Here is a 57,671-nt window from a genome sequence, read left to right as displayed (position 1 = left end):
AGCCAGAAAACGAATATTTTTAAGATTTAATTTAATTGCAGGATTTTATAATTTATCATTAAAACTTAAAAACGTTATGCAGTAAGTCTAATATTGAATATGTTTATAAGCATCTTGTTCATGTTTTGTGAATTTTATATTTCCTTTATAATCTTCTATTTTATTTTTGTTTTTTGGTTCATTTTCATGATAATCTCAGTTCATAATATCTTGTACTAATACCATTAAAGCACCAATAACTTTTGGTGTTGCTAATGGTATTAGTTAATAACTGTTTTGAACTTAAAAAGAAATTTTCAACAATGACTAATATTTTTTTATTATCAAATTGCTTTTTAATTAATGAAAAATATTTTTTAAATTGATTTTTACTTTCTAAGAACCTGTTTAGAATCTTTTAGAGAATAAGGTAAAATTACTATATATTTTAAAATAAGAGGTATATATGCATAAAAATTATCCAAGTCATGTCACTAAAGAACAATTTGAGAACATAAGATTAATTTTAGAAAATGTCAAAAAGAAAACAAAACCAAGAAATTTAGATTTATATGAAGTATTTTGTGCAGTTTTATATGTATTAAAAAGTGGTTGTCAATGAAGAATGTTACCAAAAAATTTTCCAAAATGACAAACTGTATATTATTATTTTCAAATTTGAAGTAAAAATAATGGTAAAGAACCTAGCATATGACAATTAATTTTAAAAAAAATTAGTTAGAAAAGTTCGTATCAATAATCATCGAAAAGAAAAAACCAGTTTTTGTATAATTGATTCACAAAGTGTTAAAAATACAGATACTACTAAAAACAAAGGTTATGATGCTGGTAAAAAGATTTCAGGAATAAAACGTCATATTGCTGTTGATTCTCAAGGTTTACCACATGCAATTTACGTAACTACAGCAGAAAAAACAGATCGTAATAGTGCTATAATAATGATTCAAAATGAAAAAGAAAATCTTTCTACAGTTCAAAAAATAATAGTAGATGCTGGTTATACTGGTGAAAAATTTGCTTCTGCAATCAAAACAATTATAAATGCGAATGTTGAAGTTGTAAAACGTAATGAATTACATTCTTTTGTAGTATTACCAAAAAGATGAGTTGTAGAGCGAAGTTTTGCTTGATTAGAAAAATGTAGAAGATTATGAAAAAATTGTGAAAGAAAATTAAATACTAGTTTACAAATGGTTGTTCTTTCCTTTATTTCAATTTTATTAAAAAGATTCTAAACAGGTTCTAAAACAGTTTTAGTTTTAAATGTTTCATTAAAAATGATATTATTAGTTTCATTTGAATATATAACAATTCCACTTGTATCTATTCCTGCTGGATCAATACCAATAATTAAGTCATATTGCATTTATTAATCATCCCTACATCAATCACAAACATATCCATATGATTTTGAATAATCTAAATGCTCATCAATATCATAATTATCTTCATATTTTTTAATATTATGTTGTTCTGCCTCTTCTTCCGTTTTAAAATGATAAAGCATATTTATATCATCATCATTATATAATTCATCACATTCTACACATCTTTTTCTTCTCTTTTTAGTTTTATTCATAATCAAAATATCCTTTTCAATTATTTTTGCTGTTTGTTTAAGGTATTTAGGTAGTTTGTGATAACAACTATCACATATTAAATAAGGTATTGGTCAATTTTTATATTTAATAGTTTTAGTAGAATTATTAATACAATCTCATCAAACTTTATTTTTACAAATTCTTAATTCACATTTTTTATTTTCTTTTATATTCATAATTTTATTTATTTCTTTAATGTTTATTTACAGCAATTAATAAAATTATTAATCCAATTAAAGTTGAAATTGAAAAAATAATTATTTTTTATTTTTAATCACTTTTTTTTGATGTTCTTTTACTATTTTTGTTTTTTGTTCTACTTCTAATTCTTTTTTGTCTTTTTCTTCCATTTTTACTTTCTTTTCTAATATATTCTGTTGCTTTTAGCATAAAGAATATATATTTTTATTTTTAGATTATTAATACTATTAATTTTATTTTTCTTAAAAAATAAAAAATAAAACCAACACTTACTCACTTGAGGGTGATAAGGTTGGTTAAATAAAGAATAGAATTAATATAGTAGGTTCCCTAGCAGGTCTATATATACTAATTACCAATTCGCTCCCACCCCAAGAATTACCATTAAATGGTTAGTATAATTTATTAGGTATCACTCCACTTTTTATTTATCCATGCAAGTCCACATGTTTTAGCTACTATTTTTAACAATTGTGTTGTAGTTCACTTTTTTAATTCCCTAACACCTGTTGATAATAGCGTTAAAGAAGGTTATTAATTATTAACTTTCTCCTACTTGTTCACTGAGTGTAGTAGATATTTAAAGGGTGTTAATAATAAAAATTTTAAAATTTTACAATTACAAAAAAAGACAAGATTATTTCTTGTCTTTTTCCTTGTTGATAATTTTAATTTAACTTATAAAATGTATATTTTATTTTTTTAAATACCTCGAATATAAAATATAAATTTAATGTTTTAAGAAAAGAGAGTAATTTTGTCTATGTTCTATTGATTAAATAATGTTAGAAATAAGTTAATTATATAGTAATTCATCTTGCTACTTTTTTGGGAACCTCCCTTAATGTAATATAATCACTTTCAATTATAGATTAACTTTAGTTTTAATATTCAAAGTTGCTGAATTTTGTAACTGTGCCTTTATTGCATTGGCTACATGTTCAACATCGGTACCAATAACAATTTGTAAAGCTTCTTTACTCAAAATTTTAGTACCAAATGCTCCTGCGGCCTTAACTTTTGCCAAATTAACACGTGATGTATCTTTAACAATCAAACGTAACCTAGTAGCACAATTGTCAATTTCAACAAAATTATCTGCACCAATTGCTTCAATTAATTTTGTTGCCATTAGTGTATATTTATCACTTTTAAGATTTTTATTGCTTAACTCTGATTTTGTTGTTACTTTACTTTCTTCAACACCAAAATCTTCTTCTCTTCCTGGTGTTTTAATATTCATTTTAGTAATTAATGTATAAAATACAATAAAATAAACTCCACCAGCAGCCATAATTAATGACAATACTCATAGTGGATTTGAAGTAATATGATAAGCACCCTTAGCATAATTAGCTAATCCTCATGATTGAGCAAAAGAAATGCAATAGTCAATAATTCCAGCACTAAAACCAAAACCAACTTGAATATGCAATGCTGTCGTTATTGCAATAAATACCCCTGTTAATAAGGCATGAATTACTAATAATAATGGAGCAATAAATACAAATGAAAATTCAATTGGTTCAGTGATTCCACTAATAAAAGAAACTAAAGCAACTCCTCCTAAAAACCCTGATACCATTTTTCTATTTTCTTTTTTAGCTGCCATAATCATAGCTAAGGCAGCAGCGGGAATACCACCCATCATAATAGGAAAGAAACCTGATTGAAAAAATCCAGATCCTTCAATACCTCTAGTAAAAGCATTAATGTCTCCATTTACTCATTCCGTTGTTCCAGATGCAGCACCTGTAATTGGAGATATTATCTGACCATTAATTGGTAATTGAAATCAAAAAAAAGTATTTAAGATTTGATGTAGTCCAAAAGGTAATAATAAACGATTTAATATTCCATAAACTGCTGTTCCTGGAATAGCAACTGCTGGATTATTTGGATTAGCAACTAATTGACCAAATTTCATTAATACTAATTGAATTCATGGTCAAACAATAGCAAATGCCAAAGCAGTAGGAATAGTTATTGCTAAAGCCACCATTGGTGCAAATCTTCTACCACCAAAGAATGATAATGCTTGAGGAAGTTTGATTTCTTTATATTTATTATATAAAACCGCAGATAAACACCCTGCCACAATTCCACCAAAAACACCAATGTTTAATACATAAATTCCACCGACAATAGTTTTACCATCTGTTCCAAATTTTTCTACATAAAATAATGACGAAAATTTTTCACCTTTACTTGATGTAAAAGTTAAAACATTTTTATATAACATTTCTGGTAATGAATGTTCAATTGACGTCATTGCAGATATTGCCAAATAAAATACTGCTCCAACTAATGCAGCTTCACCACGATGATCTTTAGCTAAACCAAATGCTAAACCCAAAGCAAATAATAATGGTAAATTATCAAATACTATTTTTCCTGGTTGTTGAATAATATATGAAATTCAATAACCCACTTCATTAGTAACATGCATAACACCAGCATCGGTTGTAGTAGTAAATGTAAGTCCTAACGCTCCAAATCTGTTTAAAATAGCAGCGAATGGTAATACTGCAATTGGAAACTGTAATGCTTTACCTAAGTCTTGTAAAAATTTTAAAATATTATTTCAAGGACTTTTTTCTTTTGAGGTTTTTAATTCAATATTACTATTTTTTGTTTGATTTTTCTCTTTATGTTTTTTTCAGAAAACTAAACCCATATTTTAACCCCTTCCTAAAGCTTTTTCTTAATTTTTCAAAATTAAAACATTGAACTTATTGAAACTGATAATAGCACAATTGCACCAACTGTTGCACAAAACATTAAAAATATATAAAGAGCTTTACTTCAAAAATGAAAAACTTGATATTTAACTTTTTTTGGTTTAAATAAAAATTGCTCGTTAATTAGGCTCCTTTCTTTACGTAATTTTCTTTTAAATAAAAAAAACACAAGAAAAATAATACCAATACAAATCAAACCAATGATAAACATTATTCACATTGCCGATGTTGATAAACTTTTATTGTGCGACTCTAATGTTAAAAAATTTAGCATAATCATTTACACTTTCTAATCATTAGTTTTTTATCTTAATAAATATTATTATACAATAAATTTTTATTAAATAAATATAATCACAAAATTTTACACTTTTTTATTGTTTATTATACAATGACTTACGCATTCTAAATCTTAATTTAATTGGTACTCCTTGAAAACCAAATCGATCACGAATTTGATTAATTAAAAACCGTTCATAAGAAAAATGACATCGTTGTGAATCATTTACCATTAAAATAAAAATAGGAGGATTTTTTTCAACCTGTGTTGTGTAATATATTTTTAATCTACCACCTTTAAAGTAAGGCGGCTCATTAATTAATTGAGCTTTATTAATTACTTCATTAAGAATACTTGTTTTAATTCTTAAATTCATATTAACTAATACTTCATTAATAGTGGCAAATAAAGTATGAATTCTAGTATTTTCTAAAGCAGATAAATATACAACAAAAGAATACTCAAGATATTTAAATTTTTCTTTTATTTTGTTAGTAAACTCTTGCATTGTTTTTTCATTTTTTTTAACTAAATCTCATTTATTAACAATAATAATAACTGGCTTATCTAAATTTTTTGCCATTCCTGCTATTGTTAAATCTTGTTCTTGAATTTCAACACTACCATCTAATAAAAACAAAACAATATCACTACGTTCAATAGCATTAGTAGTTCTAATTAAACTATATTTTTCTAAATCTTCAGTAATTTTTCCTTTTCTACGAATTCCCGCAGTATCAATAACAAAATATTGTTTTTTATTATAAACAAAATTACTATCAATAGCATCAGTTGTTGTTCCTGCTATTGGTGAAACAATAACTCTATTCTCTTGAAGAATAGTATTAACTAAACTTGATTTACCAACATTGGGACGACCAATAATTGCTAAATTAATATGTTCTTTTTTTTCTGTATGAACCTCTTTTGGTAACTTAGTAATTATCATATCTAATAAATCACCAAAACCAACACCATGACTAGCAGAGACTAAAATTGGTTCGCCAAAACCAACTTTTAAATAATCATAAATTTTATCATTATCTTTTTGAACATTATCATATTTATTTGCAATAATAATAACCGGTTTCTTAGTTCTGTATAATAATTTGGCAATATTTTCATCTTCGTGAGTTAGACCTTCTTGATAAGAACAAACAAATAAAACAATATCAGCCTCAGCTAAAGCAATATTAACTTGTTGATTGATTTGTTGAGTAAAATTAGTAATTGTTTTAGTAATACCACCCGTATCAATAATCACAAAATTTTGTGTTAATCATTCACCAATACCATAAATTCGATCTCTAGTTGCTCCAGGCATATCTTCAATTATTGCTACTTTTTTTTGTAATATACGATTAAAAATTGAAGATTTACCAACATTAGGGCGTCCTACAATTACTACTTTTGGTAACTTATTCATTTTATTCAAATCCTTATATTTAAAATATTATTTTTTATGACTAAAGTAATTATCATATAAAACTTTTAATTTATCAACGGTCGTTTGTAAATTATAATCACTATTATCTAAAATAACTGCATCTTCAACAATTACTAGTTGACCAGTACTACGAGTTTTATCAACATTATCACGAATTACCATATCATTATATACTTGCTCTTGTGTAATATTAATACCCTCTTTAATATATTGTTTATATCTTCTTTCACTACGAGCATGTAAACTAGAAGTTAAAAAAATCTTTAATTGAGCATCAGGTAAAACAACACTACTAATATCTCTGCCAACGACAATAAAGCCTTGACTTCTAACCATTTCTTGAATTCTAGCAACCATAACTTTTCTAACTTCAGATAATGAAGCAATTAATGGTACTTTACTAGTAACATTTTTATCATAAATTTCTTCTGTTGGTGGTTGATCATTAAATAAAAAATGACCATTAACTCATCGTATATCAAAAAGTTGTAATGCTGCAAGTATTAAATCTTCACTTTCAAAAGCAATTTTATTTTTTAAACAATAATTAGTAAAACTACGATACATAATTCCTGTATCCATAAATTGATAATCAATTTTTTTAGAAAGCAAATATGCTGCTGCTGATTTACCACTAGCTGCTGGACCATCTATTGCAATATTAATCTTTGGGTACATTGTTTTTCTCCATTCTCTACTTAATAAATAATATTAATGATAATACTAACACGACTATTAAAATTAAACAAATAATGATAATACTAAATACTGTTAAACTTCATTTATAATTATGCTTAATTTTAATTTTTTGTAATTCATCTTGAAAATTATTATGTTCTTGATTAATTTCTTTTAGTCCTTTATTAAGATCACTATTATTTATTTTATACTTTTTATATTTAAATTCTAAATTTTTAACAAAATTTTTGACATCATGAATTTTACTTTCTAAGTCTTTTTGAAATTCATTTATTTTATTATCCATACTATTAATTAGTGTTTGATATTCCAAATTAATATTTATTAATGGCACATCAACTATTTCAAAATCAATATTTTCACTATATTTTTTTAAAATATTATTAATATTTTCTAACATATTTTCCAATATTAATTTATCATTATCATCTAAATGTTGTTCATTATTTTTAATAAAATAATTTTCAAAATTAACTAAATTTAAATCAGAATTTAATTTTTGAAAAATTGGTTCAAAATATGCTTTATCAATTTTTATTAGTTGCTGATAATAATTTTCTATTTTTTGTTCTTGTTCTCAAAGTTTACTATTTTCTTTAATTTCTTTAGTAATTTGTTCACGTAAACTTTTATATTTTTCCATTCTTGTCATTAAAGCACCCACAAATTAATATTTAAAAAATTCCAATATTAGTTTATTTTTAATAGTAATGATAATTTTCTTGATTATAACATAAATATATAAAATCATTATAATATACAAATTTAACTATTGATAATATTGACAATATTTTAAAAAATAATTGTTTTTGCTTAGTTTTCTTTTAAACATTATTAAAATAAAACGGAATTTTACGCTTATTGGTTAACACTTAATTCTTAATAAATAATTTAATTATGATATTTTTAAATGTGATTTTTTCTTTACGGTTATTATATTTAAAACAAAATTCATTTAAATAAGATTGGAGTCATTTTTTTGAAACTCAATGAAATTGGCCGATAAAACCTCTTTTTAATATTGCTCAAAAACTTTCTATTGTATTTGTATGAATACCATTATAAGAAAAATATTTTTTGTGATTAACTTGTTCATGTGGTAAAATTTTATTCATTTTATAATATCCACGATATTCATCAGTAAAAAGAATAGAATTGTTAATATCAACATTTTCTTTAACTATTTTCATTAAATCTTCAGATTTAATACTTTTATTTTTTGCATGAAATAATTTAACATTACCATTTCGTTCAATAATGCCAACAACACACTCTTTACTAGTTCCTCTATCACGTAATGAGTTATTTTTATTATCAACATCATTATATTTACGCGGTTTTCCACCCACATATGTTTCATCCATCTCTAATATTTTTGCTAATAATTTAATCTCATCATTAGCCATTGCCTTTCTAATTTTATGCATCATTTTTCATACAGTTGCTAAACGTAAATTTAAGTCTCTTGAAGCTTGAGATGATGATAAACTTTTTTTAGCATTAGCCATTAATACTATTAAAATAAATCACTTTTGAAGTGATACACGTGTATGATGAAAAATAGTTTGAGCAGTTACACTAAAAGACTTATGACATTTTTTGCATTTATAACGCGACTCTTTTAAAACAGAGTTAACTTTTTCACTAAAACAAAAAAGACATTTTGGTTTGTTATTTCATCTTATTTCTTCTAAAAATTTTATACAAGATTCTTGGTTTGGAAATTTATTTATTATGTCTAAAATATTCATTTTCAATCACCTTTAATTAGATTTTATTTTACTAATATCTAATTAAAGTTTTCAGAAATAATAATGTATATAAGTTATTGCCAATAAACGTAAAATTCCGAAATAAAATATTAGAAAATTTATATTTCTATGCAGACATTATTTTTTTATTGTATTGGATCGGCTACAATTTATTGGACACTAATTATGTAGACAAATAACAATATTTGTTAAAAGAAAGGAAATATAATTATGGCCAATATTACTTCATATACAGATGAATTTAAAAAACAAATAGTAGCTTTATATCAAAGTGGCAAATCAGTATCTTGTCTTGTTAAAGAGTACAATGTTACAAGAGCAGTTGCATATAAATGAATTAAGCAATTTACTAATTCGGGAAGTTTTAAAACTAAAGATAATCTTTCTGATTTAGAAAAACAATTAATTCAAATGAATAAAGAATTAAAACAATTACGAATGGAAAATGATATTTTAAAGCAAGCAGCACTAATAATAGGCAGAAAGTAGAGATTATTGCAAATAATAAATGAAAATATAAGATTCGCCCAATGTGTCGTTTTTTAAAAATTTCTAAATCAACATATTATTTTAATTTAAAGAAAAAAGAAGATAAAATCAAAAATAATATTTATGATCAAGCTGTTATTAGTGCTTTTAAAGAAAACAAATGTGTTTATGGAACAAGAAGATTAAAAGTCATACTAGAAAAACAAGAAATTTATTTATCAAGAAGAAAAATTAAAAAAATTATGGATAAACATAATTTAATGTCAAAATACACTAAATTATCATTTAAAAATCATCGTAATAAAGTAAATAATGAACAAATCACTAATATTGTTAATAGAAACTTTAATAATAGAATTAAAAATGAGGTGATTGTCAGTGATCTTAGTTATGTTGAAGTTAATGGTAAATGAAACTATATTTGCTTATTAATAGACCTATTTAACCGCGAAATTGTTGGACATAGTGTAGTACTAAAAAAGATGCATCATTGGTATATCAAGCATTTATGCAATCAAATCGCTGTTTAAAAGATATGCAAATATTTCATAGCGATCGAGGTAACGAATTTAATAATAAAATTATTAACAAACTTTTATTAGCATTCAATATTACCCGCTCTTTAAGTAAAAAAGGTTGTCCTTATGACAATGCTGTTGCTGAAGCAACTTTTAAAACTTTCAAGACTGAATTTATTAATGACAAAAAATTTACATCATTAATACAGTTAAAATTAGAATTATTTGATTATATCAATTGATATAACAATATAAGAATCCACAGCACTTTAAACTACTTAACTCCCATTAAATATCAAGAAAAAATGTCTACCAAAAAATAGTCCTAAAAAGGGTTGCCATTTCATATATTCATTTTTTTAATTATAGACTTAAATTAAGATTTACACAAAATATTTTTATCTAATATCACTTTCACATTATTATAAAGCTCTTGCTATTATCGATATTAAAAATAAAAATATATTACATTAGGTAAATCTTAATCTTAAAATAAACTAAAAATAGTAATTTATTTTAGTAACAAAGGAGAATAAAATATACAAAAAACTACATTTTCTTTAGGACATTTAAAAATTGAACATACAACAACTACTGGAAATGCTGACATTAATATTATTAATGTACAAGATAACGTTGATCCTATTAGTGTGCAATCTAACTTAAACACTATGGTTCCATATATTAACCAAATATTAGAAGCTTTACCAGATACAGAAAAAGTTGCATTTTTAAAAGATGAAAAATATCGAAATGGAACATTCGTATTAGTAACAAGTGTTGGTATAACACCGATTGTACCAGAATATTTACTTACTAGACTTCAAGAAACAACTCCAAAAGCATATGTATTAGCACAAGGTCAACAATGAGGATGATCAATTGCTAATCAAACAGATGTTTCTATTAATGATTTAATAAATCAATTTAAAGAACATACACAAAAATGTTTAAATGAATATATATGTTCAGGAGATACACTAGACTATAAAATGGATTTGATTTACAAAGTTGTAGCAACCGTACCTAATGCACCACAAGTAATTGCTAGTTCATCAGTTAAATTCCACTTTACTGTTAAAGCAGTTAAAAAATCATAATTAAATAACGGACTTCTCTCCACAAGTACTTGTGGGGAGAAGTCCGTTATTTAATTAATTTTTTTCAATATTTGTATTTTGATTGAAATTATTTTAATTTAGTAGTAAGATAAATTTACAATTGTATATAATTACTTATTAACTATTTCTTAAATTCTATATAAGAAATAGTTAATAAGTAATTATATCCTCCGTTTTTGTTACTGTCCCCTAATTTATCATTTGAGCAGTACTATTACCAGAAAGAGCAACAATAAAAGTAATATTTTTACCTAAAAGTTTAGTTATTTTTAATAAATATTTGTTTTCTCTAATAGCAGCAGTTTCTTCAAAAATAGATATTGTACTACTATTAGATATACTAGAAAAATCACCATTTGAACCCAATAAACTTATTGCACTGTCATCAGACATTCTACGAATATTAGGATTTTGATTATCTATAAATAAAGGAGACATTTTAAACACTTCTTTCATATATCATAATAATTTTCTTAAGTTGCTACTTTTTATTTTAAAAAAGTAGCAACCAGTAATATAATTATTACGTGAAACTACTTCTTTTAGTCGCATATATTATTTAACCTAAAAAGGTATGAAAAAATAATAGCATGTGTTTTATAACTTGTCTATATTTTTTTAATTTTTTTAATACAAAATTAGTTATAAAATTAATTTTTATTATTAATTTTTATCTTTTCAAAAAGGAACTAAAATTTATTAACTAACTATTAGTAGTAAAAATAAAAGTTAAACCTTCATATTTATTACCAAAAGCAATATCCTTTGAATTTTTACCCTCTAATCCAATTTTTATATAATCATAATATTTATCACCAAATTTTTTATTGCCAGTAATAGCAATAACATTATTATAGGCACCAGCATTTAACAAATATGGTTTAAAATTATCAAAAGTTAAACCAGTAACTGGTTTTTTTGGAATAAAATTTAACAATGGAACTAAAATATTACCAAGTAAAGGGTTTTTCACTTCTTCAGAAGGAATTCACTCTTGAAATGATCTTCAAAAATTATTAGCTTTATCTGAATCATTTCTTAAATATTGCTCATCTTTTCGTTTAAAAGTAGCACCAGCAGTAACTAAGTCATTATAAAATCCACCACTATCCTTTTTATTAATTGATAAATATTGTGTTCCATTGACTAATGGTTCTAATTTTTCATTTATATAATCTTGTAATGGACTAAAATTAGCATCAAAACTACAATCTTTTACTGCAGAATTATTATAAACAGCTAAATGAATTTTAATATTAGTAGTACTAATTTTTTTTATTTCATCTTGACCATTAGTAATTTCATAAGTAATATTACTAAAATCTTCTGGAGCAGTATTAAACAAGTTACTAATATTTTCTTCAATTAATTTTTTAAAATCAGAAACATGAGTTTTATTTTCGGGTTTTAAAAAATTAGTAAAATTGGGATAAGTATTATTAGCAATTAAATTTTCAGCATCTTCTAATAATTGCTGATAATCAACTGATGAATTCTGAAAAACATCACATGCACTAATATTAATAGTAGTAATACTAGTAAATGCAAAAACACTTATAATTTTTAATAATTTTTTCATAATAAACTTCCTTAGATAATCACTACTTTTTTAGTATTATCTTCATATTTTTCTTTTTTGTATTAATAATTCTATTTTTAATTTGTGAAATTTCATCGCGGTCAGTTATTTCATAAAATAAATGATAATAAATATATTTCAACTCACTAACTTTAATATTTTGTTTTTCAACAAATATTAGAAATTGATAAATTTCATGTAAAAGTTCAAATATTTTATTTTTTTCTTCATTAGTTAATACTTTTTGTTTTAATTCATTTCGAATAATTAATGGTGCTTCTTTAACAAATAGAAAATCATTAATGATATTTTTATAATCTCAATTATAAAATATTTTAAAATCATCAACTTTAGTTTTAACATTTTTAATATTATTTAAAATAGTTTTAACATCATTTTTAACTAAACTTTGAATGAACACTGCTAATATTAATGCTAAAGAACTAGCGGGAATAAAGTACTTTAAAACTTGATCAATGTTAATAGCACCCTTAGTAAAATTTAAAATTGAATTTTTTACAATTAAATATAAAACTTCAAAACCTAAAATAATAAATAATGATCGTTTTTCTATATCTTTTCATCAAGGATTACCAAGAATCTGATTTTTTTCTTCTAATATTTTTTCTAAAACAATATAAATAATAAAATAACAAAATCAATAAATTAAAACAAATAATGTGGTAAAAACATTAGTAAAACAAAAAATATAAGTAATGTTTCTAGCGACATTTAATACTAATAAAGCTTTAAAAATAAAAAAATTATTTTCAAAATTTGAAATTACCTTATATTTATTTTCAATATATTTTTTCATTCAACATTTGATTTGAATAAATATTAAAGTATTGCTTGCAATACAACTACTAAAAATAGCAATATATAAATAAGTTTTTAAAGTAATAATAGTTTCATCAGTAATACTAGCATTATTAAAAAAATCAAATGTTAAAATTTTATTAAAAATACTACTTTTAACTTCTCATAAAATTGCACAAATAATCAAACAAGTTGTTAATAACATTCATAAGATTGTTTGCATTAAGTATTTATTGTTAAATCATTTTCAACTTGATTTTAATAATTGATAGTTATTCATAATTTTATCTACCTTATTTTTAAATTATTGTAAAGTAATTTATATATAATTATTATGATAATAAATATAAGTTATTAACTCACATTTGTGCTTGCGTTAAATTTAAAATATCTTTACTAATCATTGCTAATAATTTATTAATAAACTTTTCAAGATTAGTAGTAGTGGGTAAAACCATCAATTTACCTTTTCCATCATTATAAGAATTTTTTCCTAATTCATATTTTCAACTTAATGTTAATTGTTCATTTTCTATATGAATAACTGGTAAATCCTTATTTCCTAAACTATAAGCAAATTCATTAAGTAGATTCATTACTTTTGGTTCTAAAATTAATCTTAATTTAATTTGATTATCACATTTTACTTCAAATAAATCTTCAAATAAATTTGATTCTAATTGAACTTTCTTTTTACTACGAAATTTTTTTGAAAATATATTACGTGGTGTTAATGTCATTGTAAAATTATTATTCCTAATAATAGTTGTATAATAAACAAAACGTGTATAATAGCAAGTAATTTTTTCTGTTTCAATAACTTGAGCAGCACTATTATATCCAGAACTTGTCTCATACATGACTTTTTGGTTAATAATACTTCCATAGTTAAAATTTTGACCATTAATACTTCCTATCATTACTTGTTCGCAATAATTATAATAATTAGGTTCTTCATCTAAAGGTAAATTACCTTGTGGTTCAATTGTTCAATAATCACTAATAGTTGTTAAATTCATTTGTGAATTATTATCTTTAATAACTCATTGATAATAGTTAATAATTGGTAATTCTTCTATTAATTTTTCATGAATTTTATTTTTTAATACAAAACTCTGTACTAATAAAAAACATCCAACAATGAATCCAATAATACTAATAATGGTAAATGGTTTTTTAATAAATGATGATTTGTTAATACCAATACTAGCAGCAATAGCAACTAAAGCAATAATGGTAGTAATAATTCATAAACTAATTCATAAACGATTATTTATTAATTTAATTCATCAATGATTACTACTATTATTATAGTCAGTATGAATATTATTAACAATCTCATTTACAACCTTTGGCAATAAATTTTGTTTCATAATTATTCCATTCTTTTTTAATTCTTAATATAGTTTATAACTAATTTTGTTTTATAAAATAGAAAAAGACTAACTATAGATATAATAATCTATTTAGAAGTCTAAAAACCCTACTATTATAAAACTAATTACATTATAACATATATATTATTAGTTTTTTTCTAAAAAATCATTAATTTCAGTAATATTAACAGGTGCATTTTGTGGAGGTTTACCTGCATTACCACCATGCATATATTTTGCAGGAACTGCTACCATAAAAACTTTAGGGTCAATTCGAACTATTTTTGTTTTAAAAAAATTATATTCTAATAATGACATCGTTGTCATCATCATTTTATATTCATTACCTGAATACAAACCTTTCACATTTCAAACATTACCACCACGTAAATAATTATTTCGATAAATATCATTACGGATTTGTTCCAATTCATTAGAAATAATAAAGACACTCATCAACATATATTTTGGATAAACTCTATTCATAACAAAGGCTGCTACATAAATATAAACAAGCGTTGACATAAAGTAAGGCTTAACTAAAAAATTATCAACAAGACTAGTTTTCTGTAAAAAAGTTCCATCAAGAATTAAAACAATAACAACAATAATAATATTAGTATTTCTAATAATAGTAGCAATTGAATATTTACGTTTCATAGAAATATAAGTACTAATAAAATCCATACCACCACTAGATCCACCAGTTTTAAATAAAATACCAATACCAGCACCATAAATTAATCCACCTAAAGCAGCAAAAATAAAAGTACGTGGTAAAACTAAGTGCCAATAATCTGTAGTACCTTTTAACGGCTCATTACCTAAAACTTGAAAATTTTTAAGAGCATCAATTGTTGTTAACAAAAAGTTAATTACATTTTGAAATAACAAATAAATAATAGTATAAAGAGTAAAACGAAATCCAACCTTGAATAATCCTCAAATAATGATAGGACCATTAATAAGAAAATATACTGGATAAAATCAAAATGCTTGTGTTGTTTCTTGCTCAGTAATACCGCCGTTATAAGATAAAGCAATAAATTTAGCTATTAATTGCGCAAAAGCTGATAAACCATTAGTATATAAGCCAGCACGATTAATAAAATAAAAAAATGAAACAGTTGTTAAAAAAGCACCAATAAAAATTAACAATAAATTTTTGGAAGTTATTTTTCAATTAAAGTTTTTTCATGAAGAATGGATCTCTTGCTTAACACCAATATTTTTAAAAGTAAAAGCATCAACGATTAATGGTGGCTCTTTATCTTTATTTTTTGCTTCTGAATTATTGGACATATTAAACTCCTTTTAACTATTAAATTGAAGTATTGTTGGAACATAATTATTATCATCATAAGGCGAAGATAAAGACATGTCAATTAATGAATCTTGAAAACTAATCACAAAATTAAGTTTAAGTTCTAATTTATTAGGACCTGAACTTATAACTTTTTGACCATCAATTCCTTTAATATTAATATTAACAGAATTAACAGAAGGATTATTCTTTAATGCTAAACTTATTCCTTCTTGAACTAAAGTTTTAGTTTTTTGAGAAAAATCAGCATATGTTTTATCAATAACAGGTTTACTTTCTTCATCAACACTAATTGGTACTATTTGTCCTGATAATTTAGTAACATCACTAACACAACTATAAACTATGTAATCGCTTTGTGTATAAAAACATTTTATATTAAAAGTTTTTTTTATGTATTGCTCAACTTTAAAACTTTTATCATTATTTACTACTCCAACTTGATAAGTAATATTAATACTAATTCTACCAGTTGAAGCATAAACATCTCAAGTTCTTGCTTTTGTTGATTCATCTATTTTACCATTATCAATAGTAAAATAATAACATTTAGTACCTACTTCTAATTGACTATCAAATCAAGTTGGCTCTTTAATATTTGTTTTATCTAAAATTAATTTGGCAAGTGATTGTGAAAAACTGTTTTCTAAAGCTTCATTTTCAATAACTTGTTCTTTTTCAGGTCTTTGACCATCAATAGGAACACCTATTGGTTTTTTAATACCAACTTTTGATAAAGTTGATTCTCAACCATTATAATTACCATTACCATTAGTAATTGCTTTTAAAATACTATCTTGTTGTTGATCAGAACAAGCTAAAACTGGTGTTACTATTCCACTACCAAAAGTAATAGTACCTATTAATGTTAAAATTTTTTTCATAATTATAATCATTCCTTAATTTATAAAATATCATATATAAATTGTAACTTATTTTTATTATTTTGCTATACACTATCTTCAAAATCTTTATAATTAATATTAGTTTATATTAAAGGAATTGATAATATGTTTAAAATTTTATATACACTAGTTACTATTTCACTAACTACTTTTACTAATTTAAACCAAGTGAAAATAAATAATTATCATCATAAAGAAATAAAAACAGAAAATACTATCCTAAATGAACAAAGTTTAACTTTAGCTTTTGAAAGTGGAAATTTTTATAATTGAAATGAAAATGATTCAACTAATTCTATTGCTGGTATTTTTACAAATTCACAAGCACAATCTTATTTATTAAATAAGGATGGTACATATGATAATCTAGACTTACAAATTAGTAATTTTATTAGATTTAATGATAACTTGGGAATTGCTACTTTAAATAATTTTCATAAAAGTGATGATAGTAATTTTATTAATAGTTCATTTTTAATGACTAAAAATGGTATTAGTGATGATGCTACTGCCATTGAAACTCCAAATCATACTTTCACTAACTTTGGTAATAATATCGTTAGTACCGATATTGGTGCTGATTTAATTAACACGGATGGAAAAGTAACTAACTTCGTTACTCCATATCATTATGGAAAAGGTAAAACTAGTTTTACTGCTATAAATTCTACTTTTGGCATTTTTGTTGGTGGTGATCAAAATTCTTATATTCTAAAAGATGATGGTAATATAAAGCCAATTAATATTAACGCTCCTAATCCAATACTATTAAATTCTTTTGTTGCCATTAATGATAATGGTGGCATTATTCGTGATGTTAATGGTCAATTATTTTATTTAACAATAGATGATAATGGCAATGCCACAACAAAACCATTAATTTTCAATAAGACACCACTGTTTAGTACTACTACTGTTTTTTTTAGTAAGACCGGTAACAATCAAGGAGTTTTAAATGTAAATATTAAAAATAGTTCCAAATTTTTTGGACAACCCTATAAGTTAAGCATTACTGATAGTAATGATATTAAACTTACAAAAATTAATGAACATTATATGAATAATTTCATTTTACTTCATGATGGTTTATGTGTTTTTATTGATGAACAAGAAATTGGCTATTTTGTAGATGAATTAGGTACTTTTACTAAAATTGGTTATTGTGCCAATTTCCAAAGAATAAATGATAATCTTGGTTTTATTGATAATAATACAAGTAAATTATTACTAAGTGATAGTAAAAATAATAATTGAAGTCGAATTAATACTATTAAATTTACTAAAACTAAAAATGAACAATTGATTAATTTTATTAATTCATATATTGATAAAGACAAACCCACTGCAGTTAATCGTACTAATAATTGAATTAGTAATAATAATCTAATTTTAAATGTAACTAATGACGAATTAAAAGATATTACTATTAATGATGATCAACCATTATTACCAAATATAAATAATAGTATTACGACAATTATTAATAGTAATTCTGAAATTAATATTAAATTTAAAGATGAAATAATAACTTACCATGTATTAATATATAATCAAAATATTTTGCCAACATTAGATAATAGTACCAATACTAATATTAAATATGTAGGAATAGTAAATAATAATTTATATGATATTAATAGTACTAACAATAATGATGGTTTTACAATTAATTTTAACTATGATAATAGTATCCAATTTGTAAATATTATTACTATTGATAGTACTACTATGAATAAAATGAATTTATGAACATTAAAACCAAAAACTACTTTTAAATTAAATGCCAAAAGCAATAATGATGTATATTTATTACAAACTGTTAATTGAAATAATATTAGCAACTGACAATATTTTACTATTTATCATGGTAATAATTTACCTATTGTTGAATTTTGAAATACTGCTGCTGGTATAAAATTGTGAAATGCCGCTTTAAAACTTAATTATACTTCTAAGGAATTAGAAAATATGAATGCAAAAGAAATAAATAATATATGAAATTTATCAGTTAATTGAACAATTAATGAAGTACGTGGTAATACTTTGGGTTATATTATTTCTGGTTTTCTTATTATTGGTTTTATTTTAGCTATTATTGCTATTATTTATGATTGATACTTAAAACAACAATTTAAAAAAAAGAAATCGGCATCAGTCACTTAAGTTTACCAATTAATATTTTCAATCTGTAATATAATTAAAAATAATTAATACAGAAGGAGAAATTATGAATTATAAAGTTTATTCAAAAGAAACAAAATTAGCCATTGTTAATGAGTATTTAGTTGATAAAAAACTAAAAATACATGAAATTCAAGTCAAATATAAATTATCAACTCCAGTATTAATTTATAATTGGGTTAACCAATATCAAATTAAAGGTGAAAATGCATTCACCAAAATTTCTAAATCCCAAACTTCTCACAGGATCGATAAGAAAGATATTGAAATTAAACTATTAAACAAAGAAATTGATAAACTTAGAAAACAAGCTTTAAAAGATGAGGTTGAAAAAGAACTTTTAAAGGAGCAATTAGCCTGTGAAAAGAAATTAACAAGGGGAAAAAATAGTAAATTATTAAAATATAAGTGTTTTTTAATAGTAGAAAAATATAAGCAAAAAGGTCATCAATTAAATAAAATTATTGTTTACATAGCTATTAGCAAAACAGCATACTATTTATGAGTAAAAAAAGGTAAAAAGCAATATCAATCAAAAATTAATGATAATTTGATACAAGCAATAAACAAAATAGTTCTCATTAAAAATGAAAAAAAGTACATTAATATGACTAGTTTTGAAAAAGTAAGATTAGAGTTAAAAATAAAAAATAAAGGTCTTAAATGCAGTAAAACAAGCATAAAACAAATATTAAAAGATAATAATATTAAATTATTATTAGAACCTAAATCAACAAATAGAGTAGTAGAAAATAGTGATTTAAAAAATAATAAAGATTTATTAAAACGTAATTTTTCAAGTAATAACTTTCTTGAAAAAGTTGGTATGGATGGCACATGATTTAAAAATATAATTATTGGTGATAAAAAAACAAAATTATTAGTTGTTTTTGCTACTGATATGTACAGTAATTCAATTGTTGGCTGAAAAATAAACAAAAATGAAAATGCCAAAACTGTGTTAAATGTGGTTAATCAAATAGAATTAGCGAGTGCTAAACAATGTAATTTTACGACTATTCAATCAGATTTAGGTTCTGCTAATACAAGCGAAATTGTTAGTAAAGTTTTTAATACAAGTACTAATCTAATTCACTCAAAAAGTCTATCAGGTTTTAAAGGTAATCAAGTTAGTGAATGTTTAAATCGTTGAATTAAAAGAGATTTTAAAATGATGTTTGGTAGCACTTTTGAAAGTATGGAAAGTTTTAATAAAAATATTAGAAAAATTTGTTAGATATTGAAACAATGATAGAATAGTTATTAGATTGAAAATGCCTCCAAATCAATTTGTACAGATTTGAAGACAAGAAAGTAAACTTATCTAACCAATGCCATTTTTAAAGATGCAAAAATTCCAAAATGAATACCTGAACAAAAACATAAAGTATTAGATAATCAAAAATTAAATATATGTGCAGATGATGCTTATATAACTTGTTGAGATGAAAATGGTTTAAAACAGCAATATTGTTGTAAACTTTTAACTTTTAATCTTGGCAGAAAAAAATTTATTCATATAGAAATAAATTAGAAAAGAAAATAACTTCATTTATGTTATTTAAAACTAATGATGCGCCAAAACAAGAAGAATTACATAATTTTACAATGCAAACTATTAATAATAATTATGATATTAAATTAAATATATTTGCTATTAATTGAGAATATAATAATTATAATTTAGTAGTTGCTGGTGATTGTGCATTATGAATTAGAGCAATGGCTAGTTGATTGGGTTGTTATTATATTTTAGATAAATATCATGCTTATAGTTATTTATGAAAATCTTTTGTTAATGTTCGTGGTAAACATCAAAAGAAAGCACTTGATTGAACAAAATATTTAGATGTAACAACTACTTTTTCAAATGGTAAGTATAATGAATTAATTACTATTTTAGAAAATAATCATAATAAAGTTACTAAAAAAAACTTATAATTATTTTAAAAATAATGAACAAGGAATCATTAATCAAAATGCTGATTGAAATATTGGTTGTAGTGTTGAAAGTGATGTATATCATTTTTTAAAATCTTTAACTAATGGAGCAAAAATATATCATCATCAAACATTAAATAATATGTTAATAGCAAAAGCAAATTATTTAAATGCAAGAAGTTATCTTAATAGTACTTAATAAGTTAAAATTTAATATTTTTAAAAACTAATTTTAAGATTAGTATTTTTGTATTATTTAAGTTATAAAATCATAATTATATTTTTAACTATTTATATATTTTATGATATAATTAAATTAACAAAAAATAGAAATACATCAGTTTATTGTTCTAGTTGTCCCTTTCTATCCATTAATCTCATACGTTCTATTTTGGCATTTTTTCTTAATTTTTCAAAAGTTTTTAATCATTTTGGTAATAATTCATGTTGTAATTTATTTGCATGATTATCACAAAGAAAAAGATTAATGGTTGTAGATTTTAATTCTAATAATATAATATTGCTTCATTTTTTATTACAATTTTTACTTTGACAAATAACATTCATAATATAAAATATTTTTTAAATATTTCAATTTATTTACAACTTTTAATGATTTTCCTTTAATTTTCATAATTTACTCCTTTTTTCCTAAATTTTATTATTTAATTGTACTTAATTTATGTTATTTTTACAAGTATGCTTTTAAACACAAAATTAACGCCTAAATTAAAGGCATTTATTTTGTGATACCTATACTATTAATTGAATATTACTTGCTTATTATATTGCAAATATGGAAGTACTTTTTTTCGCAATACCATTATTTTATTCATAATTACATTATTATGTGGATTATTGTGGATAAAATAAATTATTAATGTTATTTACCAAATTTTAACACTTTAAATTTATGCAATTTAAAATTAATAATTGGTGTAGAAACAGATTAGGAGAATTAAATATGAGTTTTAATTATAAATGAAATTTTAGAGAACAAAATGCAAAAATTGATAAATTAGTTTTAGAACATATAACAAAGAAATTAGAAAAACGAGATTGAAGAATATTTAAAACAAGAGATAAAAAGAAATATAAAATCGTTGATTATCAATATCGAAGAAGAAAAATAATGTATGGATTAGTAACTTATAAAAGAAGAATTTATGAATATTTTGATGAAAAATTACAAAAATGAGTTCGTGTTTGTTTAGTTGATGAATGACTAGAATTACCTAAATATAAAAGAATTGGTGAAGATGTTGAACAAACTATTATTGAATATTTTGCTGACGGAAAAAGATACCATGATATTTGTGCTATTTGTAAAAAAGCAGGTATTAGTGTTAGCACTGTTCATAGAGTTTTTAAAAATTTAGAAGTAATTGAAGCAAATCCAATAAAAGTAAAGTTAGAAAAAAATCAACCTATTTTTGTAGCGATTGATGATGGACATCGAAAGTTTTGAGATTTTAAACGTAAAGGTATAAAACACTCTATGAAATTAATAACAACATATACAGATAATATTAATCACAAAGTACAAAATAAAAGAGTAAAAGCAATTATAAGACCAACAAGAACAGCAATTGGAGTTAAAAAAACTGCTGAATTTATTAAAGAACATTGTCAAAAATTTTATGAAAATATTGAACAAGCAAAAATAATTATTTGTAGTGATAGTGCAGGGTGAATTAAAGATGTAGCAGATTATCTTGGTGCTGAGTTTATTTTAGATAAATTCCATTTAATTAGAACATTATATCTTGGAATAATGGCTGGAAATAAAGGAAAGTATGTAAAAGAATATAATCATTGTAAAAATTTAATTAATAATGGTCAATATGAACAATTAATTGACTATTTATATAACCAATTAGATAATCATAAAAAGTTAAAAAAACAGTATTTTAAAAATAATAAAAAAGGTATTGTTAATCAAAGTGCGAAATGAAATATTGGTTGTTTTACTGAAACAAATATTTGACATGTTTTAAAAGAAATGATTATTAATAGAACATATAGTATTTTTAAATGTAATCAAATAAATTTAAAAACATAACTTTATTTATTTTGAAATAAAAAATTAAAAATTCTTATTAAATTAAAAGTTAATAAGAATTTTTGTTATATATTTATATTAATTAAATTATTAAAATGTTTTTATAATTTATAAAATTGAGTATTTTAATTGTAATATTTTTAAAATAGTAGTAAGATAAATTTATAATTACATAAAATGCCAAATTATTTCTTGTCTAAGCATAATAAGACTATATATGAACTAATTTATTCCGAATTTTTGACAACCGCCCCTTTATATTTTACTTCTAAGTTTTTATAAAAATCATTTATTATCTGAAAAAGATTTTTTTTACTAATAATTTCCTCAGGAAATAACTCTTTTAATAAGTCAGTCGCTTTAATTCTGTAATATTTAAATCTTTTTTTCATTATACTCTGATTTCATTTTTTTCCTACTTTCTTCAATTTCATTTATTTTACACTAGTAATTAATTGATATCATTATAATATACTTAATTAAATCTACTAAAATTTAATAATTTTTCTATATTAAGTATGGATTATAGTTTGATTATCTTCCTTAATACAATCATGAATTTTAACATCATAACTATTAAATAAATTTTCATAATCAACATTAAAGGGCACTAGTAATTGGTTTTTACTAGAAAAACGAGTAATTAATAAGTGCAAATAATGATGATCATTATTAGCACTTAAAGTTTGTTCATAATAAGCAAACCGTTCTTTATACTTAAATTGAATTGCTAATACTTTAAAATTATGTGATAAATAATTACGAACATCTTTAATATACTCTAACTGTTCTAATAAAATTTTACTATCATTAAATTCTTTGATACCAAAATAATGAGCAATCTTAGCGATACTTTTATCATTTAAAGTTTGTAATAATTTCATTGTTCATTCAAATGACATAACTTCTATTAAACTGCGTATTGTTCGTGATTTTAAAACACCACTTCTATTATATTTATTATAACCAGCACGAATCAAACGTAAAGCTGTTTTCATTTGAGCTAGGTGTTCTGGATTAAGAAAAGTAGCATTACCTAAATTTTGAACATTATCATTAAAAAGTTGATGTAATAAAACATTTTTTAAAGAATTTTCAATCATTAAAATATGTTTTAAATACAATAAACGTAAATCAATGTTTAATAAAAATAAATCTTTAAGTTGATGTTGAGGATAATTACGTTTTAATAATTCTAAATATTTTTCTTCAACAATATTTTCTGCAAATCATTCTTCATTTAATAACATGTAATTCACTCCTTAAATAAACTAACCTCTAATTTTATAAATACCAACGCGAATAGAAGAATTTTCAGATTCTTTTGTTTCACTTTTAATATCTACTTCTTCTTTTTTTCTTCGTAACAACTCTTGTTCAATAAAGTCATCAACATTCATATTGGTAGTTTGATAAGTAGCAGTTCAATCAAACGTTTTATTAGTAAAGTTATTTTTAGGTTTATTACTATCTTTAAAAAATTCTTGTACTTCTTGATTCATAAATGCTTTTTGCTTACGTTTACGTGAAAATAAATTAGTAAAAAATTTCTTAAAATTAAAAATTGATCAAAACTGACGAAAATTAATAGTCATTGCTAAACCAAAAATTAAAATTGACGAATACAATAATGAATAACCGATAACTCGTAATACAAAACTATAATCTGTGAAATTATATGTTGGTGGATATTTATCAAAGAAATAAAGACAACCAAATAATGTTACTGCTAAAATTGGAATAATTAACACTAAAGTATTTTGAATAATAAAACGTAAATCACTATTATACGTCAAATGTTTTCAAACATAAACTCAGATTGAAATTAAACGATAAACTCAACCAATACAACTTGATAGAAGAATCATATATAAACTTAATGATAAATATTGATAACTTTGATGTTTTCAGCCTAAATTTGATAGTATTCAACCTAAAATAACACCTAAAATAAGATTTATCATTGATTGAATATATGAACCTCAAATTGTTTCTTTGTGTTTTACAGTAGCATTTACAATAACTTTTCCTGGTTCAGTTGCCACTTGAATTGTATTTTTTAAAGATAAAAGTAAAATAAATCATGGTTGTGACAAAAATAAATTAATAAAAAGATTTTTTGAAGAATCAAAATTACCATCAGAGTTATTAATATTTGTAATACTTAAAGCAGACACTAAATATTGAGTAATAATAAATTGATTAATAAATAAGAAACCAGCAATCATATAAGCATATAACTCAAATTTAGTATACACAGTTCATCTAATTCGTCCACTTTTGGCAATTCAATATCCAAAAACTTCACGAAAAGAACTAATTAAAATTAAAGCAATAGAGCGCATTGTTGTGGCAATAATAATATAAATAGTGTAAATTGATGTTGTTGTCAGTGATAAAAATAAAGTAATTAAAATAATATCAATGTTAGAAATAATCATGTCAGGTAAACGATTCAGGGCTACTCATCACGATTGTTCTAGCATTCTTTTTTGTTGTGTTCATTTTTTATGTTGTAATCACGGATATTCAATTTTAATAACAATAAAAGTAACAAATGCTTTTAATACACCACAAACAAAATAAGCAAAAAAAGGAATATACATATCTATTGGTTTACCATCAGACTTTCTAATAACTAATAATGTCATTAGTAAAATATACATAATAATCTCTGAAAAAATAAAAATTAAACGATTTAAATAACCTTTTTGATCAGCTTGAATTAAATTTTGATAAGCACCACTAAAATAAAAAAAGATTAATTCACGTGATCCTAAAGAAATAATAATAAGTGCTACTTGTCAAAAAGGAATTTCCATATCTAAACCAATTTCTGGTAAATGAACACTAGCTAATCCTAAAATAAAACCAGCACTAACAAGAATAATTAAATATATTCTTCCTGAATGATGATAATTTTTTCTTGTCGTATTAATAATATCGTTGACAGTTTCATAATCATCATTTTGTAAAGGACGATATAAAGAAAAAATGGTAATTAAACCAAGTCCTCCTTCTGTCAAACTAAGGTAAGTCAAAAAAGAAATAATAACACGAATTAAACCATTAATTTTTTCACCATATGCTAAACCTGTAACATAAAGAAAAGTTAACTGTAAAATAGAGATAACAATTGTCATGATAACACCAACAATTGTATTAAAAATACCTTTTTTAGTTGTCATTACTTCACCCAATCTATATAAATAAAACTAATTTTGTTTTTTACTTAAATATGTTAACAACCCAAAATTAAAAGTTCAATATTATTAATCACTATTAAAAATAAAAATGTAATCTATTATATTAGTATAGAGTAATTTTATCATTTTTCTTTTTTAATCTGTTTAATTAAATCTGTTTTTAAATCTTTTATTATAAATTTTTGATCATTCAAATAAGCAAATGGTTCTTCTAAATCATTAAATGACAAATAATAAGCAAATAATGCAATTTTATTAGGGGTAACTATTGTTGACCGATACTTAGTATCACCAACAATTGGTAAATTTAAAAATTGTAAAGTACTACGAATTTGATGTTTTCTACCAGTAACCAATTGACATTCAACTAAAGTAAAGTCTTTGCTATTAAATATTGGTGTAAAGATAGTGCTACAACTTTTACTTTGTTCACTTGGTTCAATTGAAAATTTCATTTTCATTGTTAACTCATCATGAGTAATATAACCAGATATATTTAAATTTTTAGTTAATTGACCAGAACAAATAGCCAAATATTTTTTAATAATTTGAGCATTTTTAGTAGCATTATGAAGTGCGTTTTGTGTCATTTTATTTTTTGGATAAATAATTAAACCCTTAGTTAGTTTATCTAAACGATACTGATGACTAATATTAAACGTTTGCTCACGTTTCTTTTTAGGGTATTTTTGTTGTAAATAATATTTTACCATGTTATCTAAGCAAGAATCATATGGTTGATGGACAACAATATTATGATCTTTATTAACAATTAAAAAATTATCATCTTCATAAAACAATTCAATTGGTGCTTCTTTAGTAATTTTTTCTGGTTTATAGTTAACAACTAAATTGCTTTCATAAATGACTACTAAATCATTTTCTTGTAAGCGATATTTAAAATCAGTAGTAGTTTTATTATTAACTCTGATTTTTTTTGTTCTAAATAAACGATAAATTTTTGACAATGGTAGTGTTTTAAATACTTTTTTTAAATAATTAATTAAAGTTTGATCAGCATCATTGGCAGTAATTGTTAAGGTAGTCATAATTTCTCCTTTTAATTTTTATTAATAAAACCAGAAATAGTTGCAATTAGATTAGAAAAAGCATGTAAACCAATAGTATATGTAGTATTACCCCCTGTCATTATAAATAATAAGGGTAATATAATACTAAATCCTAAATAACCAATAATATTATTTCAATCACCACTATTCATAACATGCATTGATGGGAAATAAATTAATGAAGCAACATATGCTAACCAACGATAACGAACAATGGTAAAAGTACCATGACGATATGATATTTCTTCATTAATTGGAGCAATAAAAATAGTACTAAGAACTAAAACAAAAATGCCATATGGACTATTCATTAATAAATTTAAAACATCTTGATTTTTTGAAGTATTATTATTTGTTAACATATTAAATTGACTAAAATTAGGAATTATGTTGAAAATAACATTTAAAACACTACCAATAACAGCAAAAATGGTAACTCAAGTTATTAAATCTAATTTTGCTTCTTTTAAAGTAGTAATAATTCTCTCAAGTAATGATCTACAAAATATTAATACTAAAATTGATCCTAACAATTGAAATAACTGTTGAATTAAAAATGTAGTAGCAAGCGAAGTTACATCATCATTTTTACCACTAATAACTTTTGTTGCAATAAAAAATAAAAGAACAAATACTACACTAATAAAACCAAATACACTATGACTATAAGCAGCTCACCCACCTTTTTTAATCATAGTTTCTCAATCAATACCAAGCGAAACAACTAAGCCAAAAATTGGCAATAAACTAAAAATAAAAAGACTAAGAAATGAACTTTGACTAGTATCTTTAACAGCATAAGTTTTGATTAAACTATAAAGAATTGGAATTATAATAAAAGATATAAGATAAATTATTGTTAGAGTTCAACTGGCTGTTTTGAAATTAAAATTATTGGTGTCATCACAACTAAGTGATTTTGAAGTAAATTTATCAATAAATGACTGTTTTTGTTCATTTTTTTCTAAATTATTACTATTAATGTTATCAGTTTGGTTTACATTAATTCTACGTATGATATCATTGTTGTGAGAAACATTAATTTGATTAGATTTTTTATTAAACATGTATAAGTACTGCACGAAAACTTTCACCCTTTGTTAGTAAAATTAGTATTTAATATTAATTTTTAGTATAACATATAGTGAGAAATCTTGTAATATAATAAACTTGTAATTTTACATTAATTTATTATATTGTACTGCAATATTTATATGTGAAGAGTTTAAAAAGAAAAGGAGCATAGAAAAGAATGCCTAAATACAAGATTAATATTATCGATTTACCATATAATTATGATGCTTTAGAACCTTATATTTCACAAGAAACAATGAAACATCATTATGAAGAACTTCATAAGAAATATTTAACTTCTTTAAAATTAGTAATGGATAAACATCCGAAAGTTTTTTCTGATTATAATCTTGAAACTAAAGGGGAACTAAATCGTTTATTAAGTAATTATTGTAAATTAGAAGATATATGTGAGGATAAAGAAACTTGTAATGTAAAAAAATTACAAAGTAGCATTCGACAATTTGGTGGGGGAGTAATTAATCATAATCTTTTCTTTTCACTATTGGGGAAAAATAAAGGTTTTAATGAAAAATCAACTATTGGTAAAGCAATCATTAATCGCTTTGAATCTTATGAAAAATTTGAAGCTGCTTTAACAAAAACTGCCATCGATATTTTTGGAAGTGGTTGAGCATGATTAGTAATTGACAATAATGGTACATTAAGACTATACAAAACTTTTAATCAAGACAATCCATGATTCTTGAACATGTACCCATTGATCGCTATTGATGTATGAGAACATGCACATTATCTGCAATATAAAAATGAACAAGAGAAATACTTACAAGCATTATTAAAAGTTATCAATTGAGAACAAGTAAATAATAATTATCAAGAGTATTTAAATGAAAAAACTAAAAAATAAGTAAAAAAAGAACTCAACCGAGTTCTTTTTTATAATATTATTAATATTAATCTAAGCTAAGTTATTTTTTAGAAGAATTTTTGGAAGAAATAGCAGCAATTCTAGTTTTTTTAATTTCTGCTTTTTTTTCTATTTTGATTTTTTCAACATGCTTTTTAAAACCACATCGATTACAATTCAATTGAATATTTTTTGCTTCTAAAAATTCGGCAATTAAAATAACCCTACCACAACGATGACAAGCAAAAGCATTTTCTGGCTTTTGTGCTAAACGAACAGATGCATATGTATCTTTCATAACTTACTCCTAACTCATATAAAATTAAAATAATTATTTTTAGTTTTAATACTATACTTAAAAACTTATCAAAGGTTAATATTAAAAAATGTGTCTAGTTATATATAAAAAAACCTTTAAGTCCAAATAAACTTAACAGGAGTTTAAAAACCAAATACTTAATTAGCCATTATTTTTTAATACTAATTTTATTATAATCATTTTTTTTTAAAAATGTATATTATTATTTATTTATTTTATTTACATCACTAAATTATACTTTTATAAAACAATATTACAATTAAAGTAATAATTCATTTATAATTAATTATGTCTTATTAACAAACCAATTAGGGGAGAAAGTAATATGAGTAACAAAAATAATGATATTAAAACTGAAATAATACAATTAAGAAACCAAATTAAACAATGAAATTATGAATATCATGTTTTAGATGCACCTACTGTTAGTGATCAAGTTTATGATAGCGCCTATCATAGATTAATAAAATTAGAAGAACAATATCCCCAATTTAATAGTAACGATTCTCCAACTAAAACTGTTGGTAATAAACCACTTAATTCTTTAACAAAAATTTTTCACCAACAACCAATGCTAAGTTTGGGTAATGCCTTTAACTATGAAGATTTACTAAAATTTGATCAACAAATTAAAAAAACATTATCAGAAAATAACATTGAATATGTTTGTGAACTAAAAATTGATGGTCTATCAATTTCCATAACTTATGAAAAAGGAAAATTAAAAACTGCCGCTACCAGAGGTGATGGTATTGCTGGTGAAGACATTACCAATAATATTTTGACAATCAAAACAATACCAAAAACAATACCAATTAATTCTAAATTAGAAGTAAGAGGAGAAATATATTTAAGTAAAGAAGAATTTAATCGCATTAATGAAAAACAACAGCAACAAAACTTACCACTCTTTGCTAATCCTCGCAATGCTGCAGCCGGTACTATTCGCCAACTTGATACTAATATTGTTAATTCAAGAAAATTAGATGGTTTTCTTTACTATTATATTAATGCTACTAATGATAATATTAAAACCCATAAACAAGCATTATTTACCTTACAAAAATATGGTTTCAAAATTAATGAAGAATGACAATTATGTAAAAATATTGAAGAAGTATGAACTTATATTCAGAAATATGAAAAGTTAAGAAATACATTACCATATGAAATTGATGGTATTGTCATTAAAATTAATGATCTAACCAGTTATGATATGTTAGGAAGAACTAATAAGGCACCTAAATGAGCAATAGCTTATAAATTTCCTGCTGTTAATAGTGTTACTAAACTTTTAGATATATTTCCAACTGTTGGTAGAACAGGAAAAATAACCTATAATGCTAGATTACAACCAGTGATAATTGCTGGTACTACCGTTACTTTTGCCACACTTCATAATGGTGATTACATTATTAATCGTGATTTACGTATTAATGATTTAGTAAGTGTTAAAAAAGCCGGTGATATTATTCCAGAAGTAATTGCCCCAATTATTAGTAATCGTCAAATAAACAATATTATTTTTAAAAAAGTTATCCATTGTCCAGTTTGTAAAACAAAATTAGAACAAGTTCCGCCAGAAGTTGATCAATTTTGCATTAATAGTGATTGTCCATCACGAATTCTTAAATCACTAATGCACTTCTGCTCAAGAAATGCTATGGATATTATTGGTTTAAATGAAAAAATATTATTACGTTTTTTAGATTTAAAATGAATTAAAACTATTAGTGATATTTACAATTTAGTTAATTTACGAAAAGAAATACTATCATTACCACGTTTTGGTGAAAAATCTTTCACTAATCTTGCTAATTCAATTATTCTATCAAAACAAAATTCTTTAGAAAGACTTTTATTTGGTTTGGGAATTCGCCATGTTGGCCAAAAAACAGCAATTATTCTTGCAAAAAAATATTTAACTTTAAGTAACTTAATGGAAGTAACCTTTGATGATCTAGCTAATACTAATGAAATTGGTCCAACAATTGCTACTAGTCTTATTGATTATTTCCTTAATCCTACTAATCAACAACTAATTACCAACTTGCAAAACTTTAAACTTAACTTTAATTATTTACAAAAAAACCAATCACAAGTATTGAATGGTAAAACTTTTGTCTTAACAGGAACTTTAACTAAAAGTCGTAACGAATTCATTGAATTATTAAATAACTATGGTGCTAAAATCACCAATACTATTAGCAATAATACTTCTTATTTAATTGTTGGTGAAAATCCAGGAAATAAATTAACACAAGCACGCAAACTTAATGTTAAAATTATTAATGAAGAGCAATTACAAAATTTATTGAAAGAGGTAGCAAAAAATGGATAAAATTGAAAAGAAAATGACAACAAAAATGCTACATGAATTTGCTAACGAACTTATGTTCAATTTAAGCGAAGAACAATGTGAAAATCTTTTACTAGAATTTAGAGCTATTGAAAAACAAATGGAAATTGTGACAAATATTAATACAAATGATATTGAACCTTTAAATTACCCATTTCCTATTATTAATAATTTATTACGATCCGATAATGTTGGATCTCATTTAACATCTAAAAGTGTTTTAAGTATTGCTCCAGAAGTTGAAAATGATTACATTAGTATTAATCAGGTGATTAATCATGAAAATTAATTACCACCAACTTTCAATTCGTCAACTTCATGAATTATTAAAAACAAAAATACTTACTCCAGATCAATTAACTAAATTAGTATACAAACGACTAGAACAATTCAAAAAATTAAATGCTGTTGTTACTTCACTAGAACAAAATGCCATTAAACAAACAAAATTAATTACTGAACAAGAAATTAATGATAATTTATTAGCAGCAATTCCATTTGTAATGAAAGATAATATTGCTACGATTAATTTCTTAACAACAGGTTCATCAAAAATTCTTGCTAATTTTATTCCTAATTATGACAGTACTGTTAATATGTTATTAACAAATAATAAAGCCATTAATATAGCTAAAACTGCTCTTGATGAACTAGGAATGGGTGGAGATGGTTTATATGCAGCTACTGGTCACGTCTTAAACCCTTGGAATTTAAAACATATCACTGGTGGTAGTTCTAGTGGTAGTGCAGCTTTAGTTGCTGCTGGAATTGTACCATTTGCTTTAGGAACAGATACTGGTGATTCAGTACGTAAACCTGCCGCTTATTGTGGTATTGTTGGTTTTAAACCAACATATGGTTTAATTTCACGAAATGGTGTTTTTCCTTATGCTCCAAGTTTAGACACAGTCGGTATATTTACTAATCATGTCGAAGATATTGCCATTGTCTTGGATAGTATTACTTTATTCGATGAACAAGACTTTACTAGTGTTCAAAGTAAAGAAAAAAACTATACTCAAAACTTAAATCAAAATATAGAAGGTAAAAATATTGCTATTTTAAATTATAATGATTATCAGTGAAATGATATAGTTAAATCTAGTTTTGATGAAGCAATAAAGCATTTAACTGATGGTGGTGCAAAAGTTCAACAAATTGAATTTAATAAAGAATTATTACAATCATTATTACCAGTCTACATGATTATTTCTTTTGCTGAAGCAACCAGTTGCCACGCAAATTTAACCGGCATTAATTTTGGTGTTCGTAAAAATGGTAAAAATTATCAAGAAGTTATGACTAATTCACGAACATTTGGTTTCGGTGATATGGTAAAACGCAGATACATTATCGGTGCATATGCTTTATCTGAAAATCATCAAGAGGAATTATTTAACAAAGCTAAAAAAGTAAGAAGATTAATTGTTGAACATTTAAATACTATCTTTAAAAAATATGATGCTTTCATTATTATGCCAAATATTAATTCAGCGCCAAAAATTAAAGATGTATTAGAACAAAAAAAAGTTATTAAAAGTGAACATGATTATTTAGAAGACTTACTACTACTTTCTAACTTAAATGGTGGACCAAGCATTAATATTCCACTAACTACTGTTAATGGTTTACCGATTGGTTTTAATATTAATGGTGCACCTTTTAATGATCAAGTTATATTAAATATTGCTTCATTTTTAAGTAAAAAAATTAATTTTAATAATAAACTACTAGGTGATGATCATGAATAATAAATATGATGTTGTAATGGGTATTGAAATCCACTGTGAATTAAAAACTAAAACTAAATGTTTTTCCAACGCCGCCAATACTTTTGGTCAAAAACCAAATAGTCAAGTTAATGCCATTGATTGTGGATATCCAGGAACATTACCAACAGTTAATCAAGCTGTTATTATAATGGCAATTCAAACATGTACTGCTTTAAAAATGAATATTGATCCACTATTACGTTTTGATCGAAAAAGTTATTTTTATCCCGATTTACCTAAAGGTTATCAAATCACACAATTTTTTCATCCAATTGGTACAAATGGTGAATTACCAATGGTTGTAAATAATGAAGAATTTATTGTTAGTTTTGAACGCTTACATATTGAAGAAGACACAGCAAAACAAATTCATAATAATAAAAAAACATTATTAGACTATAATCGAACAGGAATTCCCTTATTAGAAATTGTTACTAAACCAATTTTTAGCACAAGTGAACAAGTAGTAGCATATGTTAATACTCTACGTCAATTATTAATTCATTTACAGGTTAGTGATGCTAAAATGAATGAAGGTTCATTACGATGTGATATTAATATATCGTTAAAACCACATGGCAGTGATACTTTAGGTACCAAAGTTGAAATTAAAAACTTAAATTCTACACATAATATTACTTTAGCAATAAATGATGAAATTAATCGTCAAACTAATATTTTAAATAAAAAACAAAAAATTAATCTTGAAACTAGAAGATTTGATGAAAAAACTAATAAAACTGTTAGCATGCGTAGCAAAGAAAATAAAATTGATTATAAATACTTTCCTGAACCAAATATTTTTCCAATTCAACTAGATGAAAAATGAATTAAAATGATTGCTAAAAATCTTCCTGAATTGCCTAAACAAATAATGGAAAGATTAAAAAAACAATACAATCTACCAACAAAAGATATTAATTTATTAATTGACAAAGTAGAAATATTAACTATTTTTGAACAAACAGTTGCCATTAATAATTTAACATTACCTACCTTTAATTATTTAGTAGGTCCTGTGCAAGCTTATTGTAATACTAATAACACTACTATTAAAAACAGCGAACTTACTGCTAATAATCTATCACAATTAGTTAGTCTAGTTTATGAACAAAAAATTAATGATAAACAAAGTAAACAGTTATTAAATGCAATTATGATTAATAGTGAAAAAAGTCCTACCGACCTTATTAGAACATTAGGTATTACTTTAGTAAGTGATAGTAATGATTTAGAAAAAATATTAATTACAATTTTAAAAGCAAATGAAAATATGATTACTATTTATAAAATCAATCCAGAAAAAGCAATGAAATTTTTTATGGGTCAATTAATGAAACTAACTAAAGGACAAGCAAATCCACATGTTTCTAAAGAAATATTAAAAAAATTGATTGAAAACTATAATTAGTTTTCAATCAATTTTTAATTATGAATTTTTATATTATAGTTTGAATATTTTTAATATCAATTTTATATACTAATATTTTATTTAATCTACATCTTCAATTAAATTTTCTTTGATTACTAAATCATCATTTGCCTTAATAATAATTAATGAATATTTAATAAAATTTTTATTTTTAATCTTTTAAGTAACTTTCTTAATTTTAATTAAAATTACTTGTTGGTCTTAAAAATTGTAATGACATTGTTAAATTATTAACTAATGTTTTATTTGTCAATTCTGGTTTATTTAATTGGATAGTTATCGTTTGATTATTAATATTTCTTTGATTCAAATTTGATTCATTATTTTTTTGTTGTAATGTCTGGATTTGATCATTTAATTCATATTGTTTAATTTCTAAATTAGTAATTTGTTTTTCTAAAGATGCTATTTTAAAATTTGATTTTTTTGGTATTTCTAAAAGAACTTTAAAATTAGTAAGTTTATTATTTTGATAATCAGCTTTTAATTCTTTTTCTAATTTATCTTTAATATCTTTAATATTTTTTTTAATTTTGTCTTTTGATTCTCTATCAAGATATTTTTTTGTTTGAACTTCTGCTGTTGTTTTTGTAAAAACTTTATGTCCCTATCAAAAATTTCTTTTCATAAAAATTTTATTTTACTATTTAAAGTTAGTAAACCGCTTTCTGTTTCTATCAATTTACTATTAAAATAAGTTCTAAACCTTAATACTTTTAATAAAATTTTCTTTAAATGTTTTTTAGAAAAATTATCTTTTTCAATTTGTTTATTAATAAATAAATTTAATACTTTTATTTTTTTAAAATTAATAAAATCTTCCAGTATTTTTGGTAAAAAATCTCTTTTAAACTAGTTAATTGAAAATTATATGAATAATTGTTTATTTCATCATTTAATTCTAAGAACCTGTTTAGAATCTTTTAGAGAATAAGGTAAAATTACTATATATTTTAAAATAAGAGGTATATATGCATAAAAATTATCCAAGTCATGTCACTAAAGAACAATTTGAGAACATAAGATTAATTTTAGAAAATGTCAAAAAGAAAACAAAACCAAGAAATTTAGATTTATATGAAGTATTTTGTGCAGTTTTATATGTATTAAAAAGTGGTTGTCAATGAAGAATGTTACCAAAAAATTTTCCAAAATGACAAACTGTATATTATTATTTTCAAATTTGAAGTAAAAATAATGGTAAAGAACCTAGCATATGACAATTAATTTTAAAAAAAATTAGTTAGAAAAGTTCGTATCAATAATCATCGAAAAGAAAAAACCAGTTTTTGTATAATTGATTCACAAAGTGTTAAAAATACAGATACTACTAAAAACAAAGGTTATGATGCTGGTAAAAAGATTTCAGGAATAAAACGTCATATTGCTGTTGATTCTCAAGGTTTACCACATGCAATTTACGTAACTACAGCAGAAAAAACAGATCGTAATAGTTCTATAATAATGATTCAAAATGAAAAAGAAAATCTTTCTACAGTTCAAAAAATAATAGTAGATGCTGGTTATACTGGTGAAAAATTTGCTTCTGCAATCAAAACAATTATAAATGCGAATGTTGAAGTTGTAAAACGTAATGAATTACATTCTTTTGTAGTATTACCAAAAAGATGAGTTGTAGAGCGAAGTTTTGCTTGATTAGAAAAATGTAGAAGATTATGAAAAAATTGTGAAAGAAAATTAAATACTAGTTTACAAATGGTTGTTCTTTCCTTTATTTCAATTTTATTAAAAAGATTCTAAACAGGTTCTAAGATGATATTAATAATCTCTGGTGTTTTAGGTACATCTGGTCTTTCAAATATCTCAATTTTAGTATTAACAACATCAAAGAAATCATTAATATCAGAAAATGTTTTATTTTCTGATATATCTAAGATGATATCAATAATCTCGGGCGTTTTAGGTACATCTGATCTTTCAAACATATTAATTTCAATCTTATTAATACCATTAGATAAATCTTTAACGTTAAATATATCTTACTTGTGTACTATTTGTTGTTCTTCATTATTTTGAGTTACTGGTATTGGTACGATGTTAGAAAGCATTATTGTATCATCAGCTTTTTGATTTACTATTACTGTCGCATATTTTGTTTTAATCTCTTTTGAATTTTTGCAAATTTGAGTATCATCTCACTCTATAACTTTCCCTTTAGGACTTTGAGCATATTCTAATTTTTTAGCGCTTTTCTCTCTTTATGTACTATTTTTTAATTTTATCACATAAATGCTGAGAAAAGCGTATCTACGAACTTCTCCCCACATTTTTAAATTAAACACAGCATTACAATTTCAAAACTAGGTATCTTGTTGAATTTATATGCAGCTTCTTTGGCATATAAATAAACATGATGTTTTGCAACTTTGATATGTGTTTTAAATGTTCTTCTTATATGTTTTCAAACTTATTCAATTTGATTGGTATTTACACCAGTTTTTGAAACATAACCATCTTGTTGGTTAACTGTTTTATGTTTTGGGAAAACCAATTTGAAATCGCAATATCCTTTTCAATCATCAGTATATACATGACATTTTGAAGAAATGTGGCTTCTTGCAAAATTCAAAAAATTTTTACTCTTTGCATTTTTCAATACTTTCACAATTAAATTATTAGTTGTTTTTTCATAAATGCCAACAATCAATGTTTTATTTTTCAAGGATCTTCCTTGTTTTTTAAAAGCCATATGTGAAAGATACATTTCATCAATTTGCACTGTGCCTTCAACAATAAATTGAGGTTCTTGTTTTGCAATACGTGTTCTAATTTTATGACCTATTCTCCATGCTGTTTTTAAGGTCACTCCCAATTCTTTTGAAACATCAGTTGACGGAATTCCATGTTTGGTGTTTATTCATCTAAAGATGAGATAAAATCATGATCTTAAAGATGTTTGTGACCTTGAAAATATGGTACCCGTGAGAATACTAAATGTTTGATTACATTTCAAACATCTTATTCTTTTTAAATCAGAAGTATTCAAATTAAAACTAGAACACCTAATACATTTGTTTTCTTTCAAATTTGCTATATATGCAAGACATTGCTGTTCAGTTTGAAAAACAATGTTGAACTCATTCAGTTTCATTGTTCTCTCCACAAGTACATGTGGAGAGAAGTCCGTTTTTTAGTTCCAAGCTCAGGTTTTCAGTTATGTTTCGGTATTCTTTCTTTGATTAAATTTTTATCATTAATTTGAATTGTTTTAAAAATTTGTTCTATTTTTTTATCTAATTTTTTTTGAAAAGATTTTGTTTAATTAATATTTTTTTATTTTTTTCAATTGTATACATAATATTTTCCTTTCAAAAAAATAAAAAACCTATTTACTTTAAAAATAAAGCAATCAGTTAAAAACTTATATTTAAGTTAAAATATATCAATTTTATTACAATGATAATACATTAATATTTCTAAAAATAAAAAACTATTTTCTTATCATTAATTTTGTTTTTTTATTAGTGTTTTTTTTCTTTCTTAACTTCCTTTTTCTTTAATTTTTTCTTTTTCTTATTTCTACTGAATCAATTTCAAAATGAACGCTTTTTCTTTACCTTTTTAATGATAGTAGGCTCAAATATTTTATTAGTATCACCAATCGAAAAATCATTACAAACAGAATTAATATTTTCATTAGAACTAATAAATAATAATTCATCATTTAACATTAATATTTCATTTCTACTAGGAATAATAACTTTACCATGACGTTTAATTGCAACTAAGTTAATTTTATAATTGCTAGGAATTTTTAAAGTTTCTAGTTTTTTATTTGTAAACTTAGTATTTTTAACAATTACATTAGCTATTGAGTACTTTTCATCAACTGTAGTTAAATCTACTCCTAATTTTCAAATAGCACGATATGCAGCTTTCTTACCAGCTTCTGTTTCAGATAAAATAATATTAGTAATACCAATTGCTTCTAAAATTAGTTGGTGAGTACTATCAACAGCTTTAGCAATAAGATTAAGTGATGATAATGTATTGTGTTCACGATGAATTGCTAAAACATGAACAGCAGTAACAATTGAAGCTGCTAAATCAGAACCAATAGCAATAATAATATTTTGCACTTTGTGAATTCCAGCATCATCTAATGCATCACGATTAGTTGAATCTAAAATTAAAGTTTCAGAAGCTATTGATGAAACTAATTGACAACGGTCTTCTCTTTTATCAATAGCTAATGTAATTTTACCTAATTCTTCTAAAGTTTTAACAACTGAAATTCCGAATTTACCTAAACCAATGACACAAAAATCATTTTCTGATGAAGACATCTATATCCTTCTTCCTTAAATAATATTTACTTAAATATGTACATATTATATTAAATTATAAACTAATTCTTAAAATATTGGTATTTTAAATTTAAAACTAATATTTAATAGAAATGACTATAGTATAGTATAATAATAAAAGAAAATGTTATTTTAGGAGTTTTTTTGATGCTATCTAAGGTTAATTATCGTAGTGTAAAAAATATTTTTAAAATTATTTTTGTTGGTAAAACTCGTCCCCGACAAATGTTTAATTTATATTTTTTCACTTTATTAGTTGGAACAATACTTTTAATGACACCAATTGCCACAACAAAAGGACAATGAAACTTTTTGCCTGCCCTTTTTACTGCTAGTAGTGCGTTTTCTGATACTGGTTTAACAGTAAAAAGCACTGCTAATGACTTTACTTTCTTTGGGCAATTTATTATTTTAATTTTAATTAAATTTGGCGGTATTGGTTTAATTACAGTTAAACTAGCAGTATTATCCTTGTTTATATTTAATCGACATACTAGTTTAAGAGAAAGATTACTAATGCAAGGTGAACGTGGTTCTAATAAATTAGGAACAACTATTGATGTATTAAAAATTGGTATTATTGTTATGACAATTACTGAGTTTTTAGGAGCAATTGTTTTATTTTTATATTTTTATTTTGTGCCTATTTCAGGAATAGAATATGGTCTAAACAATAATACAGGTTACTATAATCACATACTATTAGCACTATGATCGGGAATTTTCCACTCAATTTCTGCCGTTAATAATGCTGGATTTGATATAGTTGGCATAACTTCATTAGAACCTTTTCAGAGTGATTATTTTGTGCAGTGAATTTTTATTATTGAATTTGTAATTGGTGGTATTGGTTTTCCCGTTTATTATGATTTATATCATTGAATTAAAAATAAAACTCATGGTAAAAAATTTAGATTTAGTTTATTTACTAAACTAACATTAATAACATATTTTTTAGTTGCAATATTGGGTGTTAGTAGTGTCATGTTTATTGAATATTTTTCACGTAATGTCATAACTCTGTCAAGGCAAGAGCCCATTTTTAAAAATTTATCGACATCTGATGCAATTATGGCTGTTTTTTTTAATACAATGTCAACAAGAAATGCTGGATACTATACGGTTGACTTAAATAAATTTCACCTTGCCTCACAAATGATCCAATCATTAATGATGTGAATTGGTTCTTCACCAGCAAGTACTGCCGGAGGAATTAGAACGACAACTTTAGCAATTATTCTTTTAACAATTTTTAATATTGCACGTGGCCGTAATGATGTTTTTGTATTCAAGCGTAAAATTCCTAATCAAACTGTTCGTATGTCATTTATAGTCGGTACACTTGGTTTTATTTTAGTTTTTGTATCAGTAATGATTATCACAATTGAAAATGTTTTTATAACAGATAATTCTTATATGACCTTTGCACAAGTAATTTTTGATGTTTCAAGTGCTTTTGGAACAACAGGACTTTCATTATTTGATAATTCCAAATTAGGTATTTTTAGTCAACTTAGTTTAATTTTTGTCATGTTTGTGGGACAATTAGGAGTATCAACTACTGTTCTTGCTTGAAGTGATCGTAAATCAAAACCAACGATAAGTAGAGTTGAAGAAAACGTATTAATTGGATAAATTAAGAAATGGTGAACACATATGATAAAAATTTTAGATGGTAAAATAATTGCCCAGCAAATTAAAGCAAAAATTAAATCGCAAGTAACAACTATTACTAATCGTAAACCTAAACTAGCAGTAATAATTGTTGGTGAAGATTTAGCATCACAAATGTACGTACGAACTAAAATTAAATCATGTCAAGAATGTGATATTGATGAACAAGTATTTTCGCTATCAACAACAGTAACGCAAAAAGAAATAATTAGTAAAATTGAACAATTAAATAGTGACAATAATATTGATGGAATTTTAGTACAATTACCACTACCAAAACATTTAGATACATTAGTAATTATTAATAGCATTACTATTAATAAAGATGTTGATGGTTTAACGAATATTAATGCTGGCAGATTATTACAAGGTGATAAAAAAGCAATGTTGCCTTGTACAGTAAAAGGTATTTTAAAATTACTAAATCATTATCAAATTCCCATTTATAAACAAAATATTACTATCATTAATGATAGTAATATTGTTGGTAAACCATTGGCTTTATCATTAACTAATATGGGAGCAACTGTTAGCATTGTTCATAAATTAACTAAAGACTTAACTCTTTATACTAAAGAAGCTGATATCATTTGTAGTGCTACTGGTGTCTATAATATTATTAATAATAATCAAGTTAAACGTGGTGTTGTTATTATTGATATAGCAATTAATTATCAAGGTAAAGAAAAAAAAGTTGTTGGTGACATTAATTTTGAAACAATGAAAAATACTGCTTCAGCAATTACTCCTATGCCTGGTGGTGTTGGACCAATGACTATTGCCATGTTATTAGAAAATTTAATGATTTGTTATCAATTAAATAATAAATATAATTAAATTGGAAAATTAAATGTTAAAGAAAAATTGGATTAAGAAAAGATTAAATAATATTGAAAAAATAACGCTTTTCTTCCTTTATGTACTATTTTTTAATTTTATCACATAAACGCTGAGAAAAGCGTATCTACGGACTTCTCCCCACATTTTTAAATTAAACACAGCATTACAATTTCAAAACTAGGTATCTTGTTGAATTTATATGCAGCTTCTTTGGCATATAAATAAACATGATATTTTGCAACTTTGATATGTGTTTTAAATGTTCTTCTTATATGTTTTCAAACTGATTCAATTTGATTGGTATTTACACCAGTTTTTGAAAATTAACCATCAAGATGGTTAATTGTTTTATGTTTTGGGAAAACCAATTTAAAATCGCAATATCCTTTTCAATCATCAGTATATACATGATATTTTGAAGAAATGTGGCTTCTTGCAAAATTCAAAAGACTTTTACTCTTTGCATTTTTCAATACTTTCACAATTAAATTATTAGTTGTTTTTTCATAAATGCCAACAATCAATGTTTTATTTTCAAAGATCTTCCTTGTTTTTTAAAAGCCATATGTGAAAGATACATTTCATCAATTTGCACTGTGCCTTCAACAATAAATTGAGGTTCTTGTTTTGCAATAAGTGTTCTAATTTTATGACCCATTCTCCATGCTGTTTTTAAGGTCACTCCCAATTCTTTTGAAACATCAGTTAACGGAATTCCATGTTTGGTGTTTATTCATCTAAAGATGAGGTAAAATCATGATCTTAAAGATGTTTGTGACCTTGAAAATATGGTACCCGTGAGAATACTAAATGTTTGATTACATTTCAAACATCTTATTCTTTTTAAATCAGAAGTATTCAAATTAAAACTAGAACACCTAATACATTTGTTTTCTTTCAAATTTGCTATATATGCAAGACATTACTGTTCAGTTTGAAAAGCATTGTTGAACTCATTCAGTTTCATTGTTCTCTCCACATGTACATGTGGAGAGAAGTCCGTTAAAAATATAAGTGATAATGACTTATATACCTTATTACGAATTGATTTAGCTGGATTTGCTGCTGAATCTATGTTTTTTGATAGTAACCCTTTAAAATATATTATCGGACAAGCAAGAATTATGGATTCAAGTGACTTACAAGACTATCACAATATTTATCAAGAAGAGTTTGAATCAAGAAAATTAAAACCCTACAATGAAGAACGTTTAAATTTTATAGGTAAACAATTAAATGAAACAAGAAAAATAATAAATAATAAACTAGAATTTGAAAAAATTCTTAAAACGTGTTATCTAAGAACCTGTTTAGAATCTTTTTAATAAAATTGAAATAAAGGAAAGAACAACCATTTGTAAACTAGTATTTAATTTTCTTTCACAATTTTTTCATAATCTTCTACATTTTTCTAATCAAGCAAAACTTCGCTTTACAACTCATCTTTTTGGTAATACTACAAAAGAATGTAATTCATTACGTTTTACAACTTCAACATTCGCATTTATAATTGTTTTGATTGCAGAAGCAAATTTTTCACCAGTATAACCAGCATCTACTATTATTTTTTGAACTGTAGAAAGATTTTCTTTTTCATTTTGAATCATTATTATAGCACTATTACGATCTGTTTTTTCTGTTGTAGTTACGTAAATTGCATGTAGTAAACCTTGAGAATCAAGAGCAATATGACATTTTATTCTTGAAATCTTTTTACCAGCATCATAACCTTTGTTTTTAGTAGTATCTGTATTTTTAACACTTTGTGAATCAATTATACAAAAACTGATTTTTTCTTTTCGATGATTATTGATACGAACTTTTCTAACTAATTTTTTTTAAAATTAATTGTCATATGCTAGGTTCTTTACCATTATTTTTACTTCAAATTTGAAAATAATAATATACAGTTTGTCATTTTGGAAAATTTTTTGGTAACATTCTTCATTGACAACCACTTTTTAATACATATAAAACTGCACAAAATACTTCATATAAATCTAAATTTCTTAGTTTTGTTTTCTTTTTGACATTTTCTAAAATTAATCTTATGTTCTCAAATTGTTCTTTAGTGATATGACTTGGATAATTTTTATGCATACATACCTCTTATTTTAAAATATATAGTAATTTTACCTTATTCTCTAAAAGATTCTAAACAGGTTCTAAGAAAAGAAGAAATAAAAACTTTTAATCCAAAAGAAATAAATAATTATAATTTAAATAATAAAACTTTAAACAGTAAAATTAAAGATAATGAAAGAACATTATAAAACTTATTATATGAAATAATGCTTACAATAAGACTTATTTCATATAAGTTCTTATTGTTTTAATAACATAATTTTATTTTTCTTGTATTAAACTAAACTCAAATTTCTACTTCATATTTTTATTTTATAATATTTTAGGTAAATCAATTCTAAAAAAATTATCTAATTTTTCTCATGCAATATTACGTTGACTTTCTTCGGTATCTATTCATTGATCAAAAGCTTCGGCAAATAAATCAAAGTGTGATTCTCGACCATATTCACTTCTAACAATACCATATGCTAAAAGTTTTTGATAAATTGGATCGTTAATTTTTGTACCATTTGCTAATGATGAAATCATATAATTAGTTTCATCATTTATTTCTCTTTTTTCCAGATTATTTTTTAATAAATAAGATGAATTAAAATAATTATTTCATCATTTACTACGATCATTATCTGCAAGTGAATTTATTCTTTGTTTTCCTTGAAAATTTAAACGAATAAAAGAACCTAAAGCATGACCATATTCATGAACAATTGTTCTAATAATACTTTTTGAAGCTTTATAACCACTAACATATTGCCAATATTGAGTTCTTTTACTAAGAGAATTTGGATTTATTGCCATAACTTGAACTAATGAATAATTTTGAAATTGTGAATCATAAGCATAACCAGATTTAACAAAAGCAAATAAACCATTTTTATTAATTTTAGCCACTCGATATAAAAGTTTAAGAACATTTTTTTTACCATAAATTTGTGTAAATATATTATAAAATCGAACTAATTTATCTTTTATCTCTGCTTTTTCAGTAGCATTTATTCTAGATGAATTAATTAATGTATCCCAATTAACATTTGTATAAGTTTTGCCAAGATTAGTAGTATTAATTTGATTTTGTAAATCAGAAAAATCTGTAAAATTACTCTTATTATTTGCTAATAAGTTAAATTCATTAATTGACTCTTTTTTTGCCTGATATTGAATTTTTTCTTCTAAATTAGTAACAAAGTTTAATTTTTTACTAGTTTTATTAAATCAATTTTGCGGATTTTTTAAATATCATTGTTTTAAACTGGCAGCATCTTCACCTTCAATAAAATTTATGCGATCACTTACTACTTTATTAATTCTCTTATTGATATCAGGAACAATATAATTACCAGAAATATCTTGCTCATTTTCATCAGCTAAATCATAATCATTATTAGTACAACCTCACCTACAAGCAATAACATTTACTGTTGTTGCACTAACCAAAATATAATTTAAAAAAAATCTAATTATTTTTCTCATAACTTTATCTCCTGAATATATATTTAAATAATTAGGGATTTATATTAACTTAATTATGTTATCATGAAATATTTAACTTATAATAAGGGATTTCTGTATAACTTTCTGATATTTTTGTTGAAAAAGCAAATATTTTTGATCCTGGTTTAGGAGTTATTTTTGCAGTTTTTAATTTTTTATTAAAATCTTCAATAAAAAATTCATTATATAAAATTTCTTTATACTTATCAGCATATTTTTTACCAAATGTTTTTACTACAATATCATAAAATAATTTATTTTTATTATTTTCTGTATATAATCCTTCTAACTTAACGTCAATTTCTTCATCATTTTTTGGTTGTTTACCTTGGTAGTTAATAAAAACTCGATTATTTTCTGTTGGTAATGGTAAAAAGCTTGCTTTAAATGATGAATAATTCATAATATTTTCAATTACAAAACTAAATTCAATTTTTCCTTCATTATTAAAATTGGGAAAACTTAACTTATATATTTTTAATGCTGAACTAGTTAAAGCAGATGTAATCTCATTTTCATAAAATTTTATTAATTTATTACGATTTCCTAAATATTCCATAACTGTTGCAAATCTCCCAAATTGACTTGTTGGATCTAAGATTGTGCTTTTTTCATACATATCAGTATTAAAATAAATTTTTCCAAGATTTTGTTCATAAAAAATATCCGAAAAATCTACTGGCTTATTTAAAATATCTATTTTCCCTTGAAAGTGACTATTACTTTTTGCTATTAAAGAAACATTTTTATTATCTTGATTAATCAGTACATCTAAATCATTATTAGAAAACTTAGTACAATTCATAATATTAATTGCTTCTAAAATTAAATCTTTATCAACTATTCCGTTTTTTTCAAAACTTTTACTATAAGGTAATGCTTTTTTAGTTATTATTTGACTAATATCATTACTTAGTCAAACCAAATTAACCTCTTTAACTAAAAATGGTAAATTTGTTGTATCTGGCATATAACGAATAATAGCCTTTGTCATTCCATCTAACATATCAATATCAATATCATCAGTATTCATTTTTTCTTTTTTTAATTCACTTTTCAAACTAAATGAATTAGGAATTATAGTATAAGTTTGTTTAATACTATTATTTATTTTGCTTAGATTCGTACTTAATACATTTCCAAAAGTTCCTACAGTTGTTCCAAATGTCAAAAAACTTAATGTTGCTAATAATAACTTCATAAATTAAAACCCCTTTATATTAATAATGTAATTCTACATGATTTCTATGTTTACTTCTTTCTAATTATTTTTAACATTAATAGTGTTCATTATTACAAATAATAATTAAGTTATTATTATATTTAATTTTAAAAAATTGATTAAGAATATATATATTGCCGTAATCAAGAAAAAAATAAAAAAAACATTATTAGTTATTGCAAATTATACTTTTCTTCAATATAATAATTAAGGTTTAGTAAATGCCCGGTTAGCTCAGCGGCAGAGCATTCGACTGTTAATCGAAGTGTCATAGGTTCAAATCCTATACTGGGCGCCATTATTCTAAACTCTTGTTTTCTACGGCTCGTTGGTGAATTGGTAAACACATAGGATTTTCATTCCTACATTACGGGTTCGATCCCCGTACGAGTCACCATTAATTAATATTTAGACTGCAAGTATTATAATTACTTGTTTTTTATTCCCCTAGATGTCTCGTTAGCTCAATTGGCAGAGCATCAGACTCTTAATCTGAGGGTTGTAGGTTCGAGGCCTATACGGGACACCAAAAATGCGGAATTGGCGAAACTGGCAGACGCACCAGATTTAGGCTCTGGCGCCGAAAGGCATGAGGGTTCAAGTCCCTTGTTCCGCACCATACATTATTTTGTTAACCTTTATGTTTTTCATTAGACTTACTGCATAACGTTTTTAAGTTTTAATGATAAATTATAAAATCCTGCAATTAAATTAAATCTTAAAAATATTCGTTTTCTGGCTTTTCTAAATTTATAACCAATAATCTTAAAACATTTTAAAAATGCAAAAACATGTTCAATTTTTCTACGAGTTTTATTAATAATCTTATTAAAGATTTTGGTTTTATTTGTTTTAGGATTATTTTTGCTAATTTTAATGGGTAAAAATGTATTAGCATGAATTTTTTGTAAACCTTGATAACCTTTATCTGCAAGAATTATAGTTTCTGGTAAAAACTTTAACTTTGAATTCTTAAAAGTTTTAAAATCATAATTTTTACCAATATCAGAAAAAATATTTAAAATTTCATTAGTATTTGCATTAATTACGGTTTGAAACTTAACAGTATGCATTCATTTTTTACCAGAAAATCAATCTTTTTGGTTATATTTTGGTAGTTCTGTTTCTACCTCTGTTACATCAATTATCAAAATTTTATTTTTTAATTCTTCTTTTTAAAAAAATATTTTTATTTGTTAAATTATTAAACTTATTATTCTTTATTAAAATATCTTCAATTGAACGAATATTTCGTAAAGCAGTAGTATCAACCATACCATACTCAGCACCAATACTATGATATGTACGATTTTCATATAAATATCTTAAACTCATTACTAGTCGATCTTCTATTGACATTTTATATGGCCTTCCACCAATAGTAGTTTTGAGTTTTTGATGTTCTAATAAAATATTTAAAATTTCGTTAAAAACGAGTTTATTAATACCCACTATTTTACGAAAATATTGATCAGATTTATCTTTTAATTCAAAATATGTCATAAAGTTTATCCTTAACTATTCAAATTTTATTTTAATAATAACAAAAAAATAAAAAGTTAACTAGTTATGCAGTAAGTCTATTAAAGGTTTTTTCTTTTTTTGAAATTTTTATTTTAATTTAAGAAATTTTATTCTATGGAAATATATAGTATTTTATTATTTTATCTTTATAATATTAATAAAATAAAAGAAAAAAGAAAGCAGGAAATGATTGATGGTAAAAATAATTTTTACTGATGTAGATGGTACTTTATTTGATAGTGGCAGTGCCTTAAGTGAAATTAATCTTAATGCTTGTTTAAAAGCTCAAAAAAATAATATTAAAGTTGTAATTAATACCGGTAGATATGGTGAAAATGCTATTCGTGTCGGTAAAATGATTAATGCTGAAAAATATGATGGTTATATTATTGGTAATGATGGCGCTGAAATTTGATCATATACTAAACAAAAATGAATTTATTTACAACAATTAAATTCAGAAACAACAATTAAACTTTATGAATGATTAACCAAATATAATAAACAGATGATTTTACATTTTAATAGTATTGATACTTTGTATGTTAACCATGCAGCTAATAGTTGAAGTACATGAGTTGAAAATCTGCAAATTAAAATTATTAAGTTAACTAATAGTTCTGATATTAAAATGTCAATCTCAAAAGTAATGGTTATTTTAGAAAAATATTGAAATGCTAATGAAATTACAAAATTCATTAATAATTTTGAAACTAACTTTCCAGATTTAACCATTGTTCAATATCATACAAATGTTTTTTCAATTGGTAATAAAAACATTAATAAAGGTTCAGCACTACAATGATTATGTAATCATTTAAATATTGACACTAAAGATGCATTAACAATTGGTGATGGATTTAATGATTTACCAATGTTTGAAGTATCTGGTCATCCAATAGTAATGGAAAATGCTAATATTGCTTTAAAACCATATGGTAAAATTATTGCTCCAAATAATGATGAGCACGGAGTTGGATATATTATTAATAATTATGTTTTTAAAAATATACTCTTATAGTTTATTAACACACTAATAATTAAAATATATTATAATAATAGTATAAGAAAAGTGAAAGGAGAAGGAAAATATGGTAGCAAAAAAACCTACTGTTTTTAATATTTTTATGAAAACTACATTGCCAAAAGTTAAAGCAGAACACCCAGAATTAAAACACACTGAGGCTTTTGGAAAAGCAGCAGCATTATGAGCTAATGCTGAAGAAAATCCTAAAAACAAATAGATAGACAGATAATTGCTTAAAAGAGTTAGATTTTAAATCTAACTCTTTTAAATATAAAAAATATTTAAATTTTAAAAAAATACTAAAACTACTATACAAATCAACAATGATAAAGTATAATCAAAACACTTACCTAGTAGGGTTATAGAGAAAGGTAAGTGGCATTGGTTAGATAAGTTTACTTTCTTGTCTTCAAATCTGTACAAATTGATTTGGAGGCATTTTCAATCTAATAACTATTCTATCATTGTTTCAATATCTAACAAATTTTTCTAATATTTTATTAAAACTTTCCATACTTTCAAAAGTGCTACCAAACATCATTTTAAAATCTCTTTTAATTCAACGATTTAAACATTCACTAACTTGATTACCTTTAAAACCTGATAGACTTTTTGAATGAATTAGATTAGTACTTGTATTAAAAACTTTACTAACAATTTCGCTTGTATTAGCAGAACCTAAATCTGATTGAATAGTCGTAAAATTACATTGTTTAGCACTCGCTAATTCTATTTGATTAACCACATTTAACACAGTTTTGGCATTTTCACTTTTGTTTATTTTTCAGCCAACAATTGAATTACTGTACATATCAGTAGCAAAAACAACTAATAATTTTGTTTTTTTATCACCAATAATTATATTTTTAAATCATGTGCCATCCATACCAACTTTTTCAAGAAAGTTATTACTTGAAAAATTACGTTTTAATAAATCTTTATTATTTTTTAAATCACTATTTTCTACTACTCTATTTGTTGATTTAGGTTCTAATAATAATTTAATATTATTATCTTTTAATATTTGTTTTATGCTTGTTTTACTGCATTTAAGACCTTTATTTTTTATTTTTAACTCTAATCTTACTTTTTCAAAACTAGTGATATTAATGTACTTTTTTTCATTTTTAATGAGAACTATTTTGTTTATTGCTTGTATCAAATTATCATTAATTTTTGATTGATATTGCTTTTTACCTTTTTTTACTCATAAATAGTATGCTGTTTTGCTAATAGCTATGTAAAGAATAATTTTATTTAATTGATGACCTTTTTGCTTATATTTTTCTACTATTAAAAAACACTTATATTTTAATAATTTACTATTTTTTCCCCTTGTTAATTTCTTTTCACAGGCTAATTGCTCCTTTAAAAGTTCTTTTTCAACCTCATCTTTTAAAGCTTGTTTTCTAAGTTTATCAATTTCTTTGTTTAATAGTTTAATTTCAATATCTTTCTTATCGATCCTGTGAGAAGTTTGGGATTTAGAAATTTTGGTGAATGCATTTTCACCTTTAATTTGATATTGGTTAACCCAATTATAAATTAATACTGGAGTTGATAATTTATATTTGACTTGAATTTCATGTATTTTTAGTTTTTTATCAACTAAATACTCATTAACAACGGCTAATTTTGTTTCTTTTGAATAAACTTTATAATTCATAATTTCTCCTTCTGTATTAATTATTTTTAATTATATTACAGATTGAAAATATTAATTGGTAAACTTAAGTGACTGATGCCAGTTTTATATTTTTGGTAAACATCATTTATTTTGACTTGTAGATGGTTTATCAATATCTTCTAAATTAATTGTTTCTCAATCATTATTTTTTCTTTCTTTTACTAATAGAGAAAGTTTGTTCTTATAATCATCAATTATAAGTTGATTAATTCTAATCAACTTTTCATCAGGCTTTGGTTCAACATTATTTTTTTCTTCTATAATACGTATCATTTCCTGTAAAATAGATATCTTTTGATCAACTTCTACTTTCTTTTCTTTATTTTGTCTAGCCATTTTAATTTCCCCTTTTAAAAATAATTAAAGTACTTTTTTATTTATTATTAATTTACGGAATTTTACGTTTATTGGCAATAACTTATATACATTATTATTTCTGAAAACTATAATTAGATATTAGTAAAATAAAATCTAATTAAAGGAGATTGAAAATGAATATTTTAGACATAATAAATAAATTTCCAAACCAAGAATCTTGTATAAAATTTTTAGAAGAAATAAGATGAAATAACAAACCAAAATGTCTTTTTTGTTTTAGTGAAAAAGTTAACTCTGTTTTAAAAGAGTCGCGTTATAAATGCAAAAAATGTCATAAGTCTTTTAGTGTAACTGCTCAAACTATTTTTCATCATACACGTGTACCACTTCAAAAGTGATTTATTTTAATAGTATTAATGGCTAATGCTAAAAAAAGTTTATCATCATCTCAAGCTTCAAGAGACTTAAATTTACGTTTAGCAACTGTATGAAAAATGATGCATAAAATTAGAAAGGCAATGGCTAATGATGAGATTAAATTATTAGCAAAAATATTAGAGATGGATGAAACATATGTGGGTGGAAAACCGCGTAAATATAATGATGTTGATAATAAAAATAACTCATTACGTGGTAGAGGAACTAGTAAAGAGTGTGTTGTTGGCATTATTGAACGAAATGGTAATGTTAAATTATTTCATGCAAAAAATAAAAGTATTAAATCTGAAGATTTAATGAAAATAGTTAAAGAAAATGTTGATATTAACAATTCTATTCTTTTTACTGATGAATATCGTGGATATTATAAAATAGACTTACTGCATAACTAGTTAACTTTTTATTTTTTTGTTATTATTAAAATAAAATTTGAATAGTTAAGGATAAACTTTATGACATATTTTGAATTAAAAGATAAATCTGATCAATATTTTCGTAAAATAGTGGGTATTAATAAACTCGTTTTTAACGAAATTTTAAATATTTTATTAGAACATCAAAAACTCAAAACTACTATTGGTTGAAGGCCATATAAAATGTCAATAGAAGATCGACTAGTAATGAGTTTAAGATATTTATATGAAAATCGTACATATCATAGTATTGGTGCTGAGTATGGTATGGTTGATACTACTACTTTACGAAATATTCGTTCAATTGAAGATATTTTAATAAAGAATAATAAGTTTAATAATTTAACAAATAAAAATATTTTTTTAAAAAGAAGAATTAAAAAATAAAATTTTGATAATTGATGTAACAGAGGTAGAAACAGAACGACCAAAATATAACCAAAAAGATTGATTTTCTGGTAAAAAATGAATGCATACTGTTAAGTTTCAAACCGTAATTAATGCAAATACTAATGAAATTTTAAATATTTTTTCTGATATTGGTAAAAATCATGATTTTAAAACTTTTAAGAATTCAAAGTTAAAGTTTTTACCAGAAACTATAATTCTTGCAGATAAAGGTTATCAAGGTTTACAAAAAATTCATGCTAATACATTTTTACCCATTAAAATTAGCAAAAATAATCCTAAAACAAATAAAACCAAAATCTTTAATAAGATTATTAATAAAACTCGTAGAAAAATTGAACATGTTTTTGCATTTTTAAAATGTTTTAAGATTATTGGTTATAAATTTAGAAAAGCCAGAAAACGAATATTTTTAAGATTTAATTTAATTGCAGGATTTTATAATTTATCATTAAAACTTAAAAACGTTATGCAGTAAGTCTAATGAATAAAATTTTACCACATGAACAAGTTAATCACAAAAAATATTTTTCTTATAATGGTATTCATACAAATACAATAGAAAGTTTTTGAGCAATATTAAAAAGAGGTTTTATCGGCCAATTTCATTGAGTTTCAAAAAAATGACTCCAATCTTATTTAAATGAATTTTGTTTTAAATATAATAACCGTAAAGAAAAAATCACATTTAAAAATATCATAATTAAATTATTTATTAAGAATTAAGTGTTAACCAATAAGCGTAAAATTCCGTTAATTTATATCTTATTTAATATTTATATTTTCTTCATTTAAAAATTAATGAATTTCCAACAACAGTTATATCAGAAAGAGCCATCGCAATTGCAGCCAACGGTGGAATAATAAATCCAGCAGCAGCTAATGGAATAATGATAATATTATAACTAAATGCTCAAATAAAATTGATTCAAATATTATTTTTAGTTTTTTTAGTTAAAACAATAGCCTTATAAACAATACTAATATCATTATCAAGAATAGTAATATCACCTATTTTTTTAGCAATATCACTACCAGAGCCCATTGCAACTGCTAAATCAGATTGTTCTAAGGCAATAACATCATTAACACCATCACCAACAAACGCTACTTTTTTCCCTTTTGCTTGTAAATCAGCAACAATTTTTGACTTACCTTGTGGTGTAACATTAGCAAAATATGTTTCTATCCCAACGCGATTAGCAATAGCAAGTGTTTGTGATTCATTATCACCACTAATTAAAATAACCTCAATTCCCTGTTTTTTAACTTTTTCAATTGTTAATAATGCATTTGTTTGTAATTCATCTTCTAAAATAAAAATATTAGTAACAACTTTATTAATTGCCAATGCCAATACTTTCTGACTAGGAGTAACTATTTCAAAATCAAATGTTTTTAGAAATGGACTAAATGGCATTTTTGCTTTTTGTAAATTTTCAAGTGATGAAATTTGTAATTCTTCAGTTTGATATTTTGCTTTAATACCAAAACCAATTTGTTCTTTAACTTCAGTAATTGTCAATGATTGTCCAACATTATTAGTATTAGCATATAAAGAAAAAGCTAAAGCCAAAGGATGTATTGAATGTTTTTCCATAGCAATTGCCTTACAAACATGTTTTTCTTGACCATAAATTTTAGTAATAACCAAATTACCAGTAGTTAATGTTCCTGTTTTATCAAAACAAATGGTATCAATCTTAGTAATTTTTTCAAAAGCACTAGCCTTATTATAAATGATTCCTATTTTTGCTGCTTTATTAATTCCAACAGCAACTGCTAATGGTGTTGCAATCCCTAATGCACAAGGACAAGCAATTATTAAAGTTGCAATTGCAATTTCTAATGATTCTTGTACACCATTACCTACTGCAAAATAACGAATAAGAAAAACCAAAATGGCAATTAAAATAACAGTTGGTGTAAATCACCCAGAAATTTTATCAGCCAATTTTTGTAATTTTGGTTTCTGAGATTGTGCATCTTCAACTGCCTTAATAATACTTGCTAATACTGTGTCTTTACCAATTTTAGTTGCTTTCATTCTAAAACTATCACCAACATTATTAGTTCCACCAATTAAATTTTGGTTAACTTGTTTAGTAATAACTTGCGATTCACCAGTTAACATTGATTCATTAATAAATGCTTCTTCACTAATTAATTGACCATCAGTAGCAATATTTTCACCTTTTCGTACAATTAAAATATCATTTAATTGTACATCTTCAATATTAATAAAAGTTTCTGTTTTGGTATTATAATCATATTTTAAAATTGATTTTGGCTTTAATGACATTAAACTTTCTAAACCACTAGTAGCCCTTTTCTGTGCAACAGCACTAATTAAATCACCAAGTAAAACAATCATAATAATTGAAGCACTAACTTCAAAATATAAGTGTTCGGTTTTATTAATTACCATTAAATAAATAGAAAAAATAAATGCCGTTGTTGTTCCTAGTGCTACTAAAGTATGCATACCGGGTCATTTTTGTTTAATTAATTCTCGATAAATACCAATATAAAATTTACGACCAAAATAAAATTGAATTGGAATTGCTAGTGCAAGTTGGACATAAGGATTACGTAAACTATCAAAAAATGGAGTATTAGGTATCATAATTAATAATAATGGTAGTAACAATATTCAACCAATAATAAGTTCAATTAAATCACGTAATTTAACATTATGTTGATGATTATGATGTTGTTCTGACATATGAGATTGATGTTGTTCACTACTATGACTATGACTACTATGATCATCTGTAATATCTTTAATCTCAGTTTCAAACTTACAAATTTCATATCCTAAATGATGCATTGCTTTTTTAATTTTTTTTTCATTTCAAAGCTTAGGATCATAACTAAATTGTGCTTTTTTAGTAGCAAAATTGATACTAACAGTAATACCATCTTCTTTGGTAAAATGTCTTTCAATGACACTAGCACAAGAGGTACATGAAACATCTGACAGTACTGCTCTACTAATAACAAAATTATCATTTATATTACTTGTATTATTCATATTAACTTCATCTCCTCAAATTTTAATATTTTAATCTTTTTTATTATTTTTTAACACACAATATATACAAACATAAATTATACACATTTTAATGTTAAAAAATATTAAAAACAATAAATACCCAATCATGTTATTGGGTATTTATTACCTTAAAAAGTAATTAAAAAGTAATGTACTTATATTATAACATAGACTACCTTAAATCTAAAAATTAATTATAAAATGACCATTTTCTTTGATTCTATTTTTACTTTAATTTGTGAATCTATATTATTTATAGCAGTTTTTTTATCTGCAAACTTATCATTGTCAACGGCATCAGTCACTTAAGTTTACCAATTAATATTTTCAATCTGTAATATAATTAAAAATAATTAATACAGAAGGAGAAATTATGAATTATAAAGTTTATTCAAAAGAAACAAAATTAGCCGTTGTTAATGAGTATTTAGTTGATAAAAAACTAAAAATACATGAAATTCAAGTCAAATATAAATTATCAACTCCAGTATTAATTTATGGAATTTTACGCTTATTGGTTAACACTTAATTCTTAATAAATAATTTAATTATGATATTTTTAAATGTGATTTTTTCTTTACGGTTATTATATTTAAAACAAAATTCATTTAAATAAGATTGGAGTCATTTTTTTGAAACTCAATGAAATTGGCCGATAAAACCTCTTTTTAATATTGCTCAAAAACTTTCTATTGTATTTGTATGAATACCATTATAAGAAAAATATTTTTTGTGATTAACTTGTTCATGTGGTAAAATTTTATTCATTTTATAATATCCACGATATTCATCAGTAAAAAGAATAGAATTGTTAATATCAACATTTTCTTTAACTATTTTCATTAAATCTTCAGATTTAATACTTTTATTTTTTGCATGAAATAATTTAACATTACCATTTCGTTCAATAATGCCAACAACACACTCTTTACTAGTTCCTCTACCACGTAATGAGTTATTTTTATTATCAACATCATTATATTTACGCGGTTTTCCACCCACATATGTTTCATCCATCTCTAATATTTTTGCTAATAATTTAATCTCATCATTAGCCATTGCCTTTCTAATTTTATGCATCATTTTTCATACAGTTGCTAAACGTAAATTTAAGTCTCTTGAAGCTTGAGATGATGATAAACTTTTTTTAGCATTAGCCATTAATACTATTAAAATAAATCACTTTTGAAGTGGTACACGTGTATGATGAAAAATAGTTTGAGCAGTTACACTAAAAGACTTATGACATTTTTTGCATTTATAACGCGACTCTTTTAAAACAGAGTTAACTTTTTCACTAAAACAAAAAAGACATTTTGGTTTGTTATTTCATCTTATTTCTTCTAAAAATTTTATACAAGATTCTTGGTTTGGAAATTTATTTATTATGTCTAAAATATTCATTTTCAATCACCTTTAATTAGATTTTATTTTACTAATATCTAATTATAGTTTTCAGAAATAATAATGTATATAAGTTATTGCCAATAAACGTAAAATTCCGTTAATTTATAATTGGGTTAACCAATATCAAATTAAAGGTGAAAATGCATTCACCAAAATTTCTAAATCTTAAACTTCTCACAGGATCGATAAGAAAGATATTGAAATTAAACTATTAAACAAAGAAATTGATAAACTTAGAAAACAAGCTTTAAAAGATAAGGTTGAAAAAGAACTTTTAAAGGAGCAATTAGCCTGTGAAAAGAAATTAACAAGGGGAAAAAATAGTAAATTATTAAAATATAAGTGTTTTTTAATAGTAGAAAAATATAAGCAAAAAGGTCATCAATTAAATAAAATTATTGTTTACATAGCTATTAGCAAAACAGCATACTATTTATGAGTAAAAAAAGGTAAAAAGCAATATCAATCAAAAATTAATGATAATTTGATACAAGCAATAAACAAAATAGTTCTCATTAAAAATGAAAAAAAGTACATTAATATCACTAGTTTTGAAAAAGTAAGATTAGAGTTAAAAATAAAAAATAAAGGT

General features: G+C 23.9%; 61 protein-coding genes, 4 tRNA genes and 1 pseudogene (2 of these 66 cut by a window edge). 31 read left to right on the top strand and 35 right to left on the bottom strand.

The features are described from left to right. Positions 1-85, top strand: the 3' end of a protein-coding gene (locus tag AAHM85_RS01065) for a transposase family protein (RefSeq protein ID WP_342260487.1). The gene continues 410 nt to the left of window position 1, outside the view; only the last 85 of its 495 coding nucleotides appear in the window; the start codon falls outside the window, past its left edge; it ends in the stop codon at positions 83-85. Between the two features lie 2 nt (positions 86-87). On the opposite strand, the gene AAHM85_RS01060 is transcribed toward AAHM85_RS01065, so the two are convergent. Next, the gene (locus AAHM85_RS01060; protein WP_342260652.1) at positions 88-225 is read right to left on the bottom strand and encodes a hypothetical protein; all 138 of its coding nucleotides are present in this window, start codon (positions 223-225) and stop codon (positions 88-90) included. A gap of 220 nt (positions 226-445) precedes the next feature. On the opposite strand from AAHM85_RS01060, the gene AAHM85_RS01055 reads away from it, so the two are divergent. After that, a protein-coding gene (locus AAHM85_RS01055; protein WP_342260572.1) for an IS5 family transposase occupies positions 446-1,235 on the top strand; the annotation gives its coding sequence in 2 pieces (ribosomal slippage) (positions 446-706 and positions 708-1,235; 789 coding nt in all). On the opposite strand, the gene AAHM85_RS01050 is transcribed toward AAHM85_RS01055, so the two are convergent. The 7 genes from AAHM85_RS01050 to AAHM85_RS01020 all read right to left on the bottom strand — a co-directional run bounded on the left by AAHM85_RS01050 (position 1,232) and on the right by AAHM85_RS01020 (position 8,720). Then, positions 1,232-1,366: a hypothetical protein gene (locus AAHM85_RS01050; protein WP_342260651.1), complete on the bottom strand. Its 135-nt coding sequence runs from the start codon at positions 1,364-1,366 to the stop codon at positions 1,232-1,234. The two genes, AAHM85_RS01055 and AAHM85_RS01050, sit on opposite strands and share 4 nt — an antisense overlap. A 3-nt stretch (positions 1,367-1,369) precedes the next feature. Then, positions 1,370-1,777 carry a hypothetical protein gene (locus AAHM85_RS01045; RefSeq protein WP_342260650.1) on the bottom strand — a complete coding sequence of 136 codons (408 nt, stop codon included), beginning with the start codon at positions 1,775-1,777 and terminating at the stop codon, positions 1,370-1,372. 890 nt (positions 1,778-2,667) lie between these two features. Beyond that, complete coding sequence (locus AAHM85_RS01040) at positions 2,668-4,479, bottom strand: PTS transporter subunit EIIC (RefSeq protein WP_342260649.1); 1,812 nt, start codon at positions 4,477-4,479, stop codon at positions 2,668-2,670. A 438-nt stretch (positions 4,480-4,917) separates the two neighbouring features. Then, on the bottom strand, positions 4,918-6,249 hold the full coding sequence (gene der / locus AAHM85_RS01035; protein ID WP_342260648.1) for a ribosome biogenesis GTPase Der: 1,332 nt from the start codon (positions 6,247-6,249) through the stop codon (positions 4,918-4,920). 27 nt (positions 6,250-6,276) lie between these two features. Next, positions 6,277-6,948, bottom strand: coding sequence for a (d)CMP kinase (gene cmk / locus AAHM85_RS01030; protein ID WP_342260647.1), 672 nt, complete (start codon positions 6,946-6,948; stop codon positions 6,277-6,279). A gap of 16 nt (positions 6,949-6,964) precedes the next feature. Beyond that, entirely contained in the window at positions 6,965-7,621 is a 657-nt protein-coding gene (locus AAHM85_RS01025) for a hypothetical protein (protein WP_342260646.1), read from the bottom strand. A 220-nt stretch (positions 7,622-7,841) separates the two neighbouring features. Beyond that, the gene (locus AAHM85_RS01020; protein ID WP_342260645.1) at positions 7,842-8,720 is read right to left on the bottom strand and encodes an IS1595 family transposase; all 879 of its coding nucleotides are present in this window, start codon (positions 8,718-8,720) and stop codon (positions 7,842-7,844) included. Between the two features lie 231 nt (positions 8,721-8,951). Between AAHM85_RS01020 and AAHM85_RS01015 the strand changes: the two are divergent. Both AAHM85_RS01015 and AAHM85_RS01010 read left to right on the top strand, forming a co-directional pair. Continuing rightward, a pseudogene (locus tag AAHM85_RS01015) lies at positions 8,952-10,071 on the top strand (IS3 family transposase). Between the two features lie 348 nt (positions 10,072-10,419). Next, the gene (locus AAHM85_RS01010) at positions 10,420-10,848 is read left to right on the top strand and encodes a hypothetical protein (RefSeq protein WP_342260644.1); all 429 of its coding nucleotides are present in this window, start codon (positions 10,420-10,422) and stop codon (positions 10,846-10,848) included. Between the two features lie 210 nt (positions 10,849-11,058). On the opposite strand, the gene AAHM85_RS01005 is transcribed toward AAHM85_RS01010, so the two are convergent. The 6 genes from AAHM85_RS01005 to AAHM85_RS00980 form a co-directional block, all read right to left on the bottom strand. Beyond that, positions 11,059-11,325, bottom strand: coding sequence for a hypothetical protein (locus tag AAHM85_RS01005; protein WP_342260643.1), 267 nt, complete (start codon positions 11,323-11,325; stop codon positions 11,059-11,061). Between the two features lie 247 nt (positions 11,326-11,572). Beyond that, a complete protein-coding gene (locus tag AAHM85_RS01000; protein ID WP_342260642.1) occupies positions 11,573-12,448 on the bottom strand; it encodes a hypothetical protein in 876 nt (291 codons plus the stop codon). A 22-nt stretch (positions 12,449-12,470) separates the two neighbouring features. Continuing rightward, the gene (locus AAHM85_RS00995) at positions 12,471-13,547 is read right to left on the bottom strand and encodes a hypothetical protein (RefSeq protein WP_342260641.1); all 1,077 of its coding nucleotides are present in this window, start codon (positions 13,545-13,547) and stop codon (positions 12,471-12,473) included. A gap of 52 nt (positions 13,548-13,599) precedes the next feature. Beyond that, positions 13,600-14,640: a DUF3137 domain-containing protein gene (locus AAHM85_RS00990; protein ID WP_342260640.1), complete on the bottom strand. Its 1,041-nt coding sequence runs from the start codon at positions 14,638-14,640 to the stop codon at positions 13,600-13,602. A gap of 150 nt (positions 14,641-14,790) precedes the next feature. Beyond that, entirely contained in the window at positions 14,791-15,945 is a 1,155-nt protein-coding gene (locus AAHM85_RS00985) for a YitT family protein (RefSeq protein ID WP_342260639.1), read from the bottom strand. 12 nt (positions 15,946-15,957) lie between these two features. Continuing rightward, on the bottom strand, positions 15,958-16,851 hold the full coding sequence (locus AAHM85_RS00980; protein ID WP_342260638.1) for a hypothetical protein: 894 nt from the start codon (positions 16,849-16,851) through the stop codon (positions 15,958-15,960). Positions 16,852-16,977: 126 nt separating this feature from the next. On the opposite strand from AAHM85_RS00980, the gene AAHM85_RS00975 reads away from it, so the two are divergent. The 4 genes from AAHM85_RS00975 to AAHM85_RS00960 all read left to right on the top strand — a co-directional run bounded on the left by AAHM85_RS00975 (position 16,978) and on the right by AAHM85_RS00960 (position 20,994). After that, positions 16,978-19,035: a hypothetical protein gene (locus AAHM85_RS00975; protein WP_342260637.1), complete on the top strand. Its 2,058-nt coding sequence runs from the start codon at positions 16,978-16,980 to the stop codon at positions 19,033-19,035. A gap of 64 nt (positions 19,036-19,099) precedes the next feature. Further along, on the top strand, positions 19,100-20,290 hold the full coding sequence (locus AAHM85_RS00970; RefSeq protein ID WP_342260636.1) for a hypothetical protein: 1,191 nt from the start codon (positions 19,100-19,102) through the stop codon (positions 20,288-20,290). Beyond that, entirely contained in the window at positions 20,244-20,381 is a 138-nt protein-coding gene (locus AAHM85_RS00965) for a hypothetical protein (RefSeq protein WP_342260635.1), read from the top strand. The genes AAHM85_RS00970 and AAHM85_RS00965 overlap by 47 nt, the downstream gene beginning before the upstream one ends. Before the next feature lie 226 nt (positions 20,382-20,607). Next, positions 20,608-20,994 (top strand): hypothetical protein, encoded by a 387-nt coding sequence (locus tag AAHM85_RS00960; protein WP_342260634.1) that lies wholly within the window; start codon positions 20,608-20,610, stop codon positions 20,992-20,994. 342 nt (positions 20,995-21,336) lie between these two features. Here the strand turns inward: AAHM85_RS00960 and AAHM85_RS00955 are convergent, their stop codons facing one another. Beyond that, positions 21,337-21,561, bottom strand: a complete 225-nt coding sequence (locus AAHM85_RS00955) for a hypothetical protein (RefSeq protein ID WP_342260633.1) — start codon at positions 21,559-21,561, stop codon at positions 21,337-21,339. 397 nt (positions 21,562-21,958) lie between these two features. On the opposite strand from AAHM85_RS00955, the gene AAHM85_RS00950 reads away from it, so the two are divergent. Continuing rightward, a complete protein-coding gene (locus AAHM85_RS00950) occupies positions 21,959-23,056 on the top strand; it encodes an Mbov_0401 family ICE element transposase-like protein (RefSeq protein WP_342260632.1) in 1,098 nt (365 codons plus the stop codon). Between the two features lie 512 nt (positions 23,057-23,568). On the opposite strand, the gene AAHM85_RS00945 is transcribed toward AAHM85_RS00950, so the two are convergent. From AAHM85_RS00945 to AAHM85_RS00930, 4 genes are all read right to left on the bottom strand, one after another. Beyond that, on the bottom strand, positions 23,569-24,306 hold the full coding sequence (locus AAHM85_RS00945; protein WP_342260631.1) for an Abi family protein: 738 nt from the start codon (positions 24,304-24,306) through the stop codon (positions 23,569-23,571). 21 nt (positions 24,307-24,327) lie between these two features. Beyond that, the gene (locus AAHM85_RS00940; protein ID WP_342260630.1) at positions 24,328-26,244 is read right to left on the bottom strand and encodes a hypothetical protein; all 1,917 of its coding nucleotides are present in this window, start codon (positions 26,242-26,244) and stop codon (positions 24,328-24,330) included. Between the two features lie 137 nt (positions 26,245-26,381). Then, a complete protein-coding gene (locus AAHM85_RS00935) occupies positions 26,382-27,311 on the bottom strand; it encodes an RluA family pseudouridine synthase (protein WP_342260629.1) in 930 nt (309 codons plus the stop codon). 11 nt (positions 27,312-27,322) lie between these two features. Then, positions 27,323-28,399: a type II CAAX endopeptidase family protein gene (locus tag AAHM85_RS00930; protein WP_342260628.1), complete on the bottom strand. Its 1,077-nt coding sequence runs from the start codon at positions 28,397-28,399 to the stop codon at positions 27,323-27,325. Positions 28,400-28,584: 185 nt separating this feature from the next. Here AAHM85_RS00930 and AAHM85_RS00925 point away from each other — a divergent pair, with 185 nt between their 5' ends. Then, positions 28,585-29,277, top strand: a complete 693-nt coding sequence (locus AAHM85_RS00925) for a superoxide dismutase (RefSeq protein ID WP_342260627.1) — start codon at positions 28,585-28,587, stop codon at positions 29,275-29,277. Between the two features lie 61 nt (positions 29,278-29,338). Here AAHM85_RS00925 and AAHM85_RS00920 read toward each other — a convergent pair whose 3' ends face one another. Continuing rightward, on the bottom strand, positions 29,339-29,575 hold the full coding sequence (locus AAHM85_RS00920) for a hypothetical protein (RefSeq protein ID WP_286640752.1): 237 nt from the start codon (positions 29,573-29,575) through the stop codon (positions 29,339-29,341). Between the two features lie 346 nt (positions 29,576-29,921). Here AAHM85_RS00920 and ligA point away from each other — a divergent pair, with 346 nt between their 5' ends. Genes ligA through gatB form a run of 4 tightly spaced genes read left to right on the top strand, consistent with a single transcriptional unit; the run spans position 29,922 to position 35,138 of the window. Further along, positions 29,922-31,937: an NAD-dependent DNA ligase LigA gene (gene ligA / locus AAHM85_RS00915; protein ID WP_342260626.1), complete on the top strand. Its 2,016-nt coding sequence runs from the start codon at positions 29,922-29,924 to the stop codon at positions 31,935-31,937. Then, positions 31,930-32,244, top strand: coding sequence for an Asp-tRNA(Asn)/Glu-tRNA(Gln) amidotransferase subunit GatC (gatC, locus tag AAHM85_RS00910; RefSeq protein WP_342260625.1), 315 nt, complete (start codon positions 31,930-31,932; stop codon positions 32,242-32,244). Before ligA ends, gatC begins: the two co-directional genes overlap by 8 nt. Beyond that, on the top strand, positions 32,234-33,706 hold the full coding sequence (locus tag AAHM85_RS00905; RefSeq protein WP_342260624.1) for an amidase family protein: 1,473 nt from the start codon (positions 32,234-32,236) through the stop codon (positions 33,704-33,706). The genes gatC and AAHM85_RS00905 overlap by 11 nt, the downstream gene beginning before the upstream one ends. Next, the gene (gene gatB, locus AAHM85_RS00900) at positions 33,699-35,138 is read left to right on the top strand and encodes an Asp-tRNA(Asn)/Glu-tRNA(Gln) amidotransferase subunit GatB (RefSeq protein ID WP_342260623.1); all 1,440 of its coding nucleotides are present in this window, start codon (positions 33,699-33,701) and stop codon (positions 35,136-35,138) included. The genes AAHM85_RS00905 and gatB overlap by 8 nt, the downstream gene beginning before the upstream one ends. A gap of 199 nt (positions 35,139-35,337) precedes the next feature. Here the strand turns inward: gatB and AAHM85_RS00895 are convergent, their stop codons facing one another. Continuing rightward, positions 35,338-35,469, bottom strand: coding sequence for a hypothetical protein (locus tag AAHM85_RS00895; protein ID WP_338986839.1), 132 nt, complete (start codon positions 35,467-35,469; stop codon positions 35,338-35,340). A 661-nt stretch (positions 35,470-36,130) separates the two neighbouring features. On the opposite strand from AAHM85_RS00895, the gene AAHM85_RS00890 reads away from it, so the two are divergent. Further along, positions 36,131-36,920 (top strand): IS5 family transposase gene (locus AAHM85_RS00890; RefSeq protein WP_342260622.1). Its coding sequence is split into 2 segments (ribosomal slippage): positions 36,131-36,391 and positions 36,393-36,920, totalling 789 coding nucleotides; the frame shifts between segments, so codons are not numbered across the junction. Here AAHM85_RS00890 and AAHM85_RS00885 read toward each other — a convergent pair. The 3 genes from AAHM85_RS00885 to AAHM85_RS00875 all read right to left on the bottom strand — a co-directional run bounded on the left by AAHM85_RS00885 (position 36,917) and on the right by AAHM85_RS00875 (position 39,466). After that, positions 36,917-37,105 carry a hypothetical protein gene (locus tag AAHM85_RS00885; RefSeq protein WP_342260621.1) on the bottom strand — a complete coding sequence of 63 codons (189 nt, stop codon included), beginning with the start codon at positions 37,103-37,105 and terminating at the stop codon, positions 36,917-36,919. The two genes, AAHM85_RS00890 and AAHM85_RS00885, sit on opposite strands and share 4 nt — an antisense overlap. A 482-nt stretch (positions 37,106-37,587) precedes the next feature. Then, positions 37,588-38,283: an IS1595 family transposase gene (locus AAHM85_RS00880; RefSeq protein WP_342260620.1), complete on the bottom strand. Its 696-nt coding sequence runs from the start codon at positions 38,281-38,283 to the stop codon at positions 37,588-37,590. A gap of 358 nt (positions 38,284-38,641) precedes the next feature. Further along, a complete protein-coding gene (locus AAHM85_RS00875; RefSeq protein WP_342260619.1) occupies positions 38,642-39,466 on the bottom strand; it encodes a TrkA family potassium uptake protein in 825 nt (274 codons plus the stop codon). Between the two features lie 168 nt (positions 39,467-39,634). Between AAHM85_RS00875 and AAHM85_RS00870 the strand changes: the two genes are divergently transcribed. After that, entirely contained in the window at positions 39,635-41,122 is a 1,488-nt protein-coding gene (locus AAHM85_RS00870; RefSeq protein ID WP_342261682.1) for a TrkH family potassium uptake protein, read from the top strand. Between the two features lie 21 nt (positions 41,123-41,143). Further along, the gene (locus AAHM85_RS00865) at positions 41,144-41,998 is read left to right on the top strand and encodes a bifunctional 5,10-methylenetetrahydrofolate dehydrogenase/5,10-methenyltetrahydrofolate cyclohydrolase (RefSeq protein WP_342260618.1); all 855 of its coding nucleotides are present in this window, start codon (positions 41,144-41,146) and stop codon (positions 41,996-41,998) included. A gap of 326 nt (positions 41,999-42,324) precedes the next feature. On the opposite strand, the gene AAHM85_RS00860 is transcribed toward AAHM85_RS00865, so the two are convergent. Together AAHM85_RS00860 and AAHM85_RS00855 are read right to left on the bottom strand one after the other, a co-directional pair. Further along, positions 42,325-42,525: a transposase gene (locus AAHM85_RS00860; RefSeq protein WP_342260617.1), complete on the bottom strand. Its 201-nt coding sequence runs from the start codon at positions 42,523-42,525 to the stop codon at positions 42,325-42,327. Continuing rightward, positions 42,486-42,902 (bottom strand): hypothetical protein, encoded by a 417-nt coding sequence (locus AAHM85_RS00855; protein WP_342260616.1) that lies wholly within the window; start codon positions 42,900-42,902, stop codon positions 42,486-42,488. The genes AAHM85_RS00860 and AAHM85_RS00855 overlap by 40 nt, the downstream gene beginning before the upstream one ends. A 172-nt stretch (positions 42,903-43,074) precedes the next feature. Here AAHM85_RS00855 and AAHM85_RS00850 point away from each other — a divergent pair, with 172 nt between their 5' ends. Continuing rightward, positions 43,075-43,326: a hypothetical protein gene (locus AAHM85_RS00850; protein ID WP_342260615.1), complete on the top strand. Its 252-nt coding sequence runs from the start codon at positions 43,075-43,077 to the stop codon at positions 43,324-43,326. Here AAHM85_RS00850 and AAHM85_RS00845 read toward each other — a convergent pair. Next, positions 43,312-44,101 (bottom strand): IS5 family transposase gene (locus AAHM85_RS00845; protein ID WP_342260614.1). Its coding sequence is split into 2 segments (ribosomal slippage): positions 43,312-43,839 and positions 43,841-44,101, totalling 789 coding nucleotides; the frame shifts between segments, so codons are not numbered across the junction. The genes AAHM85_RS00850 and AAHM85_RS00845 overlap by 15 nt on opposite strands. Here AAHM85_RS00845 and AAHM85_RS00840 point away from each other — a divergent pair. Next, complete coding sequence (locus tag AAHM85_RS00840) at positions 44,083-44,274, top strand: hypothetical protein (RefSeq protein ID WP_342260613.1); 192 nt, start codon at positions 44,083-44,085, stop codon at positions 44,272-44,274. The genes AAHM85_RS00845 and AAHM85_RS00840 overlap by 19 nt on opposite strands. A 124-nt stretch (positions 44,275-44,398) precedes the next feature. Here the strand turns inward: AAHM85_RS00840 and AAHM85_RS00835 are convergent, their stop codons facing one another. Together AAHM85_RS00835 and AAHM85_RS00830 are read right to left on the bottom strand one after the other, a co-directional pair. Then, complete coding sequence (locus tag AAHM85_RS00835; protein ID WP_342260612.1) at positions 44,399-45,559, bottom strand: hypothetical protein; 1,161 nt, start codon at positions 45,557-45,559, stop codon at positions 44,399-44,401. Positions 45,560-45,617: 58 nt separating this feature from the next. Continuing rightward, positions 45,618-46,781, bottom strand: coding sequence for a hypothetical protein (locus AAHM85_RS00830; RefSeq protein WP_342260611.1), 1,164 nt, complete (start codon positions 46,779-46,781; stop codon positions 45,618-45,620). A gap of 244 nt (positions 46,782-47,025) precedes the next feature. Between AAHM85_RS00830 and AAHM85_RS00825 the strand changes: the two genes are divergently transcribed. The 4 genes from AAHM85_RS00825 (at position 47,026) to AAHM85_RS00810 (ending at position 47,421) form a co-directional block, all read left to right on the top strand. Beyond that, positions 47,026-47,100, top strand: a tRNA-Asn gene (locus tag AAHM85_RS00825). Between the two features lie 24 nt (positions 47,101-47,124). Then, positions 47,125-47,199: transfer RNA gene (locus tag AAHM85_RS00820), tRNA-Glu, on the top strand. A gap of 56 nt (positions 47,200-47,255) precedes the next feature. Beyond that, positions 47,256-47,331 (top strand) — tRNA-Lys (locus AAHM85_RS00815). Positions 47,332-47,336: 5 nt separating this feature from the next. Beyond that, positions 47,337-47,421: transfer RNA gene (locus tag AAHM85_RS00810), tRNA-Leu, on the top strand. Positions 47,422-47,458: 37 nt separating this feature from the next. On the opposite strand, the gene AAHM85_RS00805 is transcribed toward AAHM85_RS00810, so the two are convergent. Both AAHM85_RS00805 and AAHM85_RS00800 read right to left on the bottom strand, forming a co-directional pair. Then, the gene (locus AAHM85_RS00805) at positions 47,459-47,953 is read right to left on the bottom strand and encodes a transposase family protein (RefSeq protein WP_342260610.1); all 495 of its coding nucleotides are present in this window, start codon (positions 47,951-47,953) and stop codon (positions 47,459-47,461) included. 4 nt (positions 47,954-47,957) lie between these two features. Beyond that, entirely contained in the window at positions 47,958-48,305 is a 348-nt protein-coding gene (locus tag AAHM85_RS00800) for a transposase family protein (RefSeq protein ID WP_342260488.1), read from the bottom strand. 214 nt (positions 48,306-48,519) lie between these two features. Here AAHM85_RS00800 and AAHM85_RS00795 point away from each other — a divergent pair, with 214 nt between their 5' ends. Both AAHM85_RS00795 and AAHM85_RS00790 read left to right on the top strand, forming a co-directional pair. Continuing rightward, positions 48,520-49,347 carry a Cof-type HAD-IIB family hydrolase gene (locus tag AAHM85_RS00795; RefSeq protein ID WP_342260609.1) on the top strand — a complete coding sequence of 276 codons (828 nt, stop codon included), beginning with the start codon at positions 48,520-48,522 and terminating at the stop codon, positions 49,345-49,347. A 70-nt stretch (positions 49,348-49,417) separates the two neighbouring features. Further along, positions 49,418-49,570, top strand: a complete 153-nt coding sequence (locus tag AAHM85_RS00790) for a hypothetical protein (RefSeq protein ID WP_342260608.1) — start codon at positions 49,418-49,420, stop codon at positions 49,568-49,570. 168 nt (positions 49,571-49,738) lie between these two features. Here AAHM85_RS00790 and AAHM85_RS00785 read toward each other — a convergent pair whose 3' ends face one another. Both AAHM85_RS00785 and AAHM85_RS00780 read right to left on the bottom strand, forming a co-directional pair. Beyond that, positions 49,739-51,019 carry an IS3 family transposase gene (locus AAHM85_RS00785; RefSeq protein WP_342260607.1) on the bottom strand — a complete coding sequence of 427 codons (1,281 nt, stop codon included), beginning with the start codon at positions 51,017-51,019 and terminating at the stop codon, positions 49,739-49,741. 84 nt (positions 51,020-51,103) lie between these two features. Then, a complete protein-coding gene (locus AAHM85_RS00780) occupies positions 51,104-51,376 on the bottom strand; it encodes a hypothetical protein (RefSeq protein WP_342260606.1) in 273 nt (90 codons plus the stop codon). Positions 51,377-51,531: 155 nt separating this feature from the next. Between AAHM85_RS00780 and AAHM85_RS00775 the strand changes: the two genes are divergently transcribed. The 4 genes from AAHM85_RS00775 to AAHM85_RS00760 are packed head-to-tail and all read left to right on the top strand — an operon-like array spanning position 51,532 to position 53,343. Beyond that, positions 51,532-52,188 (top strand): IS1595 family transposase, encoded by a 657-nt coding sequence (locus AAHM85_RS00775; RefSeq protein ID WP_342260605.1) that lies wholly within the window; start codon positions 51,532-51,534, stop codon positions 52,186-52,188. A 60-nt stretch (positions 52,189-52,248) separates the two neighbouring features. Beyond that, positions 52,249-52,596, top strand: coding sequence for a transposase family protein (locus AAHM85_RS00770; protein ID WP_342260604.1), 348 nt, complete (start codon positions 52,249-52,251; stop codon positions 52,594-52,596). 4 nt (positions 52,597-52,600) lie between these two features. Continuing rightward, the gene (locus AAHM85_RS00765) at positions 52,601-53,095 is read left to right on the top strand and encodes a transposase family protein (protein WP_342260487.1); all 495 of its coding nucleotides are present in this window, start codon (positions 52,601-52,603) and stop codon (positions 53,093-53,095) included. Positions 53,096-53,100: 5 nt separating this feature from the next. Next, positions 53,101-53,343 carry a transposase gene (locus tag AAHM85_RS00760; RefSeq protein ID WP_342260603.1) on the top strand — a complete coding sequence of 81 codons (243 nt, stop codon included), beginning with the start codon at positions 53,101-53,103 and terminating at the stop codon, positions 53,341-53,343. A 43-nt stretch (positions 53,344-53,386) separates the two neighbouring features. Here AAHM85_RS00760 and AAHM85_RS00755 read toward each other — a convergent pair whose 3' ends face one another. Continuing rightward, the gene (locus AAHM85_RS00755; protein WP_342260602.1) at positions 53,387-55,651 is read right to left on the bottom strand and encodes a cation-translocating P-type ATPase; all 2,265 of its coding nucleotides are present in this window, start codon (positions 55,649-55,651) and stop codon (positions 53,387-53,389) included. A 394-nt stretch (positions 55,652-56,045) separates the two neighbouring features. Between AAHM85_RS00755 and AAHM85_RS00750 the strand changes: the two genes are divergently transcribed. Further along, complete coding sequence (locus tag AAHM85_RS00750) at positions 56,046-56,201, top strand: hypothetical protein (protein ID WP_342260601.1); 156 nt, start codon at positions 56,046-56,048, stop codon at positions 56,199-56,201. Here the strand turns inward: AAHM85_RS00750 and AAHM85_RS00745 are convergent. Beyond that, complete coding sequence (locus tag AAHM85_RS00745; protein WP_342260524.1) at positions 56,198-57,076, bottom strand: IS1595 family transposase; 879 nt, start codon at positions 57,074-57,076, stop codon at positions 56,198-56,200. The two genes, AAHM85_RS00750 and AAHM85_RS00745, sit on opposite strands and share 4 nt — an antisense overlap. Before the next feature lie 487 nt (positions 57,077-57,563). Between AAHM85_RS00745 and AAHM85_RS00740 the strand changes: the two genes are divergently transcribed. Next, on the top strand, positions 57,564-57,671 hold the beginning of the coding sequence (locus tag AAHM85_RS00740) for an IS3 family transposase (RefSeq protein ID WP_342260600.1). 669 nt of this gene lie beyond the right edge of the window; only the first 108 of its 777 coding nucleotides appear in the window; it begins with the start codon at positions 57,564-57,566; the stop codon falls past the right edge of the window.

It is taken from the genome of Spiroplasma endosymbiont of Notiophilus biguttatus (genome assembly GCF_964030985.1).
Classification (GTDB): domain Bacteria; phylum Bacillota_I; class Bacilli_A; order Mycoplasmatales; family VBWQ01; genus Spiroplasma_E; species Spiroplasma_E ixodetis_A.
Note: the sequence above shows the minus strand (reverse complement) of the source record. Positions and strands in the feature narration are given on the sequence as shown.